Genomic DNA, 57,671 nt, shown 5'->3' on the forward strand with positions numbered 1-57,671 from the left:
GCCCCGCGGAGCGATCCGCGGGGCGCCCCGTCCGCCCGGGTCTGTGCTCAGGCCACCAGTCCGCCCAGCTTGCGCAGCGACTCGTTCAGGGCCGCCGTCGCCGAGTCCTTGAGCTTTCCCGCCATCAGTGACACGGCCGCGCCCGTGAACTCGCCGTCGATCCGCACCGCGGTCGCGTCCCCGTCCGGGGTCAGCGTGTAGCGGGTCGCGACGGTCACCGCCATCGGGCCCTTGCCGCGGATCGCCAGCACCCGCGCCGGCTCCAGCTCCTCGATGGTCCACTCGACCTCGGCCGGGAAGCCCATCAGCTTCATGTTCTCCTGGAAGGTGCCGCCCACCGCCAGGTTCTCCGGACCGCCCTTGGGGAAGCTGGTGTGGGTCGCGTTCCACTCCCCGTACGCCGGCCAGTCGGTGAGCTGCGCCCACACCTTCTCGGCCGGTGCCTGGATGCGTGCCTCCGCGCTGACTTCGGCCATGCGACCACCCCTTCGTATCGGGCTACGGTGTCGCGGAACGTAGCCGCAGGGCCGCGAACATTCAATACTGATGAACCGTCAGGAAGTGTGCGGATCCCCGGACGGCCCGGCGGCGCGGTCCACCCGCCGTATCTCCGCCGCGTCGAACTGGTCCCAGGCCCGCGGCAACGCGCTCTCGTCGCGGCAGTGCCACGCGTCCCAGAACAGGTCGGCGGGCAGCGCGTTCTCGGGCGCGTACAACCCGGTACACGTACTGCCTGCCGTCGACCGCAGGCGGCGCGACCGGCCAGTGACCGCACCCGCTCTCCACGAGGGCGACAGACGTACCACCGGTGCGCGGCGGTTGCGCGCGGGGCGCACTGCGAGGCGGCGCGCGCCCCTGCGAGCGGATCGGCCTGATCTCCTCCGTAAGGAGGAGATTTCGGCCGTCGCCGTCCACTCTGCGTGGGACGCGAAGATGCTTCCCCCTGGTGATGACTCAAGCGCTTGCGGTTGATGAGGTAGGGGGTGTGCAACCCCGTATTCCCCGCCAGCCCGTCCAGGACCAGGGCGGCATCCACGCGGACGACGATGCCGGGCTCGGCGCCGAGCTGGCAGCGGTGGTCGCCGGTGCCCGCCGGAGGGCGGTGCGGGACGGGGACCGCCAGGTCGACACCGCCCATCTGCTGCACTCGCTGATCGAGTACGACCCCGAGGTCCGCGCCGCCATCGGCGACGCTCCGCAACTCGCCCGGCTGCTCGGCTACCTCGTGCAGCGCAGCATCGGCTACGGCCTGCGCTGGCAGGGCGGGGTCGAGGACTCCGGCGCCCCGCCGGCCGTCCCGCAGACCGGGGCGAAGGGCGACGGAACCTGGTCGCCGGTGGCCGCGGTCGCCCTGGAGCACGCCCGCGGCCGTGCCCGGCGCCGCACTTCCGGCCGGGCCGAAGGCACCGATCTGCTCGCAGGCCTCGTCCTGGATCCGGGGTCCCGGGCCGTGGAGGTCCTGGAGCGGGCCGGAGTGGCCGCCGGTGACCTGGCCCTGCGGATCGACGGGAGCGGCGGAGTGCGGGACGCCGAGACGGAAAGCCGCACGTCCAGCCGCTGAGACAGGGGTCAAGGGGTGTGACGCTCATGTCGTCCGCTGGCATCATGTGCCGGTGCCTATCACTGACAGCAGCCATGGCAGGGGCCTCGGGCTCTCCCTCGCCCTCGGGTCGGCGCTCGCCTTCGGCGGTTCCGGCGTCGCGGCCAAGCCGCTGATCGAGGCCGGACTCGACCCGCTGCACGTGGTGTGGCTGCGGGTGGCGGGTGCCGCCCTGGTGATGCTGCCGCTCGCCGTCCGCCACCGTGACCTGCCGCGCCGCCGGCCCGCGCTGCTCGCCGGGTTCGGCCTGCTCGCCGTCGCGGGCGTCCAGGCCTGCTACTTCGCCGCGATCTCCCGCATACCCGTGGGGGTGGCGCTGCTCGTGGAGTACCTCGCCCCCGCGCTGGTGCTCGGCTGGGTGCGCTTCGTCCAGCGCCGGACGGTCACCCGCGCCGCCGCGTTCGGCGTCGTCCTCGCGGCCGGCGGCCTCGCGTGTGTCGTGGAGGTGTGGGCGGGGCTGAGCTTCGACGCGCTGGGCCTGGCGCTGGCCCTGGCGGCGGCGTGCTGCCAGGTGGGGTACTTCGTGCTCGCCGATCACGGCGGAGGCGAAGGGGTGGATCCGCTCGGTGTCATCGCGTACGGGCTGCTGGTCGGTGCGGGTCTGCTGACCGTGGTGGCCCGGCCGTGGGAGCTGGACTGGTCGGTACTGGCCGGCTCCGCGCGGATGAACGGTACGCAGGTGCCGGCCGCCGTGCTGCTCGCGTGGATCGTGCTGGTGGCGACCGTGCTCGCCTACGTCACGGGGGTGGTGTCGGTGCGGCGGCTGTCTCCGCAGGTCGCGGGGGTGGTGGCCTGTCTGGAGGCGGTGGTGGCGACGCTGCTCGCGTGGGTGCTGCTGGGGGAGCACCTGTCGGTGCCGCAGGTGGCGGGCGGGGTGCTGGTGCTGGTCGGCGCGTTCATCGCGCAGTCGTCCGCCCCGGCCAAGGAGCCGGTGCCGGAGCGGAGCGCGCTGGGGGAGAGGGCCGCTCCGACGACCGCGGGATGACCGGTGCGGCGGCCGGCGCGGGCCGTCGGTGGCCGGTCGCGCCCCTGGACGGTGCGCGCTCCCCCTGCCGGAACCGTGCGGGAGCCGATCCGGAACCGGGATCAGACGCCCTTCAGGTACGATGGGATCGGGACGTCCGCCGCCAGGTCGTCGTTGGCGATCACCGTGTCGTGGCCCTTCCGCAGCGGCACCACGCCGGCCCAGTACGGCAGGTCCAGGTCCTCGGGCTCGTCGTGGGCGCCGCCCGTGCGGGTCTTGGCCGAGACCTCGGTCAGGTCCAGCCGGATCACCGCCGTCGCGGCCAGTTCCTTCCGGTTGGCCGGGCGGGAGTCGGCGGAGCGGCCCGCCACCACCTGGTCCACCAGGGCGTCCAGCGCGAGACGCTTCTCCTCGGGGTCGGTGACCTGGTGGGCGACGCCGTGCACCACGACCGAGCGGTAGTTGATCGAGTGGTGGAAGGCGGAGCGGGCCAGCACCAGGCCGTCGACGTGGGTGACCGTCACGCACACCGGGAGGCCGGGGTCGGCCTGGCCCGCCATCCGCAGCGGGCGCGAGCCCGTCGAGCCGTGCAGGTACAGCACCTCGCCGACCCGGGCGAACAGCGTCGGCAGCACCACCGGGGCACCGTCGCGCACGAAGCCGAGGTGGCAGACGTACCCCTCGTCGAGGATCGAGTGCACCTCCTGGCTGTCGTACGACGCCCGCTCCGCGGAGCGCGTCGGAACGGTGCGGTCGGTCGGGGTGTAGGCGGCGGGCTGCGCCGGTACGGTCCCCCGCACGGCGGGCTCGGCGGTCTCCATTGCGGACCTCCATTGCACTAGTGCATAATCTGCTTTGTGCTAGGAGAATATCCGATCGAAGGCCGGGGCGCAGCGGAGATTGCCGCCAGTGTCGAACGCGCGGTGGGCGGCGGCGGACTGGAACCGGGGCAACTGCTGCCGCCGATGCGGGAGTTGGCGACCCGGCTCGGGGTGAATCCCAATACGGTCGCGGCCGCGTACCGCACGCTGCGGGAGCGCGGGGTCATCGAGACCGCCGGCCGGCGGGGCAGCCGCGTCCGGTCCGTGCCGGCCACCACCGGGCGGGACCGGATCGGGGCCGACGTCCCGGCCGGCGTGCGCGACCTGGCCGCCGGCAACCCCGACCCCGACCTGCTCCCCGCCCTCGGTCCGGCCCTGGCGGCGCTGGCGGCCGACGAGGGCGACCGCGCTCCGGTTCTGTACGGCGCCGACCCCGTCGAGCCGGAGCTGGAGCGCATCTCGCGCGCCGAACTCACCGCCGACGGCGTGCCGGACGGGCCGTTCACCGTCACCTCCGGCTCCCTCGACGCCGTCGAGCGGGTCCTGCTGGCACATCTCAAGCCGGGCGACCCGGTCGCCGTCGAGGACCCCGGGTGGGGCCGCACCCTCGACCTGGTCCCCGCGCTGGGGCTGCGCACCGTCCCGGTGGCCGTGGACGACGACGGACCGCGTGCCGACAGCCTGCGCCGGGCGCTGGAGTCCGGGGCGCGCGCCCTGATCGTCACCGCGCGGGCGCACAACCCCACCGGCGCCGCGGTGAGCGCGGCACGCGCGCGGGCGCTGCGCGCCGTCCTGCGCGACCACCCGCACACCCTGCTGATCGAGGACGACCACGGTCACGGCATCGTCGACCTCCCCCTGCACCCGCTGGTGGGCACCACCCGGCACTGGGCCTTCGTCCGCTCGGTCGCCAAGGCCTGCGGCCCGGACCTGCGGCTGGCCGCCATGACCGGCGACGACGTCACCGTCGACCGGGTGCGGGGCCGGCAGCGGCTGGGACCGGGCTGGGTGAGCCGCCTCCTCCAGCGCACGGTGGTCCGGCTGTGGACGGACGGCGCGGTGCGCGGCCCGGAGGTGGCGGCGGCCTACCGGGCCCGTCGTGAGCTGCTCATCGACGCACTCGCGGACCACGGCATCGAGGCCCACGGCCGCAGCGGCATGAATGTCTGGATCCCGGTCCCGGACGAGACGGGCGCGGTGTCCGCGCTGCTGCACCAGGGATGGGCGGTGTCCCCGGGGGCGAGGTACCGCCTCGCGTCCCCGCCCGGCATCCGGGTCACGGTCTCGACACTGACCCCCGAGGAGACCGCCGCACTGGCGGCGGCGGTGGCATCGACGGTCACACCGGCCCGGGGCCGCATCCAGGCCTAGTAGGGCCTGTCCGGCGGGTCATGCCGCGGGCGCGGGGTCCGCCACGCCGTCCCCAGGCGGCGCTGTCGGCGGTGGTCCACGCCCGCCGGCCTTCGGACGGGAGGTGCCTCGCCGCGTTGCCGCCCTCCTCCGCCTCGCGGTGGGACGCACCGGACCCCGGTCACCGGCGCCGACGAGGCGCCGCCGGCTTCCCGTGACCTGATCCGCCGGACGGGCCCCGACCGGCGACCGGCCTCCCGGGGGTGTGCCGAACGGCGCGGCCACGGGTGGCTCAGGCCGCGCGCCCCCTGGGCCGCACCTGGGTCAACGCCGCGCCGGCCAGTACGACGACCGCCCCGGCCGGAGTGCTCCACCGGAGCGACTCGCCCAGCACCGCGACCCCTGCCGCGGTGGCGATGACCGGGATGAAGTAGGTGACCATCTGGGCGGTGGTCGGCCCCACCTCCGCCACCAGCCCGTACTGGACCAGCACCGCCAGCCCGGTCCCCAGCGCGCCCAGCGCCGCGACCGCCAGCAGCGGCAGCAGGGCGAAGTGCTCCGGAACCGAAGTGAACAACGGCGTCACGACGGCCAGTTGAAGTGTCGCGATAAGCAACTGCGCTCCCGTCATGGACAGATGCGAATGGCCCGTGCCCGCCAGCGTCCGCCGGACATAGATCCACCCGACCGGGTAGCTCAGCGAGGCCAGCAGCGCCGGCAGCGTCCCCTTGACGTCCAGCCCGTGGAACCCCTCCCAGGCCCCCAGTACGGTCAGTACCCCCAGGAACCCGAGTCCGAGCCCGGCCACCCGGACCCGGGTCGGCCGGTCCTCCGAGAGGGCCACCAGTGACAGGGCCATCCCCCACAGCGGCGAGGTCGCGTTGCAGATGCCGGCCAGCGTGGACGGAATCGTCAGCTCCGCGTAGGCGAAGAGCGAGAACGGCAGCGCGTTGAGGAGAAAGGCGGCGACCGTCAGCCGCCCCCACGTGCGAGCCCCGCGCGGCAGCCGCTCCCGCTTCACCACCAGCGCCGCCGCCAGGACCGCCGTACCGAAGACCAGCCTCCCCAGGGTGACCTGGAACGGTGCGTAGCCGTCCGTCCCCACCTTGATCAACAGGAAGCTGAAGCCCCAGATGAGTGACAGGGCGCCGAACCGGAGGCGCCAGTCGAGGCGGGGGCGGGGGTGGCCGGCGTCCAGCGTCGGCTCGCCGGTCGCGGTGGTGACGGTGCTCATGCGGACCACCATGCGGGAGCCGATGTCGTAGCACAATCGAGATTTTTCGAGCGGTACCTCTTAGGATCGCTTACATGTTGAACCTGGAGCGCCTGCGTACCCTCGACGCCCTCGCCCGGCACGGCTCGGTGAGCGGGGCCGCCGAGGCCCTGCACGTCACCACGTCCGCGGTGTCGCAGCAGATGGGCAAGCTGGAGCGGGAGGTTAACCAGCGGCTCCTGGCCAAGAACGGCCGAGGGGTGCGGCTCACCGACGCGGGCCGGCTGCTCGCCGAGCACGCGAGCCGGATCCTCTCCCAGGTGGAGCTGGCCCAGTCCGACCTGGAGGCGCACCGGGGCCAGGTCGTCGGCGAGCTCACGGTGGCGGCGTTCCCGACGGCGGCCCGCGGCCTGTTCCCGACCGCGCTGGCCGCCCTGCGCGCCCGGCATCCGGCGCTGCGGGTGCGCTCCGGTGAACTCGAACCGGAGAACGGCGTCGCCGGTGTGGTCCGCGGCGACCTCGATCTCGCCGTGGTCCTCGACTGGTACAACAAGCCGATGCCGCTGCCCGACGGGCTGGTCAAGGCGCCGCTGCTGGACGACCCCGCCGAGGTGGCCCTGCCGGCCGGGCACCGGCTGGCCGGACGGGACGAGGTGGACCTGGGGGAGTTCGCCGAGGACGAGTGGATCACCTGGGGCGAGGGCGAGTTCTGCCACGAGTGGCTGATGTTCACGCTGCGCTCCCGCGGCGTCGAACCGATCATCGGCCACCGTGCCGCCGAGACCCACACCCAACTCAACCTGGTGGCGTCCGGGCTGGGGGTGTGCATCGCCCCGCTGCTGGGCCGCAACCCGGTGCCGGAGGGCATCGTGACGGTGCCGCTGAAGCAGCGGGTGCGCCGCCACGTGTACGTCGTCTGGCGCGCCGACGCCGACCGCCGGCCCTCGATCCGGGCGGCGGTGCAGGCCCTGCGGAGTGCCGCCGAGGCCATCTCCTGAACCGCCCCGCGCCGGAGCCCGCCCCGCTCAGCGCAGTACGGCCGCCGGCAGGCCGGTGCCCAGCGCCGTCAGGTCGGGCAGGCCGAGCGTGTAGCGGACGTAACGGCCGTGGCGGCGGGTTGAGCAGAGCGGCGCGGCGCTGGACGGCGAGGTGGCGGGAGACCTCCGGGGGCGAGAGCTTCCCGGCGTGGGCCAGTTCCCGATTGGTGTGCGGGCCCCGGCCGGCGTCCGCAGCGGCCGCGGCCGTACCGGATGCGCGAGGGCCTCCAGCCGCAGCGTGACCGTCTCCAGCGGCACCGGCTCCGCGACGGGGTACTGCACGACCGGCTGCCACCCGGGCGTGGGGAACGCGACCAGGTGCGCGCGGCCGAAGACGGCCGGGATGAAGGTGACCCGGGTGCCGTGGGCGGTGGCCGGCTTGTCCTGGACTGTCGGCCGTCGTCTTCACGGCCAACACGGTGCCGGTGGTCGCCCGCCGGGTACCGGTCACCCTCCTGATGTCCCGGTTCTCCCGGCGGACCGCGCTGGCCCTGGCCGGTCTGGTGCACACCGCGTCCTGCCTCGGCCTCCTCGCGGTCGCCGGGGCGGGAGCCGGGTGGGGCGCCCCGGCCCTCGCCGCGGTGTCCGTGGTCTGCACCCTCGGCGAGATCGGCTACGCGGGCAGTGCCACCGCCCTCGTGGCCCATCTCGCCCCGGCCCACCTGATGGGCCGGACCCTGGCCCGTCTCCAGCTCTCCACGGGGTTCGCGGTCTCCCCGGCGGGCATCACCGTGCTCGCGGCGCGCGGCCCGGCCGCCCTCCGGGGCACCCTGGCCGCGGCCACGCTGCTGTCCGCCGGGGCCGTCGACACCGAGTAGGCGCGACGCTCCTCAGCCGCCCAGTTTGCGGAAGTCCCAGGAGGCGATCTTCGCCGGGGTCAGTCGGGCCCAGGCGTGCCGGCCGTCGTGCGGCATCTCGTCCAGACCGAAGTTCTTGCGGGCGAACAGCGTCTCCACGTAGTCGAGTTCGGCGACCAGCTCACCGGTGCGCGGCACCTCGCCCACGAACTCGACGGTCCCTCTCAGCTCCACGCCGCGCAACTGGTCGTACTCCTCACCCGAGTCGACCACGACCGCCACCCGCGGATCACGGCTCAGGTCCTTCCAGCGCTGGCTGCGCACCACCGAGTACAGCCACAGCGATCTGCCGTCCCAGGCGAACCACAGGGCGCTCACGTGCGGGGCGCCGGACGCCGACACGGTCGCCACCCGGCAGGTGCGCTGTGCGGTGAGGAACTCGTCCATCTCGACGGGCGTCATCATGATCTTCCGGCCCCGGCGCTGAGTCACCGTCATGCGGCCCCCTCTTCTTCCGTTCCCGCGCAATGCTGGTTAGTCTCGCCCGCCCCGCACCAAGGCGGAAGGGGGCGTCACATGCCGTCGTACGAGAGACTCGCGGAGCTCATCGACCCCGTGAGCACCGTCCTGCTGACCGTGGAGTGCCAGCAGGGCGTGGTCGGCCCGCACAGCGCGCTGCCCGAACTCGCCCACGAGGCCCGGGCGTCGGGCGCGCTCGCCAACATCGCCCGGCTGGTCGCCGCCGCGCACGACACCGGCGTCCAGGTCGTCCACGCGCTCGCCGAACGCCGTCCCGACGGCCGGGGCGCGAACCGCAACGCCCGCCTGTTCCGAGCCGCCGAGCGGCTGCCCGTCCAGCAGCTCTCCGGCACCGCGGCGGTCCGCGTCGCGCCCCCCATCGAGGTCGCGGAGGAGGACCTGGTCGTACGGCGGCTGCACGGCCTGTCGCCGATCCAGGGGACCGACGTCGACCCGCTGCTGCGCAACCTCGGCTGCCGCACGCTGATCGTCACCGGCGTCTCGGCCAACGTGGCCGTCCCCAATGCCGTGTTCGACGCGGTGAACCGGGGCTACACGGCCGTCGTCCCGGCCGACGCCATCGCGGGAGTGCCCTCCGAGTACACCCCCGCGATGGTCCGCAACACCCTCGCGCTGGTCGCTACGGTCGCGACCACCGACGAGGTGCTCGGCTGCCTCAAGAACCCGCGCCGGCGGCCCTGAGACAAGGTCAGGCCAGCGTGATCCGGTCACCGGAGACGGTGATGTTCGCGGCCGTCAGACCCGTCGTCGCCGGGCCCTTCTTCACGCTGCCGTCGGCGATGGCGAACTCACTGCCGTGGCAGGGGCAGACGATCGCGCCGTTGGCGATGCTCGACACCGCGCAGCCCGCGTGCGGGCACTTCGTCGAGAACGCCTTGTAGGTGCCCGACGTCGGCTGGGTGACGACCACGGACTGGTCCTTGTAGATCGTGCCGCCGCCCTCGGGTATGTCCGTGGTCTTGGCGAGCGCGGTGCCGCCGGCCGCCGCCGTGGAGGTGTCGCTCGAGCCACCGGAGCCGTTGCTGTCCTGGGTGGTGGAGCCACCGCCGCCGTTGTTCGTGGTCGTCGAGGTCGACGAGTCGTCGTCGGACGACCCGCAGGCGGTCAGCGCGGCCGCGAGCCCCGCCGCGCCGGCCGCCGCCACGATCGTACGGCGAGCCGGTTTGGCCGAGGGGTTGAACGATGCGCTGGTCATGTGAGGGGTTCCCTTCCGCGGAGCTTCTCGTTGATCCGTCCAGGGGTACGGTCGTGGGGCCGCACCTGTTCAGACGGCATCCCGATAGTGACCACCCGGACATGAGCCCCTGGTGAAGGAGTGCTGTCGGTTGCCTGTCGGCATCCGAGGCCGGGCCGGATGCGCGGGGGCGCGGGACGCAGACCGCACACGATCAGGTGGGTAAGGTGAGCCTAAGTCAGTGTCGGGGTGCACCGGTGGTCCCGCAGGGGAGGCTCGATGACGGAGTTCGCAGGCACATCGCGCGGTGCGGTGGCGCAATCGCCGCCCCGGGCCACGCCGTTGACGCTGGCACGGGTGCGGCTCGGGGCCGGCGGACCGCTCGTCAGCGTGCGGGTGGCGGACGGCAGTGTCACCCATGTGGTCCCGGAGCGGGAGGCCCCGGCGCCCGCGGGACTCGTCCCGGGGGACCGGGTCCTCGGCCTGGACGGACGGATCCTCCTGCCCGGGCTGTGGGACGCCCACGTCCATCTCGCCGAGTGGGCTGCCGCCCGCCGCCGGCTCGACCTGTCCGGCACCGCCTCCGCACGGGAGGTGGCCGACCGGGTGCGCGAGCACGGCCGTGCGGCCCCCGCCGGTCCGGTGCTGTTCGGATACGGCTTCCGGGACGGCCTCTGGAGCGACACCCCGCACAAGGAACTGCTCGACGCGGTCCTGCCGGACCGCCCGGTCGCCCTGGTCAGCGCCGATCTGCACGCCGTCTGGCTGAACTCCGCCTGCCTGGCCCTGGCCGGCCGGGGCGACCACCCGACCGGGCTGGTCCGGGAGCACGAGGGACATGTGGTCCTCTCCGTTCTTCCCGAGGCGCCGGCCGAGACCGTGGACGGCTGGGTGGCCGACGCCTGCCGGGCCGCCGCCGCCCGCGGGGTCACCGGCGTCATCGACTTCCAGTTCGGCGACACCGTGGGTGCCTGGGAGCGGCGCTCGGCGGACCTCCCGCCGGCCGTGCGGGTGGCCGCGGCCGTCTACCCGGATCACCTGGACTCGGCGCTGGCGCGCGGACTGCGCACCGGGTCCCGGGTCGGCCCGCACGGGGACCTGGTGCGGGTCGGCCCCCTCAAGCTCTTCACGGACGGCTCGCTCAACACCCGCACCGCGCTGTGCCGCGACCCCTACCCCGGCCTGGAGGGCACGGAGGGCGCGCACGGCATCGAGCAGACGTCACCGGACGAACTGGTACGGCTGATGCGCCGGGCCGCCGCCCACGGCATCGAACCCGCGGTGCACGCCATCGGCGACCGTGCCAACACCGTGGCCCTGGACGCCTTCGAGGCCGTCCGGTGCCGTGGCCGGATCGAACACGCCCAGCTGCTGAGCCCTGAAGACCTTCCGCGGTTCGCGGAGTTGGACGTCGTCGCGGGGGTGCAGCCCCGGCACGCCACGGACGACCGGGACGTGGCGGACCGGTACTGGGCCGGCCGCACCGAACGGGCCTTCGCCTACGCCGGCCTGCTGGCCGCCGGCGCGCGGCTGGAGTTCGGCTCGGACGCCCCCGTCTCACCGCTCGACCCCTGGCTCGCCGTCGCGTCGTCCGTCAGCCGTACCGACGACGGCCGCCCCGCCTGGCATCCCGAACAGCGGCTGCCGGTGCCGGACGCACTGGCCGCCGCCGCCCGCGGACGCCGTCTCATCAGGGTCCAGGACCCCGCCGACCTGGTCGTCGTGGACGCGGATCCGCTGACGGCGGATGCGGACACCCTGCGGGCGATGCCCGTGCACGCCACGATGACCGACGGCCGCTGGACCCACGGGCCGTACTGAGCCCGCGCCGCGACGGCCCCCACCCGCCGCGCTGCCCCCGGCCGCTCCGGCCGGGCGGCAGACCCCCTGCGCGCCGCCCTGGTGGTCCTGAACGTGCAGAACCACCTCGTGCACGTGCCGGGGGGGAGTTCGATGCCGGCCGACGGGCTCGTGACTGGGGGGCGGCCGGCCGGCGGCGACGGCGCGGGCGGCGGGAGCCGCGGTGGCGTACTCCGTCCGCACCGCCGAGCGCGGCCACGACGGCCGCGGCGCCGCCTTCGGACACCCGCACCTGGCCCGGGAGGACGGCTCGGGTGACGTGGTGACCGCGGGGCGGCCCCGGCCGGGGACACGGTGCTGGTGGCGAAGCGGTTCAGCGCCTTGGCCGGCACCCGGCTGCGGCAGCCGCTCACGGAGCCGGACCGCGACCAGCCGGTGGCCGTGGGGCTGTTCGCGCGGCCCCGGGTGATGCTGACCGAGGCCGGTGCCCGGATGCAGGCATGGAGCCGTTCGCCGTCGCGGACGCGGTGGCCGACCGGACGGACACCGATCACCGGGCGGCGCCGGAGTGGATCGCGGCCACCTGCGGGGCCGTGCGCGCGGTGCGCGGCATGGTGGCCGCGCTCGGCGGGGACGGCAGCGGGGCGGAGCGGGGGCGGCGGTCCTGACCCGTGGCCCGCCGCCGTGCCGCACGCCCTCCCTGCGCGGCACGGGTCACGGAGCGGCCCGTGACCCGAACGGGACCGTACCGTCCGGGCCACGGGAGTGCGGGGGCGAGGTCAGACCGCCGTCAGCCGGCCGGACAGCACGGACCGGTGGATCTCCTCGGCCCGGACCGCCACGGTCGACAGCAGCGTGCTGGTGAGCCCGTGGGTGTGCTCGGTGCCGCCCTGGAGGTAGATGCCCGCCGTGACCTCCGCGGCCGTCTCGACGCGGTGGTCCCGGCCCACCCGGATCGCGTCCCCGTCGTCCTTGAGGCACAGCTTGGCCGCGTCGCCGAGGAGCGCCGTCAGGTCCCGGGGCCGGTAGCCGGTGGCGAGCACCAGGATGTCGGCGGGCAGCACCTGCCGCTCGCCGGTGGGCAGGAACTCCACGGCGACGTGGAGACCGCCGCCGTCCGCGGGGGTGACGCCGCGCACGCGGGAGACGTTGAGGAAGCGCAGCCGTTGCCGGCCGGCGACCTTCTCCCGGTACGTGGTGGCGTACAGCGACTCGATCAGATCCATGTCGACCACCGAGTAGTTCGTGGAGCGGTGGTAGTCCATCAGGGACTGCTTGACCTCGGACGGCGAGGAGAAGTAGACGTCGACCGCCTCCGGATCGAAGATCCGGTTGGCGAACGGGCTGTCGTCCGCCGGGGTGTAGCCGTACTTGGCGAAGACCGAGCACACCTCGGCGTCCGGGAAGGTGCGGTGGAGGTAGTCCACCGTCTCGGCGGCACTCTGTCCGGCACCGAGCACGATCGACCGCCGCACCGCCGCGCCGGTTGTGGCCAGTTGCTCGGCGCGCGGGATCAACTCGCTGTTGTGCCAGACACGTTCGGCCAGTTCGAGGCCGGGCGGCACGTGCGGTTCGAGCCCCGTCGCCACGCTGATGTTGCGGGCCCGGTGGGTCACGGTCGCCCCGCGGCGCGCCGGGTCGCGGTGGACGACGTCGAAGAAGGGCACCCGGCCGTCCTCCTCGCGCACCGGGTCCACCGCGATCACCTCGCTGTCGTACGACACCCGGTGGGCGACCCGCGCCGCCGCCCATTCGAAGTACTCGTGGAACTCCATCCGCAGCGGGAAGAGGGTCTTCTGGTTCAGGAAGTCGATCAGTCTGCCGCGTTCGCGCAGGAAGCAGAGGAAGCTGTAGTCGCTGGTCGGGTTGCGCAGCGTGACGAGGTCCTTGAGGAAGGAGACCTGCATCGTGGCGTCGTCGATCAGCATGCCCCGGTGCCAGCCGAACCGCGGCTGGCGTTCCAGGAACAGGGCGTCGATCCGACGGTCCGCCGCGAGATGCGCGTTGTGTTCTTCAACGGCTATGGACAGAGCCAGATTTGACGGGCCGAAACCGATCCCGACGATGTCGTGGACGACGTCGGAACCATTGACCGGTGATTTCACCTTGGCATCGCCTCCCTCAGGCCCCGCCCATGCTAGATAAGGTAAGGCTTACCTAGCAATGGAGTCTGAGAAGGGAAGGACCGTCATGCGGGTCGTCATGCTCGGCTACCAGACGTGGGGTCACCGGACGCTGCAGGCGCTGCTGGACTCCGAACACGAGGTCGTCCTCGTCCTCACCCACCCGAGGAGCGAGCACGCCTACGAGAAGATCTGGGACGACAACGTCGCCGAGCTGGCCGAGAAGCACGACGTGCCGGTGCTGCTGCGCGACCGCCCCGACGACGCCGGACTCCTCGCCGCTGTGCGGGAGTCCCGTCCGGACATCATCGTCGCCAACAACTGGCGGACCTGGCTGCCGCCGGAGCTGTTCGACCTGCCCCCGCACGGCACGCTCAACGTCCACGACTCCCTGCTGCCCGCCTACGCCGGGTTCTCGCCGATCATCTGGGCGCTGCTCAACGGCGAGGAGCGGGTCGGCGTCACCGCACACCGCATGAACGCCGAACTCGACGCCGGGGACGTCCTGGTGCAGCGCTCGGTACCGGTCGGGCCCGCCGACACGGCCACCGACCTGTTCCACCGGACCGTCGACCTCATCGCGCCCATCGTGCGCGAGTCGCTCGACCTGATCGCCTCCGGCCGGGACACCGGCCGGTGGGCACCCCAGGACCGCAGCCGTGCCAGCTTCTTCCACAAGCGGTCCCTGGAGGACAGCCGCATCGACTGGACATGGCCCGCGGAACGCCTGGAGCGCCTCGTGCGGGCGCAGTCGGACCCGTACCCCAACGCGTACGCCTTCCACCGCGGCGAACGGCTGAGGATCGTCTCCGCGGCCCTCTCCGAGCGGTGTTACGGCGGCACCCCGGGCCGGATCTTCATCCGCGAGGGCGACGGCGTGGTCGTCGTGGCGGGCCCCGCCGCTCACACGGGCCGTGACCGGGGCCTGCTGATCCGCCGGGTACGCACCGACGACGGAACGGAGTACGCGGCGGCGGACTACTTCCGCACCATGGGCGGCTACCTGACGTCCCGCCCCTGACGGCAGACCCCGCCCCCGGCCGCGCCGGGCCGCCCTCCGGGGACGGCACCCCTGAGAACTGACGGGCATTCAGCTGCTGCTGGACACTCCGGCAGCCGTCCGGCGGCACAAGCCGCGGGCGGCTCACCGAAGTCCTGTGGGGGTGGCGGTGCCGTCCGGGGACCTGGTTTCGGGGCGGTGGCGGGCCGTGTGCGGGTGACGGCCCCCCGGGGGGCGCTGCGGGCCTCCGAGGGCCCGGCATTCACGGCGGGCGGCGGGGCGAGCGGCCCGGGGAGTGGGCGTCGCACCCCGCCCCCACCGGTCGGCAGAGCGCGGTGCCGGTGCAGGGCGGTTCAGTCGGCGGTGGCCGGCACCGTCTTCCCGGGGGCGTCGGTGGCGTCGTCGTGGTGGTGCCGGCCCAGCGGGATGACCATCGGGGTGCCGCTGACCGGGTCGGGGGTGATCCGGCAGCGCAGGGCGAAGACGTCCTCGACGGTGGCCTCGGTGACCACCTCGGCGGGCGGGCCCTCGGCGACGATCCGGCCCGCCTTCATGGCGATGACGTGATCGGCGTACCGGCAGGCCTGGTTGAGGTCGTGCAGCACCATCACCACCGTGCGGCCCTCGCGCCGGTTGAGGTCCGTGATCAGGTCGAGCACGTCGATCTGGTGCGCGAGGTCGAGATAGGTCGTCGGTTCGTCCAGCAGGAGCACGGGGGTGCCCTGGGCGACCGCCATGGCGATCCAGGCGCGCTGCCGCTGGCCCCCGGACAGCTCGTCCACCGGCCGGTCGGCGAGGTCGGTGAGCTCGGTGGCGGCCAGCGCGGCCCGCACGGCCTCCTCGTCCGCCGCCGACCACTGCCGCCACCAGGTCTGGTGCGGGGAGCGGCCGCGCCCCACCAGGTCGACGACGGTCAGCCCCTCCGGCGCCACCGGCGTCTGCGGCAGAATGCCCAGTTTGCGGGCGAGTTCGCGGGTCGGTATCGAGCGCAGCGCGGCCCCGTCCAGTTCCACCACTCCCTGGCGCGGGGCGAGCAGCCGGGCGAGGGCACGCAACAGGGTCGACTTGCCGCAGGCGTTGGCGCCGACGATGGCCGTGATCCGGCCGGTGGGCACGGTGAGGTCCAGGTCCGCCACCACCGGCCTTCCGTCGTAGGCCAGATGAAGGCCCGCGGCACGCAACTCGGGCCCGGGCGGGAGCGTTTCGGGCGAGCGATGGGTGGTCGCGTGCGGGGTGCGCGAGTCGGTGGTCGACATGGGATCAGCCTCCAGAGCCCGCGCGGTTGGCGCGGATGAGCAGCCACAGCAGGACCGGCGCGCCCAGGGCGCCGGTGACGATCCCGACCGGCAGTTCCGTCCCGGGGATCGCCTCGCGTGCGATGAGGTCGGACCCGAGGACGACGAAGGCGCCGGTGAGACCCGAGACGAGCGGGGGCGGCGACGAGGTGCCCGCCAGCCGCAGGGCGATCTGCGGACTGGCCAGGGCCACGAACGCCACAGGTCCTGCCGCGGCCGTGCCGAAGGCGATCAGGCCGACGCCGGTGAACAGCAGCGCCAGCCGGACCGGCTGCACGGGGGTGCCGAGCCCGGCCGCCACGTCGTCGCCGAGCTGGAGCGTGCGCATCCAGCGCCCCATGCCCAGGGTCACCGGCAGCAGTACGGCCAGCGCGACGGCCAGCGAGTCCACCTGGTCCCAGGTACGGCCGTTGAGGTTGCCGACCAGCCAGCCGAGCGCCTCCTGTGCCTGGAACCGGTTCCCCCGGGCCACCAGGAAGTCGGTGGCGCTGGTGCAGATCCAGGACACGCCGATGCCGACGAGGATGATGCGGTACCCGGTGGTCCCGCCCTTCCAGGCCAGCGCGTACACGAGCAGCGCGGTCGCGAGGGCGCCGAGCAGCCCCAGCGTGGACAGCCCGAGGCCGCCGGTCCAGCCGAGGACCACCGCGGCCACCACCGCGGTTCCGGCGCCCTCGGTCAGCCCGATCATGTCGGGGCTGGCCAGCGCGTTGCGGGTCATCGTCTGGAACACGGCACCGGAGACACCGAAGGCGAGGCCGACGAGGAGCCCGGCGAGGGCGCGCGGCAGCCGCAGGTCCCGTACGACGGTGAGCGTGCCGGGATCGCCGACGCCGAACAGGGCCTTGACGACGCCGGGCAGGCCCACCGGATAGTCGCCGAGAGCGAGACCCCAGCAGAGCAGCGCGAACGCGCCGAGGGCGACGAGCACCCCGGTCAGCACCAGGCGCGGCCGGAACGTTCCCGAGACAGGGGGCGCGGCCAGGCGGAAGGGCCGGTCGCGCAGTGCGGGCCGGGTGTGCGGCCGGGCGGCCGGGGGAGAGGTCACGGTCACACCTCCGCGAGCTTGCGGCGGCGGACCAGGGCGATGAAGAACGGTCCGCCGAGGAACGCGACCAGGACACCGGCCTGGATCTCGGTGGGCCTGGCCACCACCCGGCCCACGATGTCGGCGGTCAGCAGCAGCACGGGGGCCAGCGCCGCCGACAGCGGCAGCAGCCAGCGGTGGTCGGGGCCGATTCCGGCCGCCTGGGCGAGCACCCGGGCGATGTGCGGGACGACCAGGCCGAGGAAGACCACCGGGCCGATCACGGAGACCGACGCGCCGGTCAGCAGCACCACCGCGGTCACGCCCTGGAGCCGTACCGGACCGAGCCGCCGCCCCAGCGAGGCGGCCACGTCGTCGCCGAGGGCCATGCTGTTGAGGGCGGGAGCGCAGGACAGCGCGAGGACGGCGCCGGCCGCGAGGAACGGCAGGATGCGCAGCAGGTCGCCGGCGTCCTGGTCGGCCAGGGTGCCGGCGGACCAGAAGCGGTACCGGTCCAGCGCGTCCTGGTCGGTCAGCACCAGGGCGCTGGTGAGCGAGGACAGCAGCGACGTGACGGCCACTCCGGCGAGCGCCAGCTTGACCGGGGTCGCCCCGGACCGGCCGAGCCGCCCGAGCAGGAAGACCAGGACGCTGGCGGCCAGCGCCCCGGCGAACGCGAACCACACGTAGCCGTACAGCGATCCGACGCCGAACACCGCGACCGAGACGACGATCGCGAAGGAGGCGCCGGCGCTGACCCCGAGGATGCCCGGATCGGCGAGGGGGTTGCGGGTCAGGGCCTGCATCAGGGCGCCGGACATGCCGAGCGCCGCGCCGGTCGCGAGGCCCAGCAGGGTGCGCGGGACGCGCACCGACCAGATCACGTTGTCGACGAGGCGGCTCGGCGGATGCCCGAGGACCGAGCGCACCACTTGGTCGAGCGGAACGCTCAACGCGCCCAGCGCCACGGAGAGAAGGGACAAAAGGACCAGGAGGGCGACGATCAGTGACACCAGCACCGTCGTGCGAAGCCTTCTGTCTGAAGCCACTTGCCGGTCTCCATGCCGTCTTCCGGTGGGCCCCCGAACGCTCCTGAGGGCAGGTTAGGTGAGCATAACCTCAGTTGCTGTGACGTGGATCGCCGAAACCGCATCGACACTGTTGAGTTAGGTAATCCTTACCTTACTATGCGAGCGGTCGCGGCTCCGCTGAGCCGTTCCACACCTATGGGGAGGCACGGGCAGCTGTGTCGGGCAACACGCGATCTTCCGCACCCACTTCGGCGATTCCGGCTTCCGCGAATCCGGCGACGAGGGTGGGCACCACCGAGGAGTACTGGCGGCAGAGGTTCGCCGCACCGGCACCGGAGACCGCGCTGCCGCACGACTTCCCCCACCCGCCCCGGTCGCGGGAACGAGGCCGGCCGGGCCGCCGCACGGCGGCGCTGCGGACCACCGCCGACGAGGCGACCCGGCTCGCCGCCTTCGTCGCCCTCCTGCACCGCTACGGCGGCGCCGCCGCGACCGAGATGACCGTCGCGTACGACGGGCTCCCCCTGCGCCTCACGGTGGCCGGCGGCCTGACCTTCGCCCAACTCCGCGCAGGCGTCACGGCCGCCCGCGCGGAGGCGGCCGCCCACCGGCTGCCGACCGCCGACCTGCTGCGGCTGCTCGCTCCCGAACCCGGCCGCGGTGGCGCCCTGTTGTGCGCCACCGGCTTCGGCAGCGCGCCCTGGGAACAGGGCGGCCCGCTGGACCTGGCGCTGTCCGTGGCCGACGGGGAACTGCGCGCGGACTACGACCCCGACCTCTTCGAGGCCGCCACCGTCGACCGCGTCCTCGGCCACTACGCCACCCTGCTCGCCGCGGCCCTCGACCGGGCCGACACCCCGGTCGCCGCCCTGGACCTCCTCGGCGAGGACGAACGGCACCGGATCCTCGTCGAGTGGAACGACACCGCGCACTGCGCGCCCGCGCTCACCTGGCCGCGCATGTTCGCCGACCAGGTGGCCGCCCGCCCCGACGAGGTGGCCCTGATCCACGAGGACGTCCGCCTCACCTACGCCGAACTCGACGCCCGGGCGGCCCGCTTGGCGCACGCCCTAATGGCCAGGGGGGCCGGGCCCGAGCGGGTGGTGGCCCTCGCCGTCCCGCGCTCGGCCGACATGATCGTGGCCGAGGTCGCCGTGCTGAAGGCGGGCGCCGCCTACCTGCCCGTCGACACCGACTACCCGGCGGACCGCATCGCCTACATGCTCGACGACGCCCGGCCGGTCTGCCTCGTCACCACCGCCGAGACGGTCCCCGACCTGCCACCGGGCCAGGACCCGCTGGTCCTCGACGCCCCGGAGACCCGCGCCGAACTCGCCGGCCACCCCGAACACGACCCCGCGGCCGCCGCCGGGCTGACCGTGGCACACGCCGCGTACGTCATCTACACCTCCGGCTCCACCGGCCGCCCCAAGGGCGTGGTGCTCTCCCACGCCGGCGTCGCCAAACTGGTCGCCACCCAGCGCGAACGGTTCGGGATCGGCCCGCACAGCCGGGTCCTGCAGTTCGCCTCGCCCAGCTTCGACGTGGCCTTCTGGGACCTGTGCCTCGGCCTGCTCTCCGGCGGGCGGCTGGTCGTCGTACCCGCCGACCGCCGGGTGCCCGGCGCGCCGCTCGCCGACTACGCGAACGAGCACGGCATCACCTTCATGATCCTGCCGCCCGCGCTGCTGGCCGCCATGCCGGAGGACGTACCGCTCCCGTCCGGGGCGACCCTGCTGGCGGGCACCGAGCGGGTCTCGCCGGAACTGGTCGGGCGGTACGCGCGCGGCCGGATGATGTTCAACGCCTACGGCCCCACCGAGGCCACCACCAACTCCACGCTCGGACTGTGCGATCCGGACACCCCGGCCGGGACCATCGTGCCCATCGGCGTCCCGGACCCCGGCACCCGCGCCTACGTCCTGGACGACCGGCTGCGGCCGGTACCGGCCGGTGTGGTGGGCGAGTTGTACCTCGGCGGCGCCGGACTCGCCCGCGGCTACCTCGGCCGGCCCGCGCTCACCGCCGAGCGGTTCGTCGCCGACCCGTTCGGCGCGCCCGGCGAGCGCCTCTACCGCACCGGCGACCTGGTCCGCTGGAAGGCGGACGGGCGGCTGGAGTTCCACGGCCGGGCCGACGGCCAGGTCAAGATCCGCGGCTTCCGTATCGAGCCCGGCGAGATCGAGTCGGTGCTGCGCGCCCACCCCGCCGTCGACCAGGCCGCCGTCGTGGTCCGCGAGGACCGCCCGGGCGACCGCCGGCTCGCCGCCTACGTCGTGCCCTCCCTGGAAGCCGCCGGGGCCGACGAGGCCGTGTCCGACTGGAAGGACCTGCACGAACTCCTCTACTCCGCCGCCGGTTCGGACGGCTTCGAGGAGAACTTCGCGGGCTGGAACAGCATGTACGACGGGCTGCCCATTCCCCTCGCCGACCTGCGCGAGTGGCGGGACGCGACCGTCGACCGGATCCGGGAACTGCGGCCCCGCCACGTCCTGGAGATCGGCGTGGGCAGCGGACTGCTGCTGTCCCGGATCGCCCCGGGCTGCGACGGGTACGTCGGCACCGACCTCTCCGAGGAAGCCGTGCGCGCCCTGCGCGCCCAGGTCGAGGCCGTACCCGAACTGGCCGGCAGGGTCACTCTGCTGGCCCGGCCCGCGCACGAGCTGACCGGCCTGCCGGAGGGCACCTTCGACACGATCGTCGTCAACTCCGTCATCCAGTACTTCCCGGGCGCCGGCTACCTCACCGACGTCCTTCGCTCGGCCCTCCGGCTCCTTGCGCCCGGTGGCGCGCTGTTCGTCGGCGACGTACGGAACCTGCGGCTGCTGCGGACCCTGAGCGCGGCCATCGAGACGGCACGGGCCGGCACGGACGACAAGGAGGCCCTGCGTGCCGCCGTCGACCGGGCCGTCGCCTGGGAGGGTGAACTCCTCGTCGACCCGGACTACTTCGCGGCCCTGGACGGCTGCACCGCCGAGGTGCGGATCAAGCGCGGCACCCACCACAACGAGCTGACCCGCTACCGCTACGACGTCGTCCTGCGCCCGGCCGCCACGACCTCCACCGGCGACCCGGCCGAGGTCCCCACCGACCCCGCGAACGAGGTCCCCTGGTCGGACCTGGGCACCCCCGAGGCCCTCGCCGAGCGGCTGACCGCCCCGGACCGACCGGCACGGCTGCGCGTCACCGGCATCCCCAACGCCCGCCTCGCCCCCGACCTGGATGCCCGCGGCACCCTCGACGACTCCAGCCGCACCGGCGGCCCCGGCGTCGACCCCGAGACCGTGCACGAGACCGCCGCCCGGCACGGCCTGCGGGCCGCCCTCACCTGGACCGCGGACGCCGACGACGGCAGTTTCGACGCGGTGTTCGCGCTCGGCGACGACACCCCGCTCGGCCCGCTCTACCGCCCCGCCCAGGACCACCCGCACGCCAACCGGCCGGCGCCGTTCCGCAACGTGGGCGCGCTGATGGCCCAACTGCGCTCGCACGCAGCCGAGTTCCTGCCCGAGTACATGGTCCCGGCCGGCCTGGTCCCGCTGGACCGGCTGCCCGTCACCCCCAGCGGCAAGCTCGACTCGGCCGCCCTGCCCGTCCCGGACTACGGCCTGCTCAGCGCGGGCCGCGCCCCGCGCACCGAGCGGGAACGCCTGCTGTGCGGCCTGTACGCACGCGCCCTGCGGGTGTCCTCGGTCACCGTCGACGACGACTTCTTCGCGCTCGGCGGCGACAGCATCGTCGCCATCCAGCTACTGGTCCTGGCCCGCCGGGGCGGCCTGGAGCTGACCTCGCGCGACGTGTTCCGGCACCGTACGGTCGCCCAGCTCGCCACCGTCGCCCGCACCGCCGACGCGAGCACCGAGGACACCGCCGAGCTGCCCTGGGACGCCCCGACCGCCGAGGAACTCGCGGCGCTCCAGGGCCAGAACCCGCTCACCGTCGCCGAGGTCCTGCCGCTCGGCCCGCTCCAGGAGGGCTTCTACTTCCACGCCCTGGTGGACGGCGGCGAGCACGACGCCTACGTGGTCCAGCAGGTGATCGAACTCGCCGGACCCGTCGACGGCGACCTGCTCCGGCAGGCCGCCCGGCGGCTGCTCGACCGGCACGCCCCGCTACGGGCCTGCTTCCGCCGGCTCCCGGGCGACCGCCCCGTCCAGATCGTCGCCACCGGCCTCGACGTGCCGTGGCGCGAGGTCGACCTCGCCGCCCAGGATCCCGCCGTCCGTGCGGGACTCGCCGAGGCCGTCGCCGCCGACGAGCGCGCCCGCCGCTTCGACCTCGCCCACCCGCCGCTGGTGCGCTGCGCCCTGGTCCGCCTCGCCCCGGACCGCGGCCGACTGGTCCTGACCTTCCACCACATCGTCGCCGACGGCTGGTCGCTGCCCGTCCTGCACCGCGAACTCCTCGCCCTGTACGGCGCCGAGCCCACCGCGCTGCCGGAAGTCGCACCTTTGCGCGGCCATCTGGCCCGCATCGCCCGCGCCGACCGCGAGGCCGCCCGGCACGCCTGGCGATCCGCCCTGGCCGGGATCGACGAGCCCACCCGCCTGGTCGAGACCCCCGCCACCGGGCCGATCGAGCCCGCCCAGATCCGCATCGAGCTGCCCGAGCGCACCACCGCCCGCCTCACCGCCCGTGCCCGTGAGCACGGCGTCACCCTCGGCACCGTCGTCCAGGCCGCCTGGGGCCTGCTGCTGGCCGGCCTCACCGGCCGCCAGGACGTGCTGTTCGGCACCACCGTCTCCGGCCGTGACGCCGCCGTGCCGGGCATCGAGTCGATGGTCGGCCTCTTCATCAACACCCTGCCCACCCGGCTCAGCTGGACGCCCGCCGACACCCTCGGCGCCGTCCTGGAACGGCTCCAGCGGGAGCAGAGCGCCCTTCTGGACCACCAGCACCTCGGCCTCGCCGAGATCCAGCGGGCCGCCGGACACCCGGGCGGCGGCGAACTCTTCGACACCCTCGTGGTGTTCGAGAACTACCCCGCCGACTCGAACCTCACCGACCCCACCGGCACCATCCGGCTGACCGGGCACGCCTTCCACGACGCCGTGCACTATCCGCTGGCCCTGATCGTCAAGCCCGGCCGCCGACTCGACCTGCGCCTCAAGCACCACACCGGCCGGCTCTCCGCCGACGCCGCCGGGCTCCTCGCCGGCCGGCTCACCCTGGTCCTGGACGCCCTCGCCGACGACACCGCCCGTCCGGTGGCCGCCCTCGACCTGCGCACCCCGGCCGAGCGGACCCACCCCGAGGGCGAGCGGCACACCGTGCCCGCGGTCACCCTGCCCGACGCCATCGCCGCGCAGACCGCCCGCACCCCCGGCGCCACCGCCGTCGTCTTCGCGGACACCACCCTCAGCTACGCCGAACTCGACGCCCGCGCCGAAGCGTTGGCCCGACGGCTGCGGGCCCGGGGAGCCGGACCCGAGCAGTTCGTCGCCGTCGCCGTGCCGCGCTCGGCGGAACTGATGGTGGCCCTGCTCGGCGTGCTCAAGGCGGGCGCCGCCTATCTGCCCGTCGACCTCGACTACCCGGCCGACCGCATCGCGTACATGCTCAGCGACTCCGGCGCCCGGACCGTCGTCACCACCGCCCGGGACGCCGTACGCCTGCCGGACCCGGACGGCCTGGACATCCTGTACGCGGAGGGGGGCGAGGAGGGCGCGGACCTTCCGGACGCACCCCGGGGCGTGCCGCTCACCCCCGACCACCCCGCCTACCTGATCTACACCTCCGGCTCCACCGGCCGCCCCAAGGGCGTCGTCGTCACGCACCGCGCCATCGGCAACCGGCTCGCCTGGATGCAGGGCGCCTACCGGCTCGGCGCCGACGACCGGGTGCTGCAGAAGACACCGGCGAGTTTCGACGTCAGTGTCTGGGAGTTCTTCTGGGCGCTGCACGAGGGCGCCGCCGTCGTCCTCGCCGCCCCCGACGGGCACCGTGACCCCGCCTACCTCGCCCGGCTGATCCGGGCCGAGAACGTGACGACGGCGCACTTCGTCCCGTCCATGCTGGAGGCGTTCCTCGCCTCCGAGGAGGTCACCGCGGACCCCGCGTGGGCGGGCAGCCTGCGCCGGGTCCTCAGCAGCGGCGAAGGGCTGCCCGGACAGGCGGCGGCCCGCTGGCACGAGCTGACCGGCGTCCCGCTGCACAACCTGTACGGCCCCACCGAGGCCGCCGTCGACGTGACCCACCACACCTTCGACGGCGCACCCGACACCACCGTGCCCATCGGCCGGGCCGTGTGGAACACCGGCCTGCGCGTGCTGGACTCCGGCCTGCGCCCGGTGCCCGACGGCGTCCCCGGCGAGCTGTACCTGACCGGCGTCCAGCTGGCCCGCGGCTACCACCGGCGCCCCGCGCTCACCGCCGACCGCTTCGTCGCCGACCCGTACGCGGCCACCCCAGGCGCCCGGATGTACCGCACGGGTGACCTGGTGCGCCGCCGCCCGGAAGGCACCCTCGACTACCTGGGCCGTACCGACCGGCAGGTCAAGCTGCGCGGAAACCGGATCGAACCCGGCGAGATCGAGGCCGCGCTGACCGGGCACCCGGCGGTGGCGCGCGGTGCCGTCGTCGTCCGCGACCAGCGCCTGGTCGCCTACGCGGTCCCGGCCGCCGGTGCCGTCGCCGACCCGGCCGAACTGCGTGCCGCGCTCGCGGACGCGCTGCCCGCCCCCCTGGTCCCGGAGGCGTATGTCGTCCTCGACGACCTGCCGCTCACCCCGAGCGGCAAGCTCGACCAAGCCGCACTCCCCGCTCCCGAGGCCGGACGCGCCGCCCGCCGCGAGCCCGCCGGCCCCCTGGAACGGCAGCTCACCGACATCTTCGCGGGCGTCCTCGGCATCGCCGACGTCGGCCCGGACGACGACTTCTTCCGGCTCGGCGGCGACAGCATCAGCTCCATCGGTGTCGCGAGCCGGGCCCGGGCCGCCGGCCTCGGCCTCAGCCCGCGCGACGTGTTCACCCACCGCACGCCCGCCGCCCTCGCGGCCAACACCGGCACCGCCACGGCCGCCACTTCGGCCGCCGCCTTCCCCCTCACCGACGCCGAGCAGGCCCGCGTCCGCGCCCTCGCCGCCCCGGCGGCCGTCGCCGACGTCTGGCCGCTGGCCCCCCTCCAGGAGGGCCTGTTCTTCCACTCGGCCTATGACCAGGGCGCGTTGGACGTCTACACCGTCCACGAGACCTTCGACTTCGCCACCCGGCTGGACACGGCCCGGCTGCGCGCCGCGGTCCGCACGCTGCTCGACCGCAACCCCGGCCTGCGCGCCGGCTTCACCAGCGAAGGCCTCGACCGGCCGGTGCAGTTCATCGTCGAGGACCCGGGCATCCCGCTGACGGAGGTCGACCTCGCCCACCTCTCGGCGGCCGAACAGGACCTCTGTGTGCGGGAGTTGACCGACGCCGAGCGCAACCGGCGGTTCGACCTGGCCGCGCCCCCGCTGTTCCGGCTGCTCCTGCTCCGCCTCGGCGCCGAGCGAGGCGACCGGCTGGTCGTCGGCCGCCACCTGATCCTCTGGGACGGCTGGTCGGCCTGGCTCCTCCTCGACGAACTGTTCGCGCTGTACGAGACCGGCGGCGACGCCGGAGCACTGGCCGCGCCCGGCAGCTACCGGGACTACCTGACCTGGCTGGACCAGCAGGACGACGCCGCCGCCACCGCCGCCTGGCGCACCGCCCTGGGCGGCCTGGAGGAGCCCACCCTGCTCGCGCCGACGGCCGCGGACGGCCTCGAACCGGTCATCCCCGAGCAGCTCGGGGTACGCCTGAGCGCCGCACTCGGCGACCGGCTGCGGGAGACCGGCCGCGCCCACGGCCTCACCCTGAACACCCTGCTCAACGCGGCCTGGGGCCTCACCCTCGCCTCCGCCACCGGCCGCCCCGACATCGTGTTCGGCACGACGGTGGCCGGCCGGCCCAGCGAGGTCCACGACGTCGGGAACATCATCGGCCTGTTCCTCAACACGGTCCCGACCCGGATCGTGTTCGACCCCGCCGAGCCGGTCCTCGGCCTGCTCCGCCGCATCCAGGGCGAGCGGCTCGACCTGATGCCGTACGAACACCTCAGCCTCGGCGTGCTCCAGGCCGAGACCGGGCACCGCAAGCTCTTCGACACCCTGTTCGTGCTCCGCAACAACGACACCGAGGACCGGCTGGCGCGGCTGCGCACCCGGCACGGCGCCACCGCCGTCGCCAACGTCGACGCCACCCACTACCCGGCCAACCTCGTCGTCACCCCGGGTCACCGGATCGCGCTCACCCTCACCCACCGGCCCGATCTCGTCCCCGCGGACCGCGCGCAGGACCTCCTGGACCGCTTCGCCCTGCTCCTGGACCGCCTCACCGCCGACCTGACGGCCCCCGTCGGCTCCCTGGACCCGCTGCTGCCCGCCGAACACGCGGCGCTGCGCGAGGAGTGGGCCGCCGGGCGGGTCGCGGACCCCGAGGACACCATCGCCGACCTGCTGGCAGCCCAGGCCGCCCGCACCCCGGACGCCCGCGCCCTGGTCTTCGGCGAGCGCACCCTGACCTACGCCGAACTCGACGCCGCCGTCAACCGCATGGCCCGGCTGCTGACGGAGCGCGGCGCGGGCCCCGAGCGGGTCGTCGCCCTCGCCCTGCCGCGCTCCCTCGACATGGTCGTCGCCCTGTTCGCCGTACTGCGCACGGGCGCCGCCTATCTGCCGCTGGAGCTGGACCACCCGGCCGACCGGCTCTCCCTGACGCTGGCCGACGCCCGCCCGCTGCTGCTGCTCAGCAACACGGCCGTATCGGCCACGCTGGAGGGCGACATGACCCGGGTACTGCTCGACGACCCGGACACCGAGGGGGAGCTGGCCGGGCTGCCGGACACCCCCGTGCACCGCCGTTTCAGCCTCGAACACCCCGCCTACGTCATCTACACCTCCGGTTCCACCGGCCGCCCCAAGGGCGTCGTCACCCCCTACCGGGGACTGACGAACATGCAGCTCAACCACCAGAAGGAGATCTTCGGACCAGCCATCGCGGCGGCCGGTGGCCGGCGGCTGCGGATCGCGCACACCGTGTCCTTCGCCTTCGACATGTCGTGGGAGGAGTTGCTCTGGCTGGTCGAGGGCCACGAAGTGCACGTGTGCGACGAGGAGTTGCGGCGCGACGCCGAGGCGCTGGTCGCCTACTGCCGACACCACCGCGTCGACGTCGTCAACGTGACCCCCACCTACGCCCGGCTCCTCATCGAGCAGGGCCTGCTGGAGGGCCACGTCCCGCCGCTGGTGCTGCTCGGCGGCGAAGCCGTCCCGGAGACCGTCTGGACGGCCCTGCGCGACACCGAGGGCACCTACGGCTACAACCTGTACGGGCCCACCGAGTACACCATCAACACCCTCGGCGGCGGCACCCTCGACAGCGCCACCCCGACCGTCGGCAAGCCGATCCGCGGCACTCGCGCCCACATCCTGGACTCCTGGCTGCGGCCGGTGCCCGAGGGCGTGCCCGGCGAGCTGTACGTCGCCGGCATCGGCCTGGCCCGCGGCTACCTCGACCGGCCGGGCCCGACCGCCGAACGGTTCGTCGCCGACCCGTTCGGCGTGCCCGGCGAGCGCATGTACCGCACCGGCGACCTGGTGCGGCGGGGCCCCGACGGCAACCTCGACTTCCTCGGCCGCACCGACGACCAGGTCAAGATCCGCGGCTACCGCGTCGAACCCGGCGAGATCGAGACCGCCCTGAGCCGCCACCCCCTGGTCTCCCAGGCCGCCGTGGTGGTCCGCGACGAACGCCTCGTCGGCTATGTCGTGCCGTCCGGCGCCGGCACCGGCGAACGCACCGCCGCCGAGGCCGCACAGGTCGGGGAGTGGCGGGAGATCTACTCCGACGAGTACGAGGAGATCGGCACCGCCGTCTTCACCGAGCAGTACGACGGCTGGGACAGCTCCTACGACGGACAGCCCATCCCCTTCGAGCAGATGCACGAGTGGCGCGAGGCCACCCTCGCCCGTATCCGCTCGCTGAACCCGCGCCGCGTCCTCGAGATCGGCGTCGGCTCCGGCCTGTTGCTCTCCCGGCTCGCCCCGGAGGCCGAGGCCTACTGGGCGACCGACCTCGCCGCCCCCGTCATCCGGAAGATCGGCGCCGAACTGCGCGCCGGGGACCCGGAGCTGGCGGCCAGGGTCGAGCTGCGCTGCCGTCCCGCCGACGATCTCGGCGGCCTGCCCGCCGACTACTTCGACACGATCGTCGTCAACTCCGTCATCCAGTACTTCCCGAGCATCGAGTACCTCGCCTCGGTCATCGACGGCGCCATGGCGCTGCTCGCACCCGGCGGTGCCCTCTTCATCGGCGACGTCCGCAACCTGCGGCTCGCCCGCACCTTCCACACCGAGATCCAGCACGCGCGGGGCACGGCGGACGACGAGCTGGAGCGGGCCGTGGAACGCGGGCTGCGCCTGGAGAAGGAACTCCTGGTCGACCCCGACTTCTTCACCACCCTCGGCCACGGCGTCGACCTGCGCACCAAGCGCGGCCGGCACCACAACGAACTGACCCGGCACCGCTACGACGTCGTCCTGTACGCGGGTGAGCCAGACGTGCGGCTGGGCGAAGCCCCGACGGTCGAATGGACCACCGCCCACACCGTGGGTGAACTCGCCCGCGGCGGCTGGACCTCCGAAGCCGTCGGCCGGCTCCTGTCGGCCGGTTCCGGGCCGGCCGGCCGGCGAGGCGACCGCTCGCGCGCCGAGCGGCCCGCGGCCCTGCGCGTGACCGGCATCCCGGACGGCCGGACCGCCGAGGACGGCGTCGACCCCGAGACCCTGCACGCGCTCGGCGCGGCCGCCGGACACCGGGTGCTGACCACCTGGTCGGCACGGACCGGCACGTACGACGCCGTCTTCCTCACCGGCGAGCCCGCCGAACACCGCCTCACCGACGGCCTGTTTCGCCCCGGCGGCGGCAGCGGACCCTACGCCAACGACCCCACCGCGGCCCGCGAGACCAGCGCCCTGGTCCGCAGGCTGCGCGAGGACCTCGGCCGTGAGCTGCCCGCGTACATGGTCCCGGCCGCTTTCGTCACCGTCGACGGCCTGCCCATGAACGCCAACGGCAAGCTCGACGTCCGGGCCCTGCCCGAGGCCGAACCCGCCGTCGCCCTCGGCGGCGGGCGCGGCCCCCGCACCCCGCAGGAAGAGGTGCTGTGCCGCCTGTTCGCGGAGGTGCTGGGGCTGCCGGCGGCCGGCGCCGAGGACAACTTCTTCGACCTGGGCGGCCATTCGCTGCTCGCCACCCGCCTGGTCAGCCGGGCCCGCACCGAGCTGGGCGCCGAACTCGCCATCCGTGACCTCTTCGAGGCGCCCACCCCGGCCCGGCTCGCCGCCCGGGTCGGTGCCGCCGGCCCGGCCCGGCCGCCCGTCACCGCGGTGACCGACCGCCCCGACCGCATCCCGCTGTCCCCGGCCCAGCGCCGGATGCTGCTCGTCGAACAGATCACCGGCAGCGGCGTCGCCTACCACTTCCCGCTGGTCCTGCGGCTGCGCGGGGACCTCGACACCGAGGCCCTGCGTGCCGCCCTGCGGGACGTGGCGGGCCGCCACGAGGCCCTGCGCACGGTGTTCCCCGCCCACGATTCGGAGCCGTACCAGCGGATCGTCCCGGCCGGCGAGGCGGAGCCGGCCCTCACCGTCACCGACGCCCGTGAGGAAGACCTGCCCGCGCTGATCGAGGCCGCCCAGCGCCGCCCCTTCGACCTCACCGCCGAACTCCCGCTGCGCTGCCAGGTGTTCCGGCTCGGCGCTGACGAGCACGTGGTGGCCGTCGTCCTGCACCACATCACCACCGACGAGTGGTCCGACCGGCCCTTCCTCGCCGACCTCGACACCGCCTACGCGGCCCGCCGCGCGGACACGGCCCCGGACTGGGCGCCGCTGCCCGTGCAGTACGCCGACTACACCCTGTGGCAGGACCGCCTCCTCGACCTGTTCGGGGATCGGCAACTCACCTACTGGACCGAGACCTTGCGCGGCGCCCCCGCGGAACTGGCCCTGCCCCTGGACCGGACCCGCCCGGCCGAGCCCTCCGGCCGCGGCGGCACCGTACGCCGGGCGGTGCCCGCGGACACCGGCCGAGCCCTGCGCGATCTCTCCACCGCCACCGGCACCAGCATGTTCATGCTGCTCCAGGCGGCCACCGCCGCCCTGCTGCACCGGCTCGGAGCGGGCGACGACATCCCGCTGGGCGCCCCCATCGCCGGCCGCACCGACAGCGGACTGGACGACCTGGTCGGCTTCTTCGTCAACACCCTCGTCCTGCGCACGGACCTCTCCAGTGCCGACGGCGAAGAACTGACCTTCCGTCAGCTGCTGGCCCGGGTGCGGGAGTCGTCACTGGCCGCTTTCGAGCACCAGGACGTGCCCTTCGACCGGGTGGTGGAGGCCGTCAACCCGCCCCGCGCCGCCGGACGCAACCCCCTCTTCCAGGTCATGCTCGGCTACCACCACCGGCCCGACGGCGAGCCGGACACCCTGCTCGGACTGCCCGCCGACTGGTACGACATGGCCACCGGCACCGCCAAGTTCGACCTCGACTTCACCTTCGTCGACGAGTCCGACGTCTCCGGCCGCATCACGCTCCTGCTGGAGTACGCCACCGACCTCGCCGACCCCGGGACGGCCGCGCTGCTCGCCGAGCGGCTCGTCCTCCTCCTCGACCGGGCCGCCCGCACCCCGGACGCCCCGCTCGCGGACCTGGACATCCTGACGCCGGACGAGCTGGCGAACGCCACCGGCGCCTGGAACGACACCGCGCACCCGGTGGAGACCCGCTCCGTCCCCGAGATCCTCGCCGACACCGCCTGCCGCCACCCCGCCCGTACGGCCCTGGTCACCGGCCCGTCCGGCACCCCGCGCCGCACCACGTTCGCCGAACTCCACGGACACGTCCAGGCGCTGGCGCAACGGCTGCGCGCCCACGGCGCCGGTCCCGGCACGGTCGTCGGACTCGCCCTGCCCCGCCAGGAGATGGTGCCCGCGCTCCTCGGCGTCCTCGCCGCGGGCGCCGCCTACCTTCCCCTCGACCCCGAACACCCGGCGGAGCGCCTGGAGTTCATGCTCACCGACGCGGCCCCGGCGTGCGTGCTCACCACCTCCGCGCTCGCCGTGCGCCTTCCGGACGCCCCGGCGGTACCACGGCTGCTCCTCGACGAGCCATGGCCGGTGGCCGCCCCGGCCCGCACCGCCCCGGCCCCGCACCCGCTCCAGGCCGCGTACACCATCTACACCTCCGGCTCCACGGGCCGCCCCAAGGGCGTCATCGGCACCCACCGCGGACTGGGCAACCTCTACGCAGCCCATCTGCGCGACCTGATCGAGCCCGCCGTCCGCGACACCGGGCGGGAGACGCTGCGCGCGATCCACGCCGCCTCCTTCAGCTTCGACGGCTCCTGGGAACCGCTGCTGTGGCTCCTCGCCGGGCACGAACTGCACGTCGTGGACGAGCCGACCATGCTCGACCCCGCGGCCCTGCTGCGCCGGCTCGCCGACTCGGACATCGACTTCGTCGACCTCACCCCCACCTATCTGCGCGAACTGCTGCACCATGGCTTCCTCGCGGCCGACGGCACCGGCCCGGTCCCGGCCGTCGTCGCCGTCGGCGGAGAGGCCACCCCGCCCGCCCTGTGGCGGCGCCTGACCGCCCTGCCCGACACCGCCGTGCACGACCTGTACGGACCCACCGAGTGCGCGGTCGACGCCTACGGCTGGCACCACGCCCCGGGCACCGGCCAGGCCGCCGACTGGGCCGCCCCGCTGGACAACATCCGCGCCCATGTCCTCGACGACAGGCTGCGGCCCACCCCCGCCGGGGTGCCCGGCGAGCTGTACCTCGCGGGCGAGGGACTGGCCCGCGGCTACCTGGGCCGTCCCGGCCTGACCGCCGGGCGGTTCGTCGCCGACCCGTACGCGGCCACGCCCGGCGCGCGCATGTACCGCACCGGCGACCTGGTGCGCCGCCGGCCCGACGGCACCCTCGTCTTCCTCGGCCGCGCCGACGACCAGGTCAAGCTGCGCGGCTTCCGGATCGAACCCGGCGAGGTCGAGGCCGTGCTCGTCGGCCACCCCGCCGTCGCCGCCGCGGCCGTCGTCGTCCGCGAGGACCGGCCCGGCTCACCCCGCCTGGTCGCCTACGTCGTCGGGGACCGGACGAGCGGGCAGGTGCCCGACCCGGCCAAACTGCGCGCCCATGCCGTGGCCGCGCTGCCGGCGCCGATGGTGCCCGCCGCCTTCGTCGCCCTCGGCGCACTGCCCCGCACGGTCAACGGCAAGCTCGACACCGCCGCCCTGCCCGCCCCCGGCCCGACGGCCGCCGCGAGTGCCGGCGGGCGGCCGCCGCGCACCGCGCGCGAGGAACTGCTGTGCGCGGAGTTCGCCGCCGTGCTCGGCGTCGGACAGGTCGGTCCCGACGACGACTTCTTCGCCCTCGGCGGCCACTCACTGGTCGCCATGCGCCTGGTCGGCCGGGTCCGCGCGGCGCTCGGGGGAGAGGTCTCGCTGCGTACGGTCTTCGACGCGCCGACCCCGGCCCGGCTCGCGGCCCGTCTCGACGCGGGCCGGGCCGTCGGCCGGCCCGCGCTGGACAGCGCACGGCCGCGCCCCGAGCGGCTGCCGCTGTCCTCCGCCCAGCACCGGCTGTGGCTCCTCGACCAGGTGGAGGGCCCCAACCCCGCGTACAACATCCCCGCCGCCTGGCGTCTCACCGGCGAGCTGGAACGGGCCGCCCTCGAAGCCGCCCTCAACGACGTCGTCGCCCGCCACGCGCCGCTGCGGACCGTGTTCCCGGCGGTGGACGGGGTGCCGTACCAGCGGGTGCTGGACCCCGCCGAGGGCCGCGTGCGGCTCGGCACCGGGCAGCACACCGAGCCGGCCGCCGAGGCCGCCCGCCCCTTCGACCTCGCGCGTGAACTCCCCCTGCGGGCCGCACTGTTCGAGACCGGCACACCGCGGGAACAGGTGCTGCTGCTCGTCCTGCACCACATCGCAACCGACGAGTGGTCCGACCGGCCGCTGCTCGCCGACCTCTCCGCCGCCTACGCGGCCCGGACCGCCGGCCGCGGCCCCGAGTGGGCTCCGCTGCCCGCGAGTTACGCCGACTACACGCTCTGGCAGCGCGACCTGCTGGAGGCCACCGGCGCCGATCTGCTGGCCCACTGGAAGGACACCCTGGCCGGGCTCCCGGCGGAACTGAACCTGCCCGTGGACCGGCCGCGCCCCGCCGAGTCCAGCGGCCGCGGCGGCACCGTCGGCTTCACCGTCCCGCCCCGCCTGGAAGCCGCGCTGCGGGCCCTCGCCCGCGACCACGGCGTCAGCATGTTCATGGTCGCCCAGGCGTCCGTGGCCGCGCTGCTGCACCGGCTCGGCGCCGGCGAGGACATCCCGCTCGGCGCCCCCGTCTCCGGGCGCGGCGACGAAGCACTCGACGACCTCGTCGGCTTCTTCGTCAACTCCCTGGTCCTGCGCACCGACCTGTCCGGCGATCCCACCTTCGCCGAACTGCTGGCCCGCGTCCGGGAGACCGACCTGGCCGCCTACGAGCACCAGGACCTGCCCTTCGAACGGCTGGTGGAGGCCCTCAACCCCGAACGCTCCCTCGCCCGGCACCCGTTGTTCCAGGTGATGGTCGTCCACCTGGCCGGGCAGCGCACCGGACCCGTCCTGCCCGGCCTCACGGCCCGCCGGGAGACCGTGGGCCAGGACGGCGCCAAGTTCGACCTCAGCTTCGACTTCGTCGAGCAGGGCGAGGGCAACGGCATCCAGGGCTGGATCGAGTACAGCGCCGACCTGTTCGACCCCGCCACCGCCGAGGCCCTGGCCCTCCGGCTGGAGTCGCTCCTCGAACAGGTCGCCGCCGACCCCGGCCGCCGCGTCGCCACCCTCGACGTGCTGCGCGACGCCGAACGCGCCCTGGTCCTCACCGAGTTCAACGACACCCGCCACGACGTCCCCCACCTCACCCTGCCCGAGCTGTTCCGCGCACAGGCCGCCCGCACCCCCACGGCCACGGCGGTCGTCTTCGAGGACACCTCGCTCACCTACGCCGAACTCGACCGGCGCGTCGAGCGGCTGGCCCACACCCTCGCCGCGCACGGGGCGGGAGCCGAGGCGACGGTCGCCGTCGCCCTGCCGCGCTCCCCGGCACTCGTGGTGACGCTGCTCGCCGCGCACCGCGCGGGCGCCGCCTACCTGCCCCTGGACACCGGCTACCCGGCCGAGCGGCTCGCGTACACGCTCACCGACGCGCGCCCGGTCTGCCTGGTCACCACCGAAGGCGTCGCCCTCCCCGGCACCGGCGTCCCCCGCCTCACGGTCGACGCCGGCGGCACCCCCGCCGAGCCGGCCCACGCACCCCTGCCCACCGCCTACGACCCCCGCCGTCCCGCCTACGTCATCTACACCTCCGGCTCCACCGGCCGCCCCAAGGGCGTCGCCGTCACGCACTCGGGCATCGTCAACCGGCTGCTGTGGATGCAGGACACCTACCGACTCGGCGCCGACGACCGGGTGCTGCAGAAGACCCCCGCCGGGTTCGACGTGTCCGTGTGGGAGTTCTTCTGGCCGCTGATCACCGGCGCCACCCTGGTCCTGGCCCGTCCCGAGGGCCACCAGGACCCGGTCCACCTGGCCGGCCTGATCGAGCGGCAGCGCATCACCACGGCCCACTTCGTGCCGTCGATGCTGCGTGCCTACCTGGACGAACCGGCCGCCGCCGGCCGTACCGCGCTGCGCCAGGTGATGTGCAGCGGCGAGGCCCTGCCCGCCCCGCTGGCCGCCCGCTTCCACCAGGTCCTGCCGGGCACCCGCCTGCACAACCTGTACGGACCCACGGAGGCGTCCGTCGACGTCACCGCACACGAGGTGCCCGCCGACCCGGCCGCCGTGCCGATCGGCCGCCCGGTGTGGAACACCCGGACCTACGTCCTCGACGGCGCCCTGAACCCGGTGCCGCCCGGCGTGAGCGGTGAACTCTATCTGGCGGGCGTCCAGCTGGCCCGGGGCTACCTCGGGCGTCCCGGCCTGACCGCCGAGCGGTTCGTCGCGGACCCCTTCGGCGAGCCGGGGGAGCGGATGTACCGCACCGGTGACCTGGCCCGCTGGAGCGGGAGCGGCGAGCTGGAGTACCTCGGCCGTGTCGACGACCAGGTCAAGCTGCGCGGCTTCCGGATCGAACCCGGCGAGATCGAGGCGGTGCTGGCCGCCCATCCGGGCGTCGCGCACGCCACCGTCGTGCTGCGCGACGAGCGGCTCGTCGCCTACGTGGTCCCCGCCGGCTCCGGCACGGACCCCGCCGGACTCCGGGCCCACACCGCCCGGTCGCTGCCCGACCACATGGTGCCGGCCGCCGTGGTCACCCTCGACGCCCTGCCGCTCACCCCCAACGGCAAGCTGGACCGCCGGGCGCTGCCCGCGCCGGACTTCGCCGCCGAGGTCGGCGACACCCTGCCGCGCACCCCGCTGGAGGAGACCCTGTGCGCTCTCGTCGCCGAGGTGCTCGGACTCGGACGAGTCGGCGTCGAGGACGACTTCTTCGCCCTCGGCGGCGACAGCATCGTCGCCATGCAACTGGTCGCCCGGGCCCGCGCCGCCGGACTGGCGTTCAGCCCCCGGGACGTGTTCCGGCACAAGTCGGCCGCCGGACTGGCCACCGTGACCGCCACGGCCGTCGCCGAACACCGGGAGGAGAGCCTCCTGCTCGACCTCACCGACAGCGAGCGTGCCGAACTCGCCGCCCTGCCCGCCGGATCCGGCGTCCTGCCCGTCTCCCCGCTCCAGGCCGGCCTGCTCTTCCACGCGGCCCTGGACTCCGGCGACGAGGGACCCGACGTCTACACCGTCCAGGTCTCCTACGACCTCGACGGCCCCCTGGACCCCGACCGGCTGCGCGCCGCCGGGCAGGCCGTGCTCGACGCCCACGAGAACCTGCGCGGCGGCTTTTGGCACCTGTCCTCCGGACGGCCCGTCGCCGTCGTACCGCGCACCGCCGTACTGCCGTGGCGGCGGCTCGACCTCACCGGGGAAGCGCAGGACTGGACCCGGCTGCTCGAACAGGAGCGGCGCCGCTTCGACCTCGAACACCCGCCGCTGCTGCGGATGCTGCTGGCCCGGGTCGGGCAGGACCGGCACCGGCTGGTCCTCTCCCACCAGCACCTGCTCCTGGACGGCTGGTCGCTGCCCCTGCTGGCCGCCGAACTGTGGGCGCGCTACGAGGGCCGCACCCCGGCACCGGCCGCCCCCTACCGTGCGCATCTGCGGCTGCTGGCCGCCCAGGACCCCGCCGCGGCCACCGCCGCCTGGAACGAGGCCCTCACCGGTCTCGCCGAGCCCACCCGGCTCGCGCCCGCCGACCCCGACCGGGCCACCGCCGTCCCGCACACCCACACCGTGGAACTGGACGCCGGCCGCACCGCGGAGCTGGAGGCGTTCGCCAGGAGCCGGGGCGTCACCCTCAACACCCTGGTGCAGGCGGCCTGGGGCGTGCTCCTCGGCCGGCTCACCGGGCGCGAGGACGTGGTGTTCGGCGCCACCGTCGCCGGCCGCTCGCCCGAACTCGCCGGATCCGAGGCGATGATCGGCCTGTTCATCAACACGGTCCCGGTACGGGTACGGGTCCGCCCAGCCGAGAGCACGGCCGCCCTGCTGGAGCGGCTCCAGGACGAGCAGTCCCGGCTCATCGCCCACCAGCACCTCGGACTCGCCGACATCCAGCGCGCCGCCGGACTGGGCGAACTCTTCGACACCCTGCTGGTGTTCGAGTCCTACCCGGTGGCCGAGGACGACGAGGGGACCGGGGACGCGCCGCGCGTCACCGTCCGCGACCACGCGGACTCCACCCACTATCCACTGGCCTGGGCCGTCGAACCCGCCGAACGGCTGCGGCTGACCGCCGAGTTCCGCCCCGACCTGTTCGAGGCGGCCACCGTACGACGGATCACCGACGCCCTGACCGCACTCCTCACCGGCATGGCCGCCGACCCGGACGGTCCCGTCGGCCGGCTGGAGCTGCTCGGCTCCGCCGACCGGTACGCCGTCCTGGAGACCTGGAACGACAACGCACTCCCGACGTCCGAACGACCGGGCACGGTACCGGCGTTGTTCGCCACACAGGCCGCCGCCACCCCGGACGCGGTCGCTGTCACCGACGGCCGCACCACCTGGACGTTCGCCGAACTCGACGCCCGAAGCTCCGAGTTGGCGCGGACGCTGGCCGGGCACGGCGCCGGACCCGAGCGGATCGTGGCGCTCGCGCTGCCCCGCACCGCCGGCCACATCGCCGCGATCCTCGCGGTGATGAAGGCGGGCGCCGCCTATCTGCCCCTCGATCCCGACCTGCCCGAGGCCCGGCTGGCCGCGACGCTCGCCGACGCCCGCCCGGCGCTGCTCCTCGCCACGACGGACACCGCCGCCGGTCTGCCGCCCGCCACCGGGGTCCCGGTCCTCCTCCTGGACGCCCCCGCGGACGGCCTGCCGCAGTCCGAGCCCACCCCGCCCGGCCCCGACCACCCCGCCTACGTCATCTACACGTCCGGTTCCACCGGCCGCCCCAAGGGGGTCGTCGTCACCCAGCGCGGTGTCGCCAACCTCTTCCACAGCCACCGCCACGACCTGCACGACCTGGCCAGGGAACGCACCGGACGACGGCACCTGCGCATCGGGCACGCCTGGTCGTTCTCCTTCGACGCCTCCTGGCAGCCGCAACTGTGGCTCCTGGACGGGCACGCGCTGCACATCGCGGACGACGAGACGCGCCGCGACCCCGAGCTCCTCACCGCGTTCGTCCGTGACCAGGGCATCGACTTCGTCGAGGTCACGCCGTCCCTGCTCGCCCGGATGGCGGACAGCGGGCTGATCGGCCCGGACGGCCGCTGCCCGCTGGCACTGGTCGGCTTCGGCGGCGAGGCCGTGCCCGAGTCGCTGTGGCACCGGCTTGCCGCCCTCCCGGACACCGAGGCCGTCAACCTCTACGGTCCCACCGAGGCCACCGTGGACGCCCTCGTCGGCCGGGTCCGCGACAGCGCCCGCCCGGTCGTCGGACGCCCCGTCCACCACTCCCGCGCCTACGTCCTGGACACCGCGCTGCGCCCGGTCCCGCCCGGCGTCACCGGCGAGCTGTACCTCTCCGGGCCGGGCCTGGCCCGCGGCTACCTGGGCCGCCCGTCACTGACCGCCGAACGCTTCGTCGCGGACCCCTTCGGCAACCCGGGGGAGCGGATGTACCGCACCGGCGACCTGGCCCGCTGGACCGAGGAGGGACTTCTGGAGTTCGCCGGCCGCAGCGACGACCAGGTGAAGATCCGCGGCTACCGGGTCGAACCCGCCGAGATCGAGGCCGCGTTGGACACCCATCCGGCAGTCGTGCGGAGCGTCGTCGTGACCCGCGAACACCGCCCCGGCGTACGGCAGTTGATCGCCTACGCGGTGTCGGCCGACGCGGCCGGCGCCGAACTGCGCGCCCATGCCGCGGCCGTCCTGCCCGACTACATGGTCCCGGCCGCCGTGGTCGTGCTGGAGCGGCTGCCGCTGCTGTCCAACGGCAAGCTCGACCGGGCCGCCCTGCCCGCCCCCGACTTCACCGCGGCGGGCGGCGGCCGGGCCCCGGAGAACGACACCGAGCACACCCTGCGCGACCTGTTCGCCGACACCCTCGGGCTGCCCGCCGCGGCCGTCGGCACGGACGACGACTTCTTCGCCTACGGCGGCGACAGCATCGTCGCCATGCAACTCGTCGCCCGGGCCCGCTCCGGCGGCCTGCGGATCACGCCCCGCCAGGTCTTCCGGCACCGCACGGTCGCGGGCCTCGCCGCCGTCGCCGTCCCGCTGGGAGCCGGCGAACGGCACGCCACGCACGACGACGGCACCGGCAGCGTCCCGCTCACCCCGATCATGCGGGCCCTGATCGACCGCGGCGGCCCGATCGCCGCCTACCACCAGGCGGCCCTGATCCGCACCCCCGCCGACCTCACCGGACCCGGCCTGCTGAGCGTGCTCGGGGCGCTCGCCGCCCGGCACGACATGCTCCGTGCCCGGCTCGTCCGCGCACCACAGGCCGCCCTGTGGGTGCCGGCCGCGCCCGACACCGACGTGCGGACCTGGCTCGCCCGGGTCGACGTACGCGACGCCGTGGCCGACGAGTCCGCACTGCGGGACGCCATCGCCCGCCACGCGCGTACGGCCCTGGCGGAACTCGACCCCGACACCGGGGCGATGGTGCGGGCCGTCTGGTTCGACGCCGGTCCCGGCCGTCCCGGGCGGCTGCTGCTCCTCGTCCACCACCTGGTGATCGACGGCGTCTCCTGGCGGGTGCTGCTGCCCGACCTGGCCACCGCCTGGGCGGCCGTCCGCGGCGGCCGAACCCCCGAACCGGCCCCGGTGGAGCTGTCGTTCGGCCGCTGGTCGCGGCTGCTCGGCGCCCGCGCCACCGACCCCGCGGCCGAGGACGAGCTGCCGTGGTGGACGTCCGTCCTCGCCGAGGGCGCCGGACTGCCTCTGGCCCGCCCCCTGGACCCCGCGCGGGACACGGTCGCGCGGACCCGCTACCTCTCGCTGACCCTGCCCGCCGCTGTCACCGGGCCGCTGCTCAGCCGGGCCCCGGCCGCCTTCGGGGCGAGCGTCAACGACGTCCTGCTCACCGCGTTCGCCCTGGCCGTCGGTGACTGGCGGGCCCGCACGCTGGGCGCCCGGAGCGCCGGCGGCCCGGTCCTGGTCGACCTGGAGGGCCACGGCCGTGAGGAGGAGATCGCGGGCGACGCCGACCTGTCCCGTACGGTCGGCTGGTTCACCAGCGTGGTCCCGGTACGGCTCGACCCGGGCACGGCCGGATTGGACACGCTCGGGGGCGGGGCCGCGCTGGACGAGGCGGTGGCCCGGATCCGGGAGCACCTCGGCAATCTCCCCGCGGCCGGTGTCGGCCACGGCCTGCTGCGCCATCTCCACCCCGTGACCGGGCCGCTCCTCGCCGAACTCGGCGAACCGCAGATCGAGTTCAACTACATGGGCCGCTTCGACCGGCCCGCGGACGCCGACTGGTCCTACGCCGCCGAGGAGTCCGCCGCCGACCTCGACGCCGACCCCGGCATGCCGATGTCGCACGCCCTCACCCTCAACGCCCTCACCGAGGACCGCCCCGAAGGCCCGGAACTCGGCGCCCACTGGGCGTACGCGGCCGACCTCCTCACCGAGGACGCGGTACGGGCGCTGGCCGAGACCTGGTTCCGCGCGCTGGAGGCCCTGGTACGACGCGCGGAGGAACGCGACTGACGGCCCGCACCGCACCCACCCACGCAGACCGAACAGACCGAACAGACCGAAAGGCTAAGGACCCGCTGACATGAGCAACCCGTTCGAGAACCCCGACGGTGTCTACTTCGTCCTCGTCAACGACGAGGGCCAGTACAGCCTGTGGCCCGACTTCGCGGCCGTCCCCGCGGGCTGGACGGTCGTCCACGGCCCCGCCGCCCGGCAGGAATGCCTGGACCACATCGAGACCCACTGGACGGACCTGCGCCCCAAGAGCCTGATCGACGGCTCCTGACCGGTGAGAACGAGGAGGGGGGTGAATCCCGGTCCGGGACCCACCCCCCTCCTCGTCCGCGTCACGACGCCGGCTGCCCGACCTTCGTGGCGGGCTTGCCGTCCACCGCCGCCGCCAGCTGCGGCACCAGGCGGTCCAGGACGTAGGGAATGCTCAGCACGGTCGACAGGGACACCGCGTTGCCGTAGTCGCCGGTCTCCTTGACGAAGACCTCACGGCCCTGCTTCACCACGTTCAGATCGCCGTAGATCGCATCCCCGTGCAGCTTGGTGACCGCCGAGGTGGTGTCCGGCACGATCCACACGGCCACGTCCTGGTCGAGCAGGTCGTAGCGCTCCTTGCTGATGTTGGCGCCGAACTGGTCCCCGATCGCCTTGTCGAGGTCCTTCGGCAGCGAGAAGCCGAGGCCGGACAGGAGCCGGGAGCGCGGGTCCTCGCTGCCGTAGACGAACACGCCCTCGTACGGGGTCGCCATCACCGCCGTGGCCCTGGCGAAAGCGGGGTTGGCCTGCTTGGCCGCCGCGAACTTGGCCTCGACGCCCGAGACCAGCGTCCGGGCCTCGTCCGCCTTGCCGAGCGCCTGGCCGATCTCCTCGGTCTGCCGCTGCCACGGCACGCCGTAGTCGTTGTACTGCTTCGGCTGGGCCACCACCGGTGCGAACTTCGACAGGCTCTCGTACTGCGCCTTGGTCAGTCCCGAGTACACCGCGAGGATCAGGTCCGGCCTGAGCGCGGCGATCTTCTCCACCTGGGGGCCGGTGCCGGTGTCCTTGAGCACGGTCGGCGCGGCCGCGCCGCCCAGCTCGTCCTGGGCCCACGGGCCGATCGCGCCCTGGTAGCCGCCCACCCACTCGGTGGTGCCGACCGGGACCTGGCCGAGGGCGAGGACGGCGTCCTGGTCGGTGAGGCCGACCGTCACGATCCGCTTGGGCTCGGACTCGATGGTCGTACTGCCGTACTTGTGGGCGATCGTCACCGGGTAGGCGCCCGCGGACGCGGACGAGCCCGTGGAACCGGAGGAGGACGAGCCGGCGTCGGAGTCGGAGGAACCGCAGGCGACCGCCGTCGCCGTGAGCAGGAGTACGGAGGCGAGCAGGCCGGTGAGCCTGGAGACTCTGGTGGCGTGGGGCATCGGGTGATCCTTCTGTTCTGGGCGACGGGGTCCGGCGGGGTCCGGCGGGGGCGGCTGGGATCAGGGGGAGTCGGTCGGCCGGCAGTTCGGCCGGGGGGCGGCTCGGGAGACGGCGGTGGGGCGTCCGCCGCCGGCCCGGCTGCCGGCCCAGGCCTGCCACAGCGCCGCGTACCGGCCCCGGGCGGCCAGGAGTTCGTCGTGGGTGCCCTCTTCGACGACCCGGCCGGCGTCCAGGACGACGACCCGGTCGGCCGCGGCGGCCTGGCTCAGCCGGTGCGCCACGACCAGTGCGGTACGGCCCCGCAGCGCCTGTTCGGCGGCCTCGTCGAGCAGCCGGGCTCCCGAGCTGCCGGCCTCGGCGGTCGCCTCGTCGAGCACCACGACCGGCGGATCGGCCAGCAGCAGGCGGGCCAGGGCCAGTTGCTGGGCGCGGTCGGCGGTGAGCCGGTGGCCGCCGTCGCCGACGACCGTGTCCAGGCCCTCGGGCAGGGCCTCGGTCCAGCCGAGGGCACCCACCCGGGCCAGCGCGTCCCACAGCTCCTCGTCGCTCGCGTCCGGGCGGGCCAGCCGCAGGTCGTCGGCGAGCGGCCCGGCGAACACGTGCACCTCCTGGGTGACCAGACCCACCAGCCGTCCCGACTCGTCCGGTTCGGCACCGCCGATGTCGACCCGGCCCGCCGTCGGGCGGTGCAGCCCGGCCACCAGCTTGGCCAGGGTCGTCTTGCCCGCACCGGTGGTGCCGACCAGGGCGATCCGCTCCTTGGGCCGCACCTCCAGGTCGACCCCGCGCAGCACCGGGCGGCCGGGCACGTAGGCGTGCGAGACCCCGGCCAGGGTCACGGACGGTTCGCCCGGCCCGGCCGCCGTACGGGCGTCGCGCCGTCCGGCGACCGTGGGCGCGGGTTCGTCGATCACACCGACCAGCCGGGCCAGGCCCGCCGTCGCCGACTGGGCGTCGTCGAGCAGCACCAGCGCGGTGTTGACCGGACCGAACAGGCTGTGGAAGTACAGGGCGGCGGCCGTCGCCGTGCCGACCGACGCGGACCCGGACCGCACCAGCAGGAACCCGGTGACCAGGACGCCGGCGAGGCCCACGTACTCGGCGATGTGCAGCCTGCTGTAGAAGCGCAGTACCAGCCGCACCCCGCGCATGGTCAGTTCCACCGCGGCCCGCGAGCGTTCGGCGACCCGGCGGCCGTGGCCGTCCTGGAGCCGGTACGCCCGTACCGTGCGCGCCCCGCCGATGGTGTCCAGCAGCTGCTGCTGTTGCTCACCGGTGGCGATCCGCTCCTGCGCGTACAGGGGGACGGCGTTGTGGACGTACCAGCGTGCGGTGTGTGCCTGTACCGGCACGGCGAGCAGCGCGGCCAGCAGGAACCGCCAGTCCAGCAGGGCGAGCGCGGCCAGGGTCAGCACGATCGACAGTGCGGAGCGGGCGAGTTCGGGCAGGGCGGTCCGTACCGCGTCGGCGACCCGGGAGACGTCCCGGGTGACCCGGGAGCTGAGGTCGCCCGAGCCCGCCCGCTCCAGCCGCTCCAGCGGCAGCGCCAGCGCGTGTTCCACGAAGAGTTCGCGCAGCCGGGCGAGCACGGTCTCGCCGAGCCGGGACACCAGCGACATGCCGAGCGAGGCCGTCACGCCCTGGACCACGGCCACCCCGGCCAGCGCGAGCACGGGCAGGGTGAGGGTGGCGGGGGAGCGGTGCCGGGTGACCAGGTCGACGATGTGGCCGAGCAGTGGCTGGGTGAGCAGTCCGACGGCCGTGGCGAGCACCATCATGCCGAAGCCCGCGGCCGCCAGTGTCCGGTTCGGGCGCAGCAGTTCACCGACGGCCGCGCGGGTGCGGGCGGGCGTGGCCGTGGGCAGCAGGGCCCGCCCGGGACCGGCCCCTTGGTCGGTCCGGGTCATGCGAGCACCGCCGTCCGGTAGGTCTCGTGGGTCAGTGCCAGTTCCGCGTGGGTGCCCTCGGCGCCCACCCGGCCGCCGTCCAGGAACACCACCCGGTCGGTGACGGCGAGCAGCGCCGGACTGTTGGTGACCACGACCGTCGTCCGGCCGCGCCTGATCTCCCTGAGCCCCTCGGCGACGCGGGCCTCGGTGACCGCGTCCACCGCGGTCGTCGGATCGTGCACGACCAGGACCGGTGGTTCGGCGCGCAACGCCCGTGCGAGCAGGACGCGTTGCCGCTGCCCACCGGAGAGCGACCGGCCGCCCTCGCCGACTCCGGTGTCCGCGCCGTCCGGCAGCGAACGGGCGACCTCGTCGGCGTCGGCGGCGGCCATCGCCCGGACCGTGCGCGGGTCCGGCCCCTCGACGCCCCCGGGGGTCACGTTCGCGGCCAGGGAGCCCTCGAACAGCGCCGCGTCGTGCGCGGCCACCAGCACCGCGGCCCGCAGCCCCGCCGGGTCCAGCCGGGTCAGCGGCACCCCGTCCAGCTCGACCGAGCCCGCCTCCGGGTCCGCCTCCCGGCCCAGACAGCTCAGCAGGGCCTCGGCGCACGCCGGATCGGTCACGGCGATCCCGGTCAGCCGGCCGGCGGGCAGGTCGAGGTCGACGCCGTCGAGGCCGCCGAACCGCACCGCGCGCAGCCGCATCGCCCCGCGCACCGTGTCCGGCAACGGCTCGTCACCGCCGACGACTGCAGGGCCGGCGGCCAGCACCCGGGCGATCCGGGCGGCGGAGGCGCGGCCCTGCGCGAGTTCGGTGTTGACCCAGGCGAACGTCTCCAACGGTCCCAGCAGGAACAGCGCGAGCCCGACCGCCGACACCAACTGCCCCAGCGTCAGGGACCCGCCGAGCGCCAGCCGGCCGCCCACCCAGGCGATCAGCGCGATGAACCCCCCGGTGAGGGCCGGCACCAGACCGGTCTGCCACGCCTCGGCCCGGGCCGCGCGCAGGGTGGCCGCGAGGGAGACCCTGCTGGTACGGCGGTACCGCTCCACCGCCGCTCGCTGCGCGCCGAGCCCCTTCAGCACCCGCAGCCCGGCCACCAGGTCGGCGGCGACCCCGGCGGCGCCCGCGGCCCGGTCCTGCTCGGCCTCGCTGCGCCGCTCCAGCGGCTTGCTGAGCAGATGTCCCAGCCACAGCAGCGCCGGGGTGCCCAGCAGCACGATCAGGCCGAGCGGCACGGAGGTCAGCAGCAGGACCACGGCGCTCACGGCGATGCCGGCGAGCGCCCAGATCCCGCTCATCAGCGCCATGCTGACCGCGCCGACCCGCTTGGCGTCCTCGGTGGCCACGTTGGCGAGTTCGCCGGAGAGCCGGTCCTCCTCCGCGCCGCCCCGGGGGTCGAGCACCCGGTGCACGATCGCCAGCCGGAGGGTGTGCGCGGCCTCCTCGGCGCCGCGTTCACCGGCGCGCGCGCCGAGCCGGAAGCTCCACGACAGGCACACGTACAGGACGGCCAGCACGCCCAGCCACAGCACCAGGCGCCCGGCGTCCTGTCCGGCCACGGCCTGGTCGACGACGACCCCGATGAGGACGGGGACCAGCGCTTCGCCGAGTTGGTGCACACAGCCGAGCACGGAGCCGAGGGCGAGCCGCCGCCCCTGCCCCCTGACCGAGCGTGCCAGGACATCGCGCCCCGACGGTTCCCCTGATCCCACCAGCCACCCTCCGGAAACCGGATAACTTAGGTAAGGCTACTCTAAGTAAATACGGTGACGTCAATCCCCGACTCCCTTTGACAGCCCGGCCGATGACAATCCCCGCCCCCCGACCCGCGGTCTGGCCCCGCGCCCCCCGGCCCGTGGTCTCGACCCGCGGCCCTGGTACCCGGCCCGCGGTCTCGGCCCCTGGTGCCCGGCCCCAGCCTTCGGCCCGCGGCGTGCGGTGCCCGGCCTCCGGCCTCCGGTCCGGGTCTTCTGCGCGCGGTTCCCGGCCTTCGGCCCCCGACGGCAGGCGCGCGGTGCCCAGCCCCGACCTCCGGTCCCCGGCAGCCGGTCCGGGTCTTCGGCCCCGGTCTTCGACTCCGGTCTTCGACTCCGGTCTTCGGCCCCGGTCTTCGGCCCCGGTCTTCGACTCCGGTCTTCGGCCCCGGTCTTCGGCCCCGGCAGCCGGTCCGGGTCTTCGGTCCGGGTCTTCGGCCCCGGTCTTCGGCCCCGGCCTTCGGCCCCGGCCTTCGGCCTTCGGTCCGCGGCGTGCGGTTCCCGGCCCCGGCCTTCGGGCCCGTGGCGCGCGGTGCCCGGCCTCCGGCCTCCGGTCCGGGTCTTCTGCGCGCGGTTCCCGGCCTTCGGCCCTCGTCGGCAGGCGCGCGGTGCCCAGCCCCGACCTCCGGTCCCCGGCAGCCGGTCCGCGTCCTCGGTCCGCGGCCCCCGGCAGTCGGCCCCCGGCCCCGGCTCGCCCCCGGCCCGACCCTCGCCCGCGGTGCCCGGCCGACGGGTGCCGCGTCCGCGTCGCGGCCCGCGTATCGGGTGGTGCGGGCGGGTGACGAGTGGCGAGGGGTTCGACGGCCGTGCCGTCGGTGGGTGTGCTGCCCGGGCGTGATCACGCGCGGTTACTATGCTCACTTCATGCCGGGGACCGAGGTCCAGGAAGGCGCCGGAGCCGGCCGTGGACGGCAAAGCTGAAGAGACGGGTGGCCTGGGACAGTGCTGAAAGAGGTCATCGCGACCCGTTACATCACGCCCCTGCGTGAGGGTGGGTCGATGCCGGGGCTCGTCGAGGCCGACGACTTCGGGACGTACGTCCTTAAGTTCACCGGCGCGGGGCAGGGCCGCAAGACGCTGGTCGCCGAGGTCGTCTGCGGTGAACTCGCCCGTCGGCTCGGGTTCCGTATGCCCCGTCTGGTCACCGTGGAAGTGGACCCCGTGCTGGGGCTCGGCGAACCCGAACAGCAGGTGCAGGACCTGCTGCGGGGCAGCGGCGGCAGCAATCTGGGCATGGACTTCCTCTCCGGGGCCCTCGGCTTCGACCCCCTGGCCTTCGCGGTGAGCCCCGAGGAGGCCGGGCGGATCGTCTGGTTCGACGCGCTGATCAACAACGTCGACCGTTCCTGGCGCAACCCCAACCTGCTGGTGCACCGCGGCGACCTGTGGCTCATCGACCACGGCGCCACCATGATCTGGCAGCACAACTGGCCCGCCGCCGAGGCCTCCGCCGCCCGCCCGTACGACGCCGGCGACCACGCGCTGAGCGGTTTCGCCCCCGATGTCCGGGCGGCCGCCGCCGAGTTGGCGCCCCGGGTCACCGAGGACCTGCTCGCCGAGGTGACCGCCGAGATCCCGGACGTCTGGCTGGCCGGCGAGCCCGGTTTCGAGACCCCCGACGACCTTCGGCGGACCTACGCCCGGCCGCTGCTCGCGCGGGCCGCCGTCATCCACGACCGCATCACCGGCATCGAGCCCGGCAAGGGGGCCAAGTGAGCCAGACCCACATCCACGTGGCCGGACATGTGGTCGAGCGCCACATCACCCGGTCCGGCCAGGGCGGTGACCGGGATGTCTTCGAGTACGCCCTGCTGCGTGTCGTGCCCCGAGTGGAGCGCGGCGAGTGCATCAATGCCGGAGTGATCGTCTACTGCCGGGCCAAGGCCTACGTCGGTGCCCGCACCCATCTCGACGAGGCCCGGCTGCTGGCCCTGGACCCGGACGCGGACGTCGCCGGGGTGCGGGCCGCGCTCGGGGCGGTCGAGGCCGTCTGCGCGGGCGGGGAGGCGGCCGGGCTCGCGGCGGGCGACGACCCCGGTCGGCGCTTCCGCTGGCTCGTGGCTCCCCGCTCGACGGTCGTGCAGCCCGGTCCCGTGCACACCGGGCTCACCCTCGATCCGGCGGCCGAGACCGAGCGGCTGACCGACCTCCTGGTGAGGTAATGGGTCACACCCGCGCGGTGTGACGTTGACACCGGGTGCCAGGGCTTCTAGCGTCACGTCCACCGAAGGTACTAAGCGGTCGCTCACCACAGGGCGGGCTCCGTGAGCGGGCTCACCCGATCAGGTTCTCTCAAGGGCGACAGGTTCTCTCAAGGGCGAGGAGACACAGGAATGTCCACCACAGAGCAGCGGGTCGCGGTCGTCACCGGTGCCGCACGCGGTATCGGCGCCGCCACCGCCGTACGTCTGGCCGCCGAGGGCCGTGCGGTCGCCGTGATCGACCTCGACGAGGCAGCCTGCAAGGACACCGTGGAGAAGATCACCGCGGCCGGCGGCAAGGCGATCGCGGTCGGCGCCGACGTCTCCGACGAGGCGCAGGTCGCCGCCGCGATCGCGCGGGTCGTCGAGGAGCTGGGCGCCCCGACCATCCTGGTCAACAACGCCGGTGTGCTCCGCGACAACCTGCTGTTCAAGATGTCCGCGTCCGACTGGGACACGGTCCTGAACGTGCACCTGCGCGGCTCCTTCCTGATGACCAAGGCCGTCCAGCAGCACATGGTCGAGGCCGGCTGGGGCCGGGTCGTCAACCTGTCCTCCTCCTCGGCGCTCGGCAACCGCGGCCAGGCCAACTACTCCGCCGCCAAGGCCGGTCTGCAGGGCTTCACCAAGACCCTCGCCATCGAGCTCGGCAAGTTCGGCATCACCGCGAACGCCGTCGCCCCCGGCTTCATCGCCACCGAGATGACCAAGGCCACCGCCGAGCGCGTGAAGATGGGCTTCGAGGAGTTCAAGGCCGCCGCCGCCACCCAGATCCCGGTGCAGCGCGTCGGTGAGCCCGAGGACATCGCCAACGCCATCGCCTTCTTCACGAACGAGGCGGCCGGCTTCGTCTCCGGCCAGGTGCTGTACGTGGCCGGCGGACCGCTGGACTAGCGGGCACCACGGACTCACCAGGGACTATCGAGGATCACGGACATGACTGAACTGCCCGAGCTGTCCGGCAAGGTCGCCGTCATCACCGGCGCCAGCCGTGGTATCGGCTACGGCGTCGCCGAGGCGCTGATCGCCCGCGGCGACCGGGTCGCCATCACCGGCCGCAACGAGGACGCGCTGAAGGAGGCCGTGCAGAGCCTCGGCTCCGAGCGCGTCATCGGCATCGCCGGCAAGGCGCATGACCTGGACCACCAGAGGGAGGTCGTCGAGCGCACCATGGAGGCCTTCGGCCGCGTCGACTTCCTGATCAACAACGCCGGTACCAACCCGGTGTTCGGCCCGATCGCCGACGTCGACCTGGACGTGGCCCGCAAGGTGTTCGAGACCAACGTGGTCTCGGCCCTCGGCTTCGCCCAGAAGACCTGGCACGCCTGGCAGAAGGACAACGGCGGCGCCATCGTGAACATCGCGTCCGTCGCCGGTCTTTCGGCCTCGCCGTTCATCGGCGCGTACGGCATCAGCAAGGCCGCGATGATCAACCTGACCCAGCAGCTTGCGCACGAGTTCGCGCCGCGCGTGCGGGTCAACGCGATCGCGCCCGCGGTCGTCAAGACCAAGTTCGCCGAGGCTCTCTACGAGGGCCGGGAGGCGGAGGCCGCCGCGGGCTACCCGCTCGGGCGGCTCGGCGTGCCCTCCGACATAGGCGGCGCCGCCGCGTTCCTGACCTCCGGGCAGTCCGACTGGATCACCGGCCAGACCCTCGTGGTCGACGGCGGCATCTTCCTCAACGCCGGCGTGGCCTGACGGCACGACAGACCGTCGTATCCGTGCCGGGCGTCGTTTTCGTCACAGACATTTCGTCCCAGGAGGGGCGGAAGCGACGCCCGGACCGCCGTACGAGATCCGCACGGCCGGGTGACAACGTCGTCATACCACAGCCGATCAACGCCCGTGTTTCCGGGGCGGTTCAAGGAGGACAACGCTGCGGTATGGTCTGCCGCCGACCCCTGGTGCGGCGGATCGAGGAGCGAGCGCGTGTTCAACCGGAACCGAGGCCTTCGAAGAGTGGCCACTGCCGCGTCCCTGTCCCTGGTGGCCGGTTGCGGGGTGTTCGCTGGCAGCGGCACGGGGGAGAGCGGGCCGATCGTCGTCGGGACCACCAGCGCCCCCAGCACGCTGGACCCGGCCGGTTCCTGGGACGGCTCCTGGGAGCTGTTCCGGAACATCTACCAGACCCTGCTCGCCTACCCCGACGGTGCCACCACCCCGCAGCCCGACGCCGCCGAGTGCGCCTTCACGGACTCCGGCAACCGCACCTACCGCTGCGAACTCCGCTCCGGCCTGAAGTTCGCCGACGGTGACGCGCTCGACGCGACGGCCGTCAAGTACTCCATCGACCGGATCCGGACCATCAACGCGCCCAGCGGACCGGCCGGGCTGCTCGGCAGCCTCGACAGGGTGACGACGAGCGGTGACCGCGAGGTGGTCTTCCACCTCAAGAAGGCCGACGCCACCTTCCCGTTCGTCCTCGCCACCCCGGCCATGTCGATCGTCGATCCCGACGACTACCCGGCCAACTCGCTGCGCAAGGACGGCTCGGTGCACGGCTCCGGGCCGTACACGCTCAAGTCGTACGACGACGGCAAGCGCGCCGAACTCGTCGGCAACGACAGCTACCGGGGCTTCGCCCACCGGCAGAACGACGCGGTGACCATCCGCTACTTCCAGGACTCGGCCACCATGGTCAAGGCGCTGCGCGCCGGGGACGTCAACGTCACCTACCGCGGCCTCGCCGCCTCCGACATCGTCGCCCTGGAAGCGCGCACCGACGGCGACCTGCAACTGGTCGACGGCACCGGCACCGACATCAGCTACCTGGTGTTCAACCCCAGGGACCCGTGGGCCAAGGTGCCCGCCGTCCGCAAGGCCGTCGCCCAGCTCGTCGACCGCGCCGCGATCGCCCACGCCGTCTACAAGGACACCGTGGACCCGCTCTACTCCATGGTCCCGGCGGGACTCACCGGCCACTCCACCGGCTTCTTCGACGACTACGGCGACCCCAGCACCTCCAAGGCCCGCAAGATCCTCGCCGACGCCGGCATCACCCGGAAGGTCCCGCTCACCTTCTGGTACACCACCGACCGCTACGGCTCCGAGACCGGCCTGATGTTCCGGGAGCTCAAGCAACAGCTGGACGACTCCGGGCTGTTCACCATCACCCTCAGAAGCCGGCCCTGGAAGACCTACGTCGTCGGCTACCAGAAGGGTGAGTACCCGGTGTTCGGGCGCGGCTGGTTCCCGGACTTCCCCGACGCGGACAACTTCATCGCCCCGTTCGTCGGCGAGGAGAACGCCCTCGGGACGCCGTACCCGGCACCCGTCATCACCGGCAAGCTGCTGCCCGAGTCGCGTGCCGAGAGCGACCGCGGCGAGGTCGTCAAGGAGTTCGAGGAGGCCCAGGAGATCCTCGTCAACGACGCCCGGCTGATCCCGCTGTGGCAGGGGCGGCAGTACGTCGCGGCCAGCGACGACATCTCCGGCGGTGAGCAGGCGCTCGACCCCTCGACGATCATGATGATGTGGGAGCTGCACCGCAAGACCAGCTGGTGAACCGGTGTGCGAGGACGATTGTCAGTGGCCGCCTGTAGGTTCTTGGGCATCAGCAGGAACTGCAAGTGACCGCACATCGTGAGGACGTTGACGTGACCGACATCGCCATGCTGCCCGAGTCCTGGCGCGGGGTTCTGGGCGACGAGCTGCAGCAGCCCTACTTCAAGGAGCTGACCCAGTTCGTCGAGAAGGAGCGGGCGAACGGCCCTGTCTACCCGCCTCGCGAGGAGGTCTTCGCCGCGCTGGAGGCCACGCCCTACGACCAGGTCAAGGTGCTGGTGCTCGGTCAGGACCCCTACCACGGCGAGGGCCAGGGCCATGGCCTGTGCTTCTCCGTCCGCCCCGGCGTGCGGATCCCGCCGTCGCTGCGGAACATCTACAAGGAGATGAAGGCGGAGCTGGGCTGGGAGGAGACGCCTGACAACGGCTATCTGATGCCGTGGGCCCAGCAGGGCGTACTGCTGCTCAACGCGGTGCTCACGGTCCGCGCCGGCGAGGCCAACTCGCACAAGAACAAGGGCTGGGAGAAGTTCACCGACGCGGTGATCCGCGCGGTCGCCGAGCGGCCCGACCCCGCGGTCTTCGTCCTGTGGGGCGGCTACGCACAGAAGAAGCTCCGGCTGATCGACGAGACCCGGCACGTGGTCGTCCAGGGCGCCCACCCGTCCCCCCTGTCCGCGAAGAAGTTCTTCGGTTCCCGCCCCTTCACCCAGATCGACGAGGCGGTCGCGGCTCAGGGCCACGAGCCGATCGACTGGCGGATCCCGAACCTGGGCTGAGCGCGCGGGCCGGGACACGTCGGGTGCGGGGCGGGTCGGATGGCTCCGCGGGGCGCCGGTGGCGGTTAGCGTCGTCGCAGACAGCCGGCGAGCTCGGAGGACGCGGTGGCGGAGCGACAGGAGCGCACGGCACCCGATGCCGTGCTCACACGGATCGGGCAGGTCGTGATGCTGCACCACGCCGGGGACCGGGAGGAGGCCCGCCGGCGCCTGCTCGGCCTGTGGGCGGAGCTCGGCGAACACGGCGAGCCGTTGCACCGCTGCACCCTCGCCCACTATCTGGCCGACACCCAGGACGACCCGACCGACGAACTCGCCTGGGACCTGAGGGCGTTGTCGGCGGCGGACGAGGCGGGTGAGGCGAGTGCGGCGGACGGCACGGTGGGGCTGCGCGGCTTCTACCCCTCCCTGCATCTGAACCTCGCCGCCGACTACGTCAAGCTCGGCCGCACCGAGGCCGCCCGCACCCATCTGCGCCGGGCCCGCGGAGCGGCCGCCGCCCTGGGCGACGACGGATACGGCGACGGGGTACGGGCCGCGATCAGCCGCCTGGAGCTGCGGCTGGGGGAGGACGACACCCCGGGCGGCGGCTCCTGGGGCCCTCCACGGCAACGGCCGAACTAGGACCGTTCCGAGTCCCTCAGCGCCCGTACGTCTGCTCGCAGAGCCGTGCCTGGGGGCTGTCCGGGGGCCAGCCGCCGTACTGCCTGCCGAGGGCGCACACGTCCGGGGCCTTCGGTACGGATCCGGACAGGCGCGGGGTGTCGGCCCGTGGGCTGCGGGTGCGTTGCGGCCGGGGACGCGGGGCGGCCGCCCGCGGAGCCGGGGAAGGCTGGTGCGCCAGGGGCGGGCGCGCCGGGGTGGGGGCGGCCCGACGGGCCCGGCGGGCCGGGCCGACCAGTTCCAGGGCCTCCTTGACCGGCGCCTGCACCACCCGGGGCGCGGCGGAGCCGTCCGGGCGGGGCACCGACGGCTGCGAGAGACCCACGCCGGGCGGCGGGCCGGGCGCCGCCGGACGCTGGACCGTCACGCAGCCGGAGAGGGCCGAGACGGTCACGGTGACCAGAAGAGCTGCGGTGGTGGTCGTTCGATGCACCCGCGCAACTCTGCTGGGTCCGCTCGAAGGTTGACACCGGCAACGGGAGTTTGATGCCCCGCTCGGGTGATCTCGTTGCCCGTACGGGGGGCCGGCGGGTGCGAGGCTGACGTCAGTCGCCGGTCGAACCGTCGATGCGCTCCCGGATCAGGTCGGCATGACCGTTGTGGCGGGCGTACTCCTCGATCATGTGGGTGTGGATCCAGCGCAGGCTGATCCGCTCCCCCGTGTGCCGGCTGCGCCCCTTGGACAGGTCGTCCAGACCGAAGCCGGCCGCGTTGCGCCGGGCGGTCTCGATCTCGGTCTGCCAGCCGGTGTACGCCTCCTGCCAGGTGTCCCCCTCGCCGAAGTGGAACTCGCCGTCCCGGTCCGCGTCGCTCCAGTAGAGCGGGGGCGCGTCCTCGCCGGCCAGCACTCGCCGGTACCAGGACCGCTCCACGTCGGCCATGTGCCGCACCAGCCCCATGAGGGAGAGCGGGGACGGCTCCACGGAGGCGATGGCGAGCTGGGCGCGGGTCAGGCCCGCGCACTTCGCCGCGAGGGTCCGCCGGTGGAACTCCAGCCAGCCCTCGAGCATGGTGCGTTCGTCGGCGTCGTAGGCGGGTGCACGGCGTTCGGTCGTCATGCCCGGCATCCTCGCCCACCCCGGCCGGTCCCACCACGGATTATCGGCCCGTATGCTTCCGGGCAGGGACATGGGCAACCGCTAGGGAGCGTCAGTGAAGGTCGGCTGCATCGGACTCGGCGACATCGCGCGGAAGGCGTATCTGCCGGTGCTGGGCGCCCAGCCGGGCCTCGAACTGCATCTCCAGACCCGTACCCCGGCCACCCTCACCCAGGTCGCCGACAGCCTCCGGCTGCCCGTCGGCAACCGGCACGCGACCCTCGACGACCTTCTCGCCCAGGATCTCGACGCCGCCTTCGTGCACGCCCCCACGGTCGTCCACCCCGAGATCGTCACCCGGCTCCTGGAGGCGGGCGTACCCACCTACGTCGACAAGCCCCTCGCCTACCGGCTCGACGACTCCACGCGCCTGGTGACGCTCGCCGAGGCGCGGAACGTGTCGCTGTTCGTCGGCTTCAACCGGCGCCACGCCCCCGGCTACGTGCAGTGCGCCGACCACCCGCGTGAGCTGATCCTGATGCAGAAGAACCGCGTCGGGCTGCCCGAGGAGCCCCGCGCGATGATCCTCGACGACTTCATCCACGTCGTCGACACCCTCCGCTTCCTGGCCCCCGGCCCCGTCGACGACATCACCGTCCGTGCCCGCGTCGCCGAGGGCCTGCTGCACCACGTGGTCCTGCAGCTGTCCGGGGACGGCTTCACCGCGCTCGGTGTGATGAACCGGCTCAGCGGCTCCGCGGAGGAGATCCTCGAGGTGTCCGGTCAGGACACCAAGCGTCAGGTCGTCAACCTCGCCGAGGTGATCGACCACAAGGGGCAGCCGACGGTCCGGCGGCGCGGCGACTGGGTGCCGGTCGCCCGGCAGCGCGGCATCGAACAGGCCGTGCTCGCCTTCCTCGACGCCGTCCGCGCCGGCAAGGTGCTCAGCGCCCGGGACGCACTGGCGACTCATGAGCTGTGCGAGCAGGTGGTACGAGAGGTCCGGCGGTACCCCGGCGCAGCCTGAGCGCCCGCGCCCGCAGTCCCTCGCCCACGCAGAAGCCGGCCACCACCAGCAGCGCGCCGTCCACCGTCCAGTCGCCGTACCGCACGAACGGCGTCACCCCGCGGGCGATCGGCACCTCGTAGACCCGCGCCGTACTGGCGTCCGTGCCCAGCCACGGGCCCAGCCGCTCCCCGTCGGGTCCGTACACCGCGGAGACGCCGGTCAGCGTGGCGTGGACCATGGTGCGGCCGGTCTCGGCGGCCCGCAGGGCGGCCAGCGAGGCGTGCTGTTCGGGGGCCCAGCTGTGCTGGAACGACGAGGTCGACGTCTGACCTATCAGCACCTCCGCGCCGTCCTCGGCGAGATGCCGGCTCATGTCGGGGAACGCGGTCTCGAAGCAGACCATGGGCCCGATCCGCAGCCCGTGGCCGACGTTCATCACCACCTGCTCGGTGCCGCGGCGCCGGTCCTCACCGGCCGCCTTGCCGACCGAGGTGGCCCAGCCGAGCAGCGAACGGGCCGGTATGTACTCGCCGAAGGGGACCAGCCGCATCTTGTCGTACCGGTCCCCGGTCGGGCCGTCCGCGCCCACCAGGAGGGAACTCTTGTAGATGCCGGGCCGGTCGGAGCGCCGGGCGTCCACGTTGACCAGGATGTCCGCGCCGGTCGCCCGGGAGAGGGCGGCGATCCGCCGGGCGAGATCGGGCCGGTCCCCGAGGTCGTACCCGACGCTGCTCTCCCCCCAGACGATCAGGTCGGGACGCTGCCCGGCCAGTTGCCGGGTCAGCTGCTCCTCGCGGGTGAAGCGCCGGTCACCGCTTGCGGCGCCGTCGACGATGCCGGGCTGTACGACGGCGACTCGGACGTGCCCGTCGACGTCCGGGCGCGGTGACCAGACCCAGGCGGCGGAGGTCGCGGCGGCCGTGGCCACCAGCGAGGCCACCGCCGGCACCCGCGCCTCGCGTACCCGGACGAGCACGGTCAGCGCCACGTTGACGGCCACCACCAGGAAGCTCAGCAACCACACCCCGCCCACGGAGGCCAGCCGCAGTGCGGGCGTCACCTGCCACTGGGTGGCGCCGAGCATGCCCCACGGCCCGCCCAGCCCCTGCCAGGACCTCACCAGTTCCACCGTCAGCCAGCCCGACGGCAGCACCAGCACCGCGGCCGCGGCCCGCCCCGGTGACGGTGCCCCGCCCAGCAGCCGGCGGGTCAACAGGCCCCAGGGCGCCCACAGGAGGCTCAGCAGCCCGGCGATCAGGAAGATGAAGACGTGCAGGCTCGGCAGCAGCCAGTGGTGCACGGCGACCATGAACCCGAACCCGCCGCTCCAGCCGTCGTACGCCGCACGCCGCCCGGTCGGCGCCGAGCGCGCCAGCAGCAGCCAGGGGACCAGGGCCACATAAGCGAACCACCACAGCGACGGGGCGGGAAAGGCCAGTACGGGCAGCGCGCCCGCGAGCGCCGCCACGCACGATCGCCGCCAGGGCGAGGTGAGCCAGCGCTCGACGGTCCTCATGCGTCCTCCTGCCTGCGGGTCCTTCCAGTGTGCGGGACCGGCCGGGATCTCCGACAGGGGGCAGGGGCGCGGGGTCAGTCGGATACGGCCGCCGCGCGCTGGTCGCTCATCCTGCGCCACTTCTCCTCGACGACCACCTTCCGCAGCCGCCAGCCGTCCCGGGTGCGCAGGAACGCGAAGGCGTAGCGGCCGCCGCACACGAAGTCCGGGGCGGTGGAGGTGTCGTCGCCGCCGGCGAACCGCATGGGGTTGATGTAGTCGGCCTGGAGGCGGGCGGTGTCCCCGGCGTCCTGCTCCAGGATCCCGAACCGCACCTGGCGGTTGACGATCAGATGCTGCCGCATCGAGAACAGCGTCAGGCTCCCCGAGAGCCACCCGGCCACCTGCGCGGCGTCCCCCTCGATCCCGCCGGCCGACCGGTAGTCGGCCCGCCCGTCCGCGGTGAACAGTCTGCGGTACGCCGTCCAGTCCCCGTCGTCGACGGCCACCGCGTAGTCGGTGACCAGTCCGTCCACGGCCAGCCGGTCCATCACGGTCGCGAGCTCCACGCGCTGCGTCATCGGCTCAGTGTTGGGCACGGGGCGGCACCAGCCAAGGGGTGCGGGCGATATGCGGGTGATATTCGGCGATGTTCGAACCGGTCCGCGCCGAGCCTCGGTCAGGTGAACGACCGATCGACCGAAGGGGAACCCGAGTTCGACCGGAACCGGCGGGTGCCGATCGGGCAGGCGATAGGGACCGGATCCTCACGGCTCCCGAGCCCGGGCGGGCCGCCGCGTCCGACCCCGAGGACGGCGTCACCGGGGCGGATCCCGATCTGTCGTGCCCCGGCCCGGCCCCCCGAACGGGTCCTGCTCTCCCGTGGGGGCCGGCTGCCCCGCTCCGGGCCGCGGGCCTCTCGCCGTCCGGGCCGCCCCTGGCCGTGGCGGTGGGCGGGGATCCGTGCCGTTGGTCCGGTCGGCCGTAAGATCATCGTCCGGTCGGTCCCAGGAGGTCTGCATGTCACGTCCCGTCACCGTCGTCACCGGTGGGAGCCGCGGTATCGGCGCCGCGACCTGCCTGCGGCTCGCGGCCGACGGGCATGACGTGGTGATCGGATACGTCCGGGACGCGGGTGCCGCCGAGGCGGTCGCGGAGGGGGTGCGCAAGGGCGGGGCACACTGTGCGCTCGTACCGGTGGACACGGCCGTGGAAGCCGATGTGGAGCGGCTGTTCGACACCGCGGAACGCGAACTGGGCGCCGTCACCGGGCTGGTCAACAACGCTGCCGTCACCGGGCCGCTGGGGCGGCTGGCGGACACGGCGACCGCCGATCTGCGCCGGGTCGTGGAGGTCAACCTGCTGGGCACGCTGCTGTGTTCACGGCGGGCGGCCACGCTGATGGCCGCCCGCGGCAACGGGGCGATCGTGAACGTGTCCTCGGCGGCGGCCACGCTCGGCAGCCCCGGCGAGTACGTCCACTACGCGGCGACCAAGGCGGCCGTCGACGCCCTGACGGTGGGCCTCGCCAAGGAGCTCGGACCGGACGGGGTGCGGGTCAACGCGGTCGCGCCCGGAGCCGTCGACACCGACATGCACGCGGCGATGGGCGACCCCGGCCGGGCCCGGCGGATCGGCGCCGCGGTGCCGTTGGGACGCCCGGGCCGGCCGGAGGAGATCGCCGCCGCCATCGCCTGGCTGCTCTCGCCGGACGCCTCCTACACGACGGGCACGGTGCTGCGGGTCTCCGGCGGGCGCTGAGCCCGGTTCCCGGTCAGGCCGCCTCGATGATCCGCCCGCGGATCGCCTCGGCCCACTCGATCACCAACAGCTCGTACTCCGCCCGCTCCTGCGCCGACAGGGTGCCGCCCGCAC

36 protein-coding genes and 3 pseudogenes (1 of these 39 running past the window's edge) are annotated in these 57,671 nt (G+C 74.0%); 20 read left to right on the forward strand and 19 right to left on the reverse strand.

Annotated features, from left to right (window positions below; all coding sequences use genetic code 11):
• Nucleotides 1–47 precede the first annotated feature (47 nt).
• Nucleotides 48–476 carry an SRPBCC family protein gene (locus ACFXI4_RS37960; RefSeq protein ID WP_362730850.1) on the reverse strand — a complete coding sequence of 143 codons (429 nt, stop codon included), beginning with the start codon at nt 474–476 and terminating at the stop codon, nt 48–50.
• A 78-nt stretch (nt 477–554) separates the two neighbouring features.
• Nucleotides 555–786, reverse strand: a pseudogene (locus tag ACFXI4_RS37965) (hypothetical protein).
• A 199-nt stretch (nt 787–985) separates the two neighbouring features.
• Here ACFXI4_RS37965 and ACFXI4_RS37970 point away from each other — a divergent pair.
• Both ACFXI4_RS37970 and ACFXI4_RS37975 read left to right on the forward strand, forming a co-directional pair.
• Nucleotides 986–1,561 carry a Clp protease N-terminal domain-containing protein gene (locus ACFXI4_RS37970; protein ID WP_385000188.1) on the forward strand — a complete coding sequence of 192 codons (576 nt, stop codon included), beginning with the start codon at nt 986–988 and terminating at the stop codon, nt 1,559–1,561.
• Nucleotides 1,562–1,607: 46 nt separating this feature from the next.
• A complete protein-coding gene (locus ACFXI4_RS37975; protein WP_385000191.1) occupies nt 1,608–2,585 on the forward strand; it encodes a DMT family transporter in 978 nt (325 codons plus the stop codon).
• 101 nt (nt 2,586–2,686) lie between these two features.
• Here the strand turns inward: ACFXI4_RS37975 and ACFXI4_RS37980 are convergent, their stop codons facing one another.
• Nucleotides 2,687–3,385: a pyridoxamine 5'-phosphate oxidase family protein gene (locus ACFXI4_RS37980; RefSeq protein WP_385000194.1), complete on the reverse strand. Its 699-nt coding sequence runs from the start codon at nt 3,383–3,385 to the stop codon at nt 2,687–2,689.
• Nucleotides 3,386–3,421: 36 nt separating this feature from the next.
• Here ACFXI4_RS37980 and ACFXI4_RS37985 point away from each other — a divergent pair, with 36 nt between their 5' ends.
• Nucleotides 3,422–4,756, forward strand: a complete 1,335-nt coding sequence (locus ACFXI4_RS37985; RefSeq protein WP_385000197.1) for an aminotransferase class I/II-fold pyridoxal phosphate-dependent enzyme — start codon at nt 3,422–3,424, stop codon at nt 4,754–4,756.
• A gap of 271 nt (nt 4,757–5,027) precedes the next feature.
• Here ACFXI4_RS37985 and ACFXI4_RS37990 read toward each other — a convergent pair whose 3' ends face one another.
• Nucleotides 5,028–5,969, reverse strand: coding sequence for a DMT family transporter (locus tag ACFXI4_RS37990; protein ID WP_385000200.1), 942 nt, complete (start codon nt 5,967–5,969; stop codon nt 5,028–5,030).
• Between the two features lie 74 nt (nt 5,970–6,043).
• On the opposite strand from ACFXI4_RS37990, the gene ACFXI4_RS37995 reads away from it, so the two are divergent.
• The gene (locus ACFXI4_RS37995; RefSeq protein WP_385000203.1) at nt 6,044–6,946 is read left to right on the forward strand and encodes a LysR family transcriptional regulator; all 903 of its coding nucleotides are present in this window, start codon (nt 6,044–6,046) and stop codon (nt 6,944–6,946) included.
• Between the two features lie 27 nt (nt 6,947–6,973).
• Here ACFXI4_RS37995 and ACFXI4_RS38000 read toward each other — a convergent pair.
• Nucleotides 6,974–7,375, reverse strand: a pseudogene (locus tag ACFXI4_RS38000) (DUF5937 family protein); the annotation flags it as partial.
• Here ACFXI4_RS38000 and ACFXI4_RS38005 point away from each other — a divergent pair.
• Nucleotides 7,363–7,803 (forward strand): annotated as a pseudogene (locus ACFXI4_RS38005) (MFS transporter); the annotation flags it as partial. The pseudogenes ACFXI4_RS38000 and ACFXI4_RS38005 overlap by 13 nt on opposite strands.
• A 12-nt stretch (nt 7,804–7,815) precedes the next feature.
• On the opposite strand, the gene ACFXI4_RS38010 reads toward ACFXI4_RS38005, so the two are convergent.
• Complete coding sequence (locus ACFXI4_RS38010) at nt 7,816–8,280, reverse strand: pyridoxamine 5'-phosphate oxidase family protein (protein WP_362728260.1); 465 nt, start codon at nt 8,278–8,280, stop codon at nt 7,816–7,818.
• Between the two features lie 78 nt (nt 8,281–8,358).
• On the opposite strand from ACFXI4_RS38010, the gene ACFXI4_RS38015 reads away from it, so the two are divergent.
• A complete protein-coding gene (locus ACFXI4_RS38015; protein ID WP_385000206.1) occupies nt 8,359–9,003 on the forward strand; it encodes a cysteine hydrolase in 645 nt (214 codons plus the stop codon).
• Nucleotides 9,004–9,010: 7 nt separating this feature from the next.
• Here the strand turns inward: ACFXI4_RS38015 and ACFXI4_RS38020 are convergent, their stop codons facing one another.
• Nucleotides 9,011–9,517, reverse strand: coding sequence for a Rieske (2Fe-2S) protein (locus ACFXI4_RS38020; RefSeq protein ID WP_385000209.1), 507 nt, complete (start codon nt 9,515–9,517; stop codon nt 9,011–9,013).
• 258 nt (nt 9,518–9,775) lie between these two features.
• Between ACFXI4_RS38020 and ACFXI4_RS38025 the strand changes: the two genes are divergently transcribed.
• Together ACFXI4_RS38025 and ACFXI4_RS38030 are read left to right on the forward strand one after the other, a co-directional pair.
• The gene (locus ACFXI4_RS38025; RefSeq protein WP_385000212.1) at nt 9,776–11,317 is read left to right on the forward strand and encodes an amidohydrolase; all 1,542 of its coding nucleotides are present in this window, start codon (nt 9,776–9,778) and stop codon (nt 11,315–11,317) included.
• Between the two features lie 479 nt (nt 11,318–11,796).
• Complete coding sequence (locus tag ACFXI4_RS38030; RefSeq protein ID WP_385000215.1) at nt 11,797–11,964, forward strand: hypothetical protein; 168 nt, start codon at nt 11,797–11,799, stop codon at nt 11,962–11,964.
• A 111-nt stretch (nt 11,965–12,075) separates the two neighbouring features.
• Here the strand turns inward: ACFXI4_RS38030 and ACFXI4_RS38035 are convergent, their stop codons facing one another.
• Nucleotides 12,076–13,401 (reverse strand): lysine N(6)-hydroxylase/L-ornithine N(5)-oxygenase family protein, encoded by a 1,326-nt coding sequence (locus ACFXI4_RS38035; protein ID WP_385000218.1) that lies wholly within the window; start codon nt 13,399–13,401, stop codon nt 12,076–12,078.
• A gap of 85 nt (nt 13,402–13,486) precedes the next feature.
• Here ACFXI4_RS38035 and ACFXI4_RS38040 point away from each other — a divergent pair, with 85 nt between their 5' ends.
• Nucleotides 13,487–14,440 (forward strand): methionyl-tRNA formyltransferase, encoded by a 954-nt coding sequence (locus ACFXI4_RS38040; protein ID WP_385000220.1) that lies wholly within the window; start codon nt 13,487–13,489, stop codon nt 14,438–14,440.
• A 332-nt stretch (nt 14,441–14,772) separates the two neighbouring features.
• On the opposite strand, the gene ACFXI4_RS38045 is transcribed toward ACFXI4_RS38040, so the two are convergent.
• Genes ACFXI4_RS38045 through ACFXI4_RS38055 form a run of 3 tightly spaced genes read right to left on the reverse strand, consistent with a single transcriptional unit; the run spans nt 14,773 to nt 17,760 of the window.
• Nucleotides 14,773–15,675, reverse strand: coding sequence for an ABC transporter ATP-binding protein (locus ACFXI4_RS38045; protein WP_385000223.1), 903 nt, complete (start codon nt 15,673–15,675; stop codon nt 14,773–14,775).
• 4 nt (nt 15,676–15,679) lie between these two features.
• On the reverse strand, nt 15,680–16,768 hold the full coding sequence (locus tag ACFXI4_RS38050; protein ID WP_385000226.1) for a FecCD family ABC transporter permease: 1,089 nt from the start codon (nt 16,766–16,768) through the stop codon (nt 15,680–15,682).
• Entirely contained in the window at nt 16,765–17,760 is a 996-nt protein-coding gene (locus ACFXI4_RS38055; RefSeq protein WP_385000281.1) for a FecCD family ABC transporter permease, read from the reverse strand. The genes ACFXI4_RS38050 and ACFXI4_RS38055 overlap by 4 nt, the downstream gene beginning before the upstream one ends.
• Nucleotides 17,761–17,987: 227 nt before the next feature.
• Between ACFXI4_RS38055 and ACFXI4_RS38060 the strand changes: the two genes are divergently transcribed.
• Together ACFXI4_RS38060 and ACFXI4_RS38065 are read left to right on the forward strand one after the other, a co-directional pair.
• Nucleotides 17,988–40,055, forward strand: coding sequence for a non-ribosomal peptide synthase/polyketide synthase (locus ACFXI4_RS38060; protein ID WP_385000229.1), 22,068 nt, complete (start codon nt 17,988–17,990; stop codon nt 40,053–40,055).
• A gap of 70 nt (nt 40,056–40,125) precedes the next feature.
• A complete protein-coding gene (locus ACFXI4_RS38065; RefSeq protein ID WP_385000232.1) occupies nt 40,126–40,329 on the forward strand; it encodes an MbtH family protein in 204 nt (67 codons plus the stop codon).
• 61 nt (nt 40,330–40,390) lie between these two features.
• Here ACFXI4_RS38065 and ACFXI4_RS38070 read toward each other — a convergent pair whose 3' ends face one another.
• Genes ACFXI4_RS38070 through ACFXI4_RS38080 form a run of 3 tightly spaced genes read right to left on the reverse strand, consistent with a single transcriptional unit; the run spans nt 40,391 to nt 45,066 of the window.
• On the reverse strand, nt 40,391–41,461 hold the full coding sequence (locus ACFXI4_RS38070) for an iron-siderophore ABC transporter substrate-binding protein (RefSeq protein WP_385000235.1): 1,071 nt from the start codon (nt 41,459–41,461) through the stop codon (nt 40,391–40,393).
• A gap of 60 nt (nt 41,462–41,521) precedes the next feature.
• On the reverse strand, nt 41,522–43,369 hold the full coding sequence (locus ACFXI4_RS38075; RefSeq protein WP_385000238.1) for an ABC transporter ATP-binding protein: 1,848 nt from the start codon (nt 43,367–43,369) through the stop codon (nt 41,522–41,524).
• Nucleotides 43,366–45,066: an ABC transporter ATP-binding protein gene (locus ACFXI4_RS38080; RefSeq protein ID WP_385000241.1), complete on the reverse strand. Its 1,701-nt coding sequence runs from the start codon at nt 45,064–45,066 to the stop codon at nt 43,366–43,368. Before ACFXI4_RS38080 ends, ACFXI4_RS38075 begins: the two co-directional genes overlap by 4 nt.
• 984 nt (nt 45,067–46,050) lie before the next feature.
• Here ACFXI4_RS38080 and ACFXI4_RS38085 point away from each other — a divergent pair.
• From ACFXI4_RS38085 to ACFXI4_RS38115, 7 genes are all read left to right on the forward strand, one after another.
• Nucleotides 46,051–46,824, forward strand: coding sequence for a HipA family kinase (locus ACFXI4_RS38085; protein ID WP_385000244.1), 774 nt, complete (start codon nt 46,051–46,053; stop codon nt 46,822–46,824).
• Nucleotides 46,825–46,853: 29 nt separating this feature from the next.
• A complete protein-coding gene (locus tag ACFXI4_RS38090; RefSeq protein ID WP_385000284.1) occupies nt 46,854–47,270 on the forward strand; it encodes a DUF3037 domain-containing protein in 417 nt (138 codons plus the stop codon).
• A gap of 171 nt (nt 47,271–47,441) precedes the next feature.
• Nucleotides 47,442–48,203: a 3-oxoacyl-ACP reductase FabG gene (fabG, locus tag ACFXI4_RS38095; RefSeq protein ID WP_362724955.1), complete on the forward strand. Its 762-nt coding sequence runs from the start codon at nt 47,442–47,444 to the stop codon at nt 48,201–48,203.
• Nucleotides 48,204–48,245: 42 nt separating this feature from the next.
• Nucleotides 48,246–49,007 (forward strand): SDR family oxidoreductase, encoded by a 762-nt coding sequence (locus tag ACFXI4_RS38100; RefSeq protein WP_362724952.1) that lies wholly within the window; start codon nt 48,246–48,248, stop codon nt 49,005–49,007.
• A gap of 231 nt (nt 49,008–49,238) precedes the next feature.
• Nucleotides 49,239–50,813 carry an ABC transporter substrate-binding protein gene (locus tag ACFXI4_RS38105; protein WP_385000248.1) on the forward strand — a complete coding sequence of 525 codons (1,575 nt, stop codon included), beginning with the start codon at nt 49,239–49,241 and terminating at the stop codon, nt 50,811–50,813.
• 92 nt (nt 50,814–50,905) lie between these two features.
• A complete protein-coding gene (ung, locus tag ACFXI4_RS38110) occupies nt 50,906–51,592 on the forward strand; it encodes a uracil-DNA glycosylase (protein WP_362724961.1) in 687 nt (228 codons plus the stop codon).
• Nucleotides 51,593–51,697: 105 nt separating this feature from the next.
• Nucleotides 51,698–52,216, forward strand: coding sequence for a hypothetical protein (locus ACFXI4_RS38115; RefSeq protein ID WP_385000251.1), 519 nt, complete (start codon nt 51,698–51,700; stop codon nt 52,214–52,216).
• A 16-nt stretch (nt 52,217–52,232) separates the two neighbouring features.
• On the opposite strand, the gene ACFXI4_RS38120 is transcribed toward ACFXI4_RS38115, so the two are convergent.
• Together ACFXI4_RS38120 and ACFXI4_RS38125 are read right to left on the reverse strand one after the other, a co-directional pair.
• On the reverse strand, nt 52,233–52,688 hold the full coding sequence (locus ACFXI4_RS38120) for a hypothetical protein (protein ID WP_385000254.1): 456 nt from the start codon (nt 52,686–52,688) through the stop codon (nt 52,233–52,235).
• A gap of 112 nt (nt 52,689–52,800) precedes the next feature.
• Nucleotides 52,801–53,313, reverse strand: coding sequence for a DinB family protein (locus ACFXI4_RS38125; RefSeq protein WP_385000257.1), 513 nt, complete (start codon nt 53,311–53,313; stop codon nt 52,801–52,803).
• Between the two features lie 94 nt (nt 53,314–53,407).
• Between ACFXI4_RS38125 and ACFXI4_RS38130 the strand changes: the two genes are divergently transcribed.
• Complete coding sequence (locus ACFXI4_RS38130) at nt 53,408–54,319, forward strand: Gfo/Idh/MocA family protein (RefSeq protein ID WP_385000260.1); 912 nt, start codon at nt 53,408–53,410, stop codon at nt 54,317–54,319.
• On the opposite strand, the gene lnt is transcribed toward ACFXI4_RS38130, so the two are convergent.
• Together lnt and ACFXI4_RS38140 are read right to left on the reverse strand one after the other, a co-directional pair.
• Nucleotides 54,237–55,817, reverse strand: a complete 1,581-nt coding sequence (lnt, locus tag ACFXI4_RS38135) for an apolipoprotein N-acyltransferase (protein ID WP_385000263.1) — start codon at nt 55,815–55,817, stop codon at nt 54,237–54,239. The genes ACFXI4_RS38130 and lnt overlap by 83 nt on opposite strands.
• Before the next feature lie 74 nt (nt 55,818–55,891).
• Complete coding sequence (locus tag ACFXI4_RS38140) at nt 55,892–56,377, reverse strand: nuclear transport factor 2 family protein (RefSeq protein ID WP_385000266.1); 486 nt, start codon at nt 56,375–56,377, stop codon at nt 55,892–55,894.
• A gap of 439 nt (nt 56,378–56,816) precedes the next feature.
• Here ACFXI4_RS38140 and ACFXI4_RS38145 point away from each other — a divergent pair, with 439 nt between their 5' ends.
• Nucleotides 56,817–57,557, forward strand: a complete 741-nt coding sequence (locus tag ACFXI4_RS38145; protein WP_385000269.1) for an SDR family NAD(P)-dependent oxidoreductase — start codon at nt 56,817–56,819, stop codon at nt 57,555–57,557.
• A gap of 13 nt (nt 57,558–57,570) precedes the next feature.
• Here ACFXI4_RS38145 and ACFXI4_RS38150 read toward each other — a convergent pair whose 3' ends face one another.
• Nucleotides 57,571–57,671: the 3' portion of a hypothetical protein gene (locus tag ACFXI4_RS38150; RefSeq protein WP_362730245.1), read on the reverse strand. The gene runs 79 nt beyond the window's last position; the window shows 101 of its 180 coding nt (coding positions 80–180); its start codon lies beyond the right edge, outside the window — the gene reads right to left on this strand; it ends in the stop codon at nt 57,571–57,573.

It is taken from the genome of Streptomyces sp. NPDC059224 (assembly GCF_042754285.1).
GTDB lineage: Bacteria > Actinomycetota > Actinomycetes > Streptomycetales > Streptomycetaceae > Streptomyces.

What these genes read in the sequence shown, in the direction of transcription:
- ACFXI4_RS37960 (WP_362730850.1), bottom strand. Translation starts at nt 476, where the DNA reads ATGGCCGAAGTCAGCGCGGAGGCACGCATCCAGGCACCGGCCGAGAAG.
- ACFXI4_RS37980 (WP_385000194.1), bottom strand. Translation starts at nt 3,385, where the DNA reads ATGGAGACCGCCGAGCCCGCCGTGCGGGGGACCGTACCGGCGCAGCCC.
- ACFXI4_RS37990 (WP_385000200.1), bottom strand. Translation starts at nt 5,969, where the DNA reads ATGAGCACCGTCACCACCGCGACCGGCGAGCCGACGCTGGACGCCGGC.
- ACFXI4_RS37995 (WP_385000203.1), top strand. Translation starts at nt 6,044, where the DNA reads ATGTTGAACCTGGAGCGCCTGCGTACCCTCGACGCCCTCGCCCGGCAC.
- ACFXI4_RS38010 (WP_362728260.1), bottom strand. Translation starts at nt 8,280, where the DNA reads ATGACGGTGACTCAGCGCCGGGGCCGGAAGATCATGATGACGCCCGTC.
- ACFXI4_RS38015 (WP_385000206.1), top strand. Translation starts at nt 8,359, where the DNA reads ATGCCGTCGTACGAGAGACTCGCGGAGCTCATCGACCCCGTGAGCACC.
- ACFXI4_RS38020 (WP_385000209.1), bottom strand. Translation starts at nt 9,517, where the DNA reads ATGACCAGCGCATCGTTCAACCCCTCGGCCAAACCGGCTCGCCGTACG.
- ACFXI4_RS38025 (WP_385000212.1), top strand. Translation starts at nt 9,776, where the DNA reads ATGACGGAGTTCGCAGGCACATCGCGCGGTGCGGTGGCGCAATCGCCG.
- ACFXI4_RS38030 (WP_385000215.1), top strand. Translation starts at nt 11,797, where the DNA reads ATGGAGCCGTTCGCCGTCGCGGACGCGGTGGCCGACCGGACGGACACC.
- ACFXI4_RS38040 (WP_385000220.1), top strand. Translation starts at nt 13,487, where the DNA reads ATGCGGGTCGTCATGCTCGGCTACCAGACGTGGGGTCACCGGACGCTG.
- ACFXI4_RS38045 (WP_385000223.1), bottom strand. Translation starts at nt 15,675, where the DNA reads ATGTCGACCACCGACTCGCGCACCCCGCACGCGACCACCCATCGCTCG.
- ACFXI4_RS38065 (WP_385000232.1), top strand. Translation starts at nt 40,126, where the DNA reads ATGAGCAACCCGTTCGAGAACCCCGACGGTGTCTACTTCGTCCTCGTC.
- ACFXI4_RS38070 (WP_385000235.1), bottom strand. Translation starts at nt 41,461, where the DNA reads ATGCCCCACGCCACCAGAGTCTCCAGGCTCACCGGCCTGCTCGCCTCC.
- ACFXI4_RS38075 (WP_385000238.1), bottom strand. Translation starts at nt 43,369, where the DNA reads ATGACCCGGACCGACCAAGGGGCCGGTCCCGGGCGGGCCCTGCTGCCC.
- fabG (WP_362724955.1), top strand. Translation starts at nt 47,442, where the DNA reads ATGTCCACCACAGAGCAGCGGGTCGCGGTCGTCACCGGTGCCGCACGC.
- ACFXI4_RS38100 (WP_362724952.1), top strand. Translation starts at nt 48,246, where the DNA reads ATGACTGAACTGCCCGAGCTGTCCGGCAAGGTCGCCGTCATCACCGGC.
- ACFXI4_RS38125 (WP_385000257.1), bottom strand. Translation starts at nt 53,313, where the DNA reads ATGACGACCGAACGCCGTGCACCCGCCTACGACGCCGACGAACGCACC.
- lnt (WP_385000263.1), bottom strand. Translation starts at nt 55,817, where the DNA reads ATGAGGACCGTCGAGCGCTGGCTCACCTCGCCCTGGCGGCGATCGTGC.
- ACFXI4_RS38140 (WP_385000266.1), bottom strand. Translation starts at nt 56,377, where the DNA reads ATGACGCAGCGCGTGGAGCTCGCGACCGTGATGGACCGGCTGGCCGTG.
- ACFXI4_RS38145 (WP_385000269.1), top strand. Translation starts at nt 56,817, where the DNA reads ATGTCACGTCCCGTCACCGTCGTCACCGGTGGGAGCCGCGGTATCGGC.